The organism is Paenibacillus campinasensis (assembly GCF_002272015.1).
Taxonomy (GTDB): Bacteria; Bacillota; Bacilli; order Paenibacillales; family Paenibacillaceae; genus Paenibacillus_AQ; species Paenibacillus_AQ campinasensis.
Genome location: NZ_NPBY01000083.1, coordinates 1 through 51,788 on the forward strand (window position 1 = coordinate 1; position 51,788 = coordinate 51,788).

Here is a 51,788-nt window from a genome sequence, read left to right on the forward strand (position 1 = left end):
ACAATTTTTTCAAGCAAAAAATATACTAACATATGGGCGTGGAAAATTCAACAAAAAAGTTTTAGAGAAAGCGAATTGGATGATAATGAAGAGAGGGGGCGAAAGGATAGCACAAGGCTCGCTGCTTTCCTTGACCTAAGATGAAAATTTATGATTTTTCCTCGGCGCAGCGGGCTCGTGACCTCCTTGTTTTTTTACTTGGAGCACATATGCTATAATCTAAAATTATGAAAAACGGGATTGGAAAGGAGGTGTCCTTATCAAGGACGCAAACTCCCCAGCACATGAGGATAAAAACGTCATCCTGTTTCCGAAAACGCTGGACTTTTATCAGATTCAGCTGACGGTGATGCTGGAAAACGAACGATACGGGGAGGCCATGGAAATCCTTCGGTTTTTGCTGAAATGCGGCGGGCAGAACGAACGTCACTACCAGGAGTGGGAGGCGCTGCTGGAGTGGCTGGAGGCTGCTTTTCCCGAATCAGCCGGGCTGCAGGGGGATCTCGGGCAGGACATCGAGGAGGATTCCGACGAAGAGGAAATCACCCGGAGAATGGTCAGCGATAAAGTTGCCCAAGACCCGGGATATACGGATAAGCTGCTGGCTTCCGTGATGAACGGCCCGTTAACCGAGCAGACGATCCTGGCTTTGGAGCAGCTGGCTTACCTGGATCGGCCGGAAATCGACGAGGCGCTTGTCACGTGGCTGAAAGAGACGCCGCTTCATCCGCTGCTGCAGTTCCGCGTGCTTCAGACGCTGCGCAAGCGCGGCGCGGAGGGAAGTGTGGTCATTACGCGGGGACATGAACCGGCCGAGATCGATATCGATACGGTGCCGTTAACCCCGAGCGAATTTCCGCTGGCGATTACTCGGATTCTCGAGCGCGTGGCTGATCAGACTGAAGTGCATGAGCCGACATTATTTTATTTCGCCCAAGAGCTCTGGTCCCAGTTCGTCATGGCGGTATACGGTACGGCAGATTATGCCTCCATGCTCGAGGAAGACGATTCGTCGCTGGACATCTGGGCGGCGGCGCTGCATGACATTGTATCAGAGAGCCTGAAGGGCATCCGCAGCGAAGAGGAGATTCGGCCGCTGTACGGGATAACGGACACCATGCGTTTCCGATATGAGCAGGCCTATCGGTCTCTCAAGGAATTTGTGGCGGCAGGCATGGACGACTAGATTATATTGGTAAACGTTTACGGTATCGGCCGGCAAGGGGTTACCCTTGAAAAAGGTGATAATGTTGTTTATACTATAGTGGTTATTCGGTACGTGATACCTGATTGCGCCAACCACGTGAATTATTTTGGAGGGGAAAGCATAAATGAAAGCAACTTGGGAAAAAATAGAGAAGAACCTTGGCGTTCTTGACGTTGAGGTTGAAGCGGAGCGCGTTGCGTCCGCCCTCGACAAAGCCTTTAATAAAGTAGTGAAAAAAGCGAGTGTTCCTGGATTCCGTAAGGGTAAAGTGCCTCGTTCGATCTTCGAAGCTCGTTTCGGAGTGGAAAGCCTGTATCAGGACGCGATCGACATCCTGCTTCCTGAAGTATACAGCGAAGCTGTAGAACAGACAGACATCTTCCCGGTGGATCGCCCTGAAGTGGAAATCGAGCAGTTCGCGAAAGGCCAAGCCTTCAAGTTCAAAGCAAAAGTGATTGTGAAGCCTGAAGTGAAGCTTGGCGATTACAAAGGCATCGAGGTTGCCGCTGTCAAGGCCGAGGTTTCTGAGGAAGAGTTGACCCAAGAGCTGGAGCGTCTGCAGCAGCGTCATGCTGAGCTGGCTGTCATCGATGAAGGCGCAGCGGTTTCCGGTGACATCGTCGTGATTGATTTTGACGGTTCGGTTGACGGCGTTCCTTTTGAAGGCGGACAAGCTGAGCGCTACTCCCTCGAGCTTGGAAGCAACAGCTTCATTCCAGGCTTTGAAGATCAAGTGATCGGTATGGCAACGGGAGATTTCAAGGATGTTGAAGTGACATTCCCTGAGAACTACCATGCCGAAGATCTGGCTGGCAAGCAAGCTGTATTCAAAGTGAAGGTTCATGAAATCAAGCGCAAGCAGCTTCCTGAACTGGATGACGAGTTCGCTAAAGACGTTAGTGAATTCGATACGCTGGACGAGTACAAGGAAGATCTTAAGAAGCAGCTGCTGACTCGCAAAGAGCAAGAGGCTCAAGGCGTTCGCGAGAACGAAGCTGTAGAGAAAGCTGCGGCTAACGCTGAGGTGGAAATTCCTCAAGCGATGATCGATTCCGAAGTTCAGAACATGATGCGCGATTTCGACAACCGTCTTCGTCAACAAGGCATGAACCTCGAAATGTTCCTCAGCTTCTCCGGGCAGTCCCAGGCGGACCTGCAAGGACAGATGAAGGACGATGCTGAGAAGCGCGTTCGCAACAACCTTGTGCTTGAGCAAATTGCCAAGGAAGAGAAGCTGGAAGTAACCGAAGAGGAAATCAACAAGGAACTGGATAACATGGCTGATACCTACAAGCGTTCTGCCGATGAAATCCGCAGCATTCTTGCCGCTAACGGTTCCCTTGACAGCCTTCGTGAAGAACTGCTTCTTCGCAAAACGATCGACTTCCTGTTGGAAAACAGCGTAGAAGGTCCTGCTAAAGAAGCAACCGCTACTGAAGAATAATACCCGGCAGCTGCCGAAGCTGCTTTATACAGGATAAGGCACGTACATTTATGCGTGCCTTATTTTTAACCAAGAATATCCAAATTGATCCTAATTTCGACATGAATTGGATATCTTTATTCGGCATACATAATGAGACAAGTTGGCAGGATATATTCCTCGGGAAGTTCATAGAATGTAATCAGGGTTAAAAAATGACATCGTGCTTTGAACGTGTTAGAATACCCTTGTAACGCAAAAGTTTATTTTTCAAGGAAAGAAGGTTGGTCGCATGAGTCTTGTACCTATGGTTGTAGAGCAAACCAGCAGAGGCGAAAGATCTTACGATATCTACTCGAGATTGCTGAAGGACCGCATCATCTTCCTCAGCAATGCGATCGATGACGATGTTGCCAATCTTGTTATTGCCCAGCTGTTGTTTCTGGCTGCGGAAGATCCGGAAAAAGACATCCATTTGTACATTAATTCTCCTGGCGGTTCGGTAACGGCCGGGATGGGTATATACGATACGATGCAGTTAATCAAGCCTGATGTGTCCACCATTTGCGTCGGCATGGCCGCCAGCATGGGGTCGCTGCTGCTCACAGCTGGAGCTCCGGGAAAACGGTATGCTCTTGAGAACAGCGAAGTGATGATTCACCAACCGCTCGGTGGCATTCAAGGTCAGGCATCCGATATTCAGATTCACGCGGATTGGATCATCAAGACCAGACAGAAGTTGAACCAAATCTATGTGGAGCGTACCGGTCAGCCCCTTGAAAAAATCGAACGCGATACAGACCGCGACTTCTTTATGAGTGCGGAGGAAGCGAAGGCATACGGAATTATTGACGAAGTTCTGTCTTCACCGATTAAATCCTAAGGGGTGGTAAATGCATGTTTAAATTTAATGATGACAAAGGGCAGTTGAAATGCTCTTTCTGCGGCAAGTCGCAGGAGCAGGTCCGTAAGCTTGTTGCGGGGCCCGGCGTTTATATATGTGACGAATGCATCGACTTGTGCTCGGAGATCGTGGAAGAGGAGCTCGGGCATGAGGAGGAAGTGGATCTCAAGGACATTCCGAAACCGCGCGAGATCCGCGATATTCTCGATCAATACGTCATCGGACAGGAGCAGGCCAAGAAGTCGCTTTCTGTAGCGGTATACAACCACTACAAGCGGATCAACACCCAGAGCAAGATCGAGGATGTTGAACTGCAGAAGAGTAACATTTTGCTGCTGGGACCGACTGGTTCGGGTAAAACACTCCTGGCCCAGACGATGGCCAAAATTTTGAATGTTCCGTTTGCTATTGCGGATGCAACTTCACTTACGGAGGCTGGATACGTCGGCGAGGATGTAGAGAACATTCTGCTCAAGCTTATTCAGGCTGCCGATTATGATGTGGAGAAAGCGGAACGCGGCATTATCTATATCGACGAAATTGATAAGGTGGCACGTAAATCCGAGAACCCGTCCATTACGCGCGACGTGTCCGGGGAAGGTGTACAGCAGGCACTCCTGAAGATTCTGGAAGGAACGGTAGCCTCTGTTCCTCCTCAAGGCGGACGCAAACATCCGCATCAGGAATTCATTCAGATCGACACGACCAACATTCTGTTCATCTGCGGCGGTGCCTTTGACGGCCTCGAGCAGTATATCAAGCGCCGGATCGGCAAAAAAGTCATTGGCTTCAACGCATCAGGCGAAGGTCAGAAGGATCTGAAGCCGGGTGAATACCTGACGATGGTGCTTCCTGAAGACCTGCTGAAATTCGGTCTCATTCCGGAGTTCGTAGGCCGTTTGCCAGTCGTGTCCACGCTGGAGCCGCTTGATGAGCAGACGCTCGTTCGGATTCTGTCCGAGCCGAAGAACGCGCTCACCAAGCAATATCAGAAGCTGCTTGAGCTTGACAACGTCGACCTCAAATTTGAGCCAGCGGCGCTCGAAGCGATTGCCCGCGAAGCGATCAAGCGCAATACCGGTGCTCGCGGACTTCGTTCCATCATTGAAGGCATTATGCTTGATGTGATGTATGAGGTCCCTTCGAGAGAAGACATTACCGAATGTGTCATTACGGAACAAGTTGTTAAGGATAAAGTCATTCCTGAGCTTCAGTCCAAGGACGATCAGAATGACAACAAACAGGAAGAAAGCGCCTAAGCGATCCTTGCTATAGACGCGTTATAAATCAGCGCCAGTTCTCCACTCCGCCCGCTCAAGTTATGGGAAGGAGTGGAGCTTTGGCGTATACGGGAGAGATCGTATCATGTTTTTGAGACAGGACACACGGCCCGTCAAAGTGGGGAATCTCACAATAGGGGGAAACAACGAAGTCATCATCCAAAGCATGTGCACCACCAAAACCGCGGATGTGGAAGCAACGGTCGCTGAAATTTTACGGCTGGAGGAAGCAGGTTGTCAGATCGTCCGGGTTACGGTAAACAATGAGGAAGCTGCTGCGGCAATCAAGGAGATCAAGAAACGGATTCACATTCCTCTTGTCGCCGATATTCACTTCAATTATAAGCTGGCACTGCTGGCGATCGAGAACGGCATCGACAAGGTCCGGATCAATCCGGGCAATATTGGCCGTCGTGAGAAGGTTGAAGCAGTGGTTAAGGCATGCAAGGAGAAAGGCATTCCGATTCGGATCGGGGTGAATGCTGGCTCGCTGGAGAATCATCTGCTGGAGAAGTACGGTTACCCAACTCCGGAAGCGATGGTAGAGAGTGCGCTGTATCATATCGGCATTCTGGAGGAGCTTGATTTTCACGATATTATCGTATCGCTCAAGGCTTCAGATGTTCCGATGGCGATAGCGGCCTATACGAAAGCTGCCGAGGTCATTCCATATCCGCTGCATCTCGGCATTACGGAGGCGGGCACGCTGTTCGCCGGAACCGTGAAAAGCGCCGCCGGGCTAGGCGCGCTTCTGTCGCTCGGAATCGGCAATACGATGCGCATCTCGCTCAGTGCGGATCCGGTGGAGGAAGTGAAGGTGGGACGCGAGCTTCTGAAGTCGTTTGGTCTCATTTCGGATGCTCCGACGCTTGTTTCCTGTCCGACTTGCGGACGCTTGGATATTGATCTGTTCTCTATCGCCAACGAGGTTGAAGAATATATATCCAAGCTGAAGGTGCCGATCAAGGTATCCGTGCTTGGCTGTGCCGTCAACGGACCGGGCGAAGCGAGAGAGGCCGACATCGGGATTGCGGGTGCTCGCGGAGAAGGGCTGTTGTTCCGTTATGGGGAAATGATCCGGAAAGTTCCGGAAGAGACGATGGTCGAGGAACTGAAGAAGGAAATTGACCATATCGTGAAAGTGTATGAGGAAACGGGAGAAATCCCGGGCCGCAAACACAAGTCCACCGTGTAAAATAGGCGCTTTATGTATCTGCGCTGGCTTTTGCCAACGACATATTTTGCAGCGTAGTTCACTGCTGCAGACGACCTTCGGTTCAGACCGAAGGTCGTCTTTTTTGATTCGGAATTCCTCTGTGCGTTTTACCGGAAGCGTAATCGGCAATACTACCATGTATTGACGAAAGTTGCTTGAAGAATATGGAGAAACAGGAGGAATGTCTTGTGAATCTGAGTATAGTCATTATGCTGGTTCAGCTGTTTTTTGCAGTGGTCATCGGCATTTATTTTTGGAATTTGCTCCGAGGGCAGAAAACGAGTAAAACAGCGGTGGACCGGGAGTCGCGCAAGGAGCTCGACAAACTTCGCAAGCTCCGGTCTGTTTCACTGACAAAGCCGCTTGCCGAAAAAACAAGACCTCAGAGCATGGAGGATATTATCGGACAAAAGGATGGACTGCGTGCACTCAAGGCCGCGCTCTGCAGCGCCAACCCGCAGCATGTCATTGTGTATGGGCCGCCCGGCGTCGGGAAGACGGCCGCAGCGCGTGTCGTGATGGAGGAAGCGAAGAAAAATCCGCTGTCTCCGTTCAAATCCGATGCCAAATTTACGGAAATTGATGCCACGACAGCCCGGTTTGACGAAAGAGGCATTGCCGACCCTTTGATCGGCTCCGTGCATGATCCGATCTACCAGGGAGCCGGAGCGATGGGCGTAGCCGGCATTCCGCAGCCGAAGCCGGGAGCGGTCACCAAGGCGCATGGCGGCATCTTGTTCATCGACGAAATCGGTGAACTGCACCCGATCCAGATGAATAAGCTGTTAAAAGTGCTTGAGGATCGCAAAGTATTGCTGGAGAGCGCATATTATAATTCTGAGGATGCCAATACACCGGCGTACATCCACGATATTTTTCAGAACGGTTTGCCTGCGGATTTCCGTCTGGTCGGTGCCACTACCCGTTCACCGGAAGAGATTGCGCCTGCGCTTCGTTCGCGTTGTATGGAAATCTTCTTTCGTCCGCTGCTTCCCGATGAGATCGGACAGATCGCCGAGGACGCCATTCAAAAGATCGGCTTGAAGCCTTGCCCGGAAGCGGTGGAGGTTGTGAAGCGTTTCTGTACGAATGGGCGGGAGGCCGTCAACATGATCCAATTGGCTGCAGGGCTTGCGCTTACAGAGAAAAGAGATTCGCTTCGTGCATCGGATGTGGAATGGGTGGCGAGCAGCAGTCAGCTGCAGCCCCGCCCCGATCGCAAAGTGCCTGACAAGCCTCAGGTTGGCCTTGTGAATGGGCTGGCCGTGTACGGTCCGAATATGGGGGCACTGCTGGAGATTGAAGTTTCCGCCGTTCCTGCCGATAAAGGAAAGGGGACCTTTAATATTACCGGCGTGGTGGATGAAGAGGAATTCGGAGGCGGGGCGCGGAAGCTTCGCCGGAAAAGCATGGCCAAGGGCTCGATCGAAAACGTGCTGACCGTGCTCAGCTCAATGGGCTTCCGTCCGAAGGACTATGATCTGCATATCAACTTCCCGGGAGGTACGCCGATTGACGGTCCATCGGCCGGCATTGCCATGGCAACGGCTATCGTGTCGGCGCTGCGTAACATTGAGATTGACAACATGGTGGCGATGACCGGCGAGATCAGTATTCACGGCAGGGTGAAACCGATTGGCGGTGTCATTGCCAAGGTAGAGGCCGCATTTCAGGCAGGAGCGACGCGCGTGATTATCCCGAAAGACAATTGGCAGACACTGTTCGAAGACTTGCAGGGGCTTCAGGTTATTCCTGTGGAGTCGGTGGAAGAAGTGTTCTCTCATGTGTTTGGCGGCGAGCTGAAAGCTGACGTCATTCAGCTTCCGGCTAATGAGGCGTATCCGCCCGCATCGGCTTCCCTGCTTCAGGCCACGCCTCCTCACAGCGGCCAAATCACGGACGCAGGCAGCTGCTAATGCCCAAGCGGTTGGTTTTTTATACGCAGATTTGATAAAATAGAAATAGTGTCAACATTGAGAGCCATTGGAGGTGCGAAAGCGATGGGACCCAGTAAATCCAAAGGTCGTCGTTTTCCTTTACTGCCTTTAAGAGGTCTGCTCGTCTATCCTAGCATGGTGCTTCACCTGGATGTCGGGCGGGAGAAATCGGTAAAGGCATTAGAAAAAGCGATGGTGGAAGACAATTTGATTCTCCTGTGTTCTCAATCGGAAGTGAACATTGAAGAGCCGACGCAAGAGGATATTTTTCGAATTGGTACAGTCGCAAATGTAAGGCAGATGCTGAAGCTTCCAAACGGAACCATTCGTGTCCTGGTGGAAGGGATGGAACGTGCGGAGATTATTGAATATACGGATCAAGAGGAATACTACGAAGTCATTGCCCGGGAACTGCCTGAAGCAGACAACAATGACCCTGAAGTTTCCGCTTTGATGCGGACCGTGCTGTCACAGTTCGAGAACTATATCAATTTGTCCAAGAAGGTTACGCCGGAAACTTTGGCGGCCGTTTCCGATATTGATGAACCGGGACGTCTAGCGGATGTCATTACAAGCCATCTGTCATTAAAGATCAAGGATAAGCAGGAGATTCTTGAAACAATAGACGTTCGTAAACGTCTGGAGAAGCTGCTGGATATTCTGAACAATGAGCGCGAAGTGCTCGAGCTGGAACGCAAGATCAATCAGCGCGTCAAGAAACAGATGGAGAAGACGCAGAAGGAGTATTATCTGCGCGAGCAGATGAAAGCGATCCAGAAGGAGCTAGGCGATAAGGAAGGCCGTGCCGGCGAAGTTGAGGAGCTCCGCAGCCAGCTGCAGGAGATGGAGCTTCCGGAAGTGGTGCACGAGAAGATCGAGAAGGAAATCGATCGCCTTGAGAAAATGCCAGCCAGCTCGGCCGAAGGCGGCGTGATCCGGAACTATGTCGATTGGCTGCTGGCGCTGCCTTGGACGTATACAACAGAGGATGATCTGGATATCAACAAGGCGGAGCAAGTGCTGGATGAGGATCACTACGGTTTGGAGAAGCCGAAGGAGCGTGTGCTCGAATATCTGGCTGTTCAGAAGCTTGTGAAGAAGATGAAGGGGCCGATTCTCTGCCTTGTAGGTCCGCCAGGGGTAGGTAAGACCTCCCTCGCCCGTTCGATCGCAAGATCGCTTGAGCGCAAGTTCGTGCGTATCTCGCTCGGCGGGGTTCGGGACGAGGCTGAGATCAGAGGTCATCGCCGGACGTATGTTGGAGCAATGCCGGGACGCATCATCCAGGGAATGAAAACAGCCGGCTCCCTGAACCCTGTATTTCTGCTGGATGAAATCGACAAGATGGCTTCGGATTTCCGCGGGGATCCGTCTGCAGCGCTGCTGGAGGTGCTGGACCCTGAACAGAACAACACCTTTAGCGATCATTTCATTGAAATTCCGTTCGACCTGTCCCAGGTGATGTTTGTAACGACAGCGAATGCGCTGCACAACATTCCCCGGCCGCTGCTCGACCGTATGGAAGTGCTGTACATTCCGGGTTATACCGAGCTGGAGAAGCTGCAGATCGCCACGCGCTATCTGCTGCCGAAGCAGAAGAAAGAGCACGGGCTGCAGCCTGAACAGCTGGAGCTGGACGAGGAAGCGCTGCTGAAAGTGATTCGTGAGTACACTCGGGAATCGGGTGTACGTAATCTTGAGCAGCAGATTGCGGCGCTGTGCCGGAAAGCGGCGAAGAGTATCGTTACGAACGAGTCGGAATCGATCGCGATCCACGCTGACGACATCAAGGATTATTTAGGCATTCCGAAATTCCGCTACGGTATGGCGGAGCTCGAAGATCAGGTCGGAACTGTAACGGGGCTGGCCTGGACAGAGGTCGGCGGCGAGACGCTCACCATTGAGGTCACCGTCGTTCCGGGTACCGGCAAGCTGACCTTGACCGGGAAGCTGGGCGATGTGATGAAGGAGTCGGCTCAGGCTGCATTCAGTTACACAAGATCCAAGGCGACAGAGCTGGGGATTGACCCTGATTTCCATGAGAAGCTGGATGTCCATATCCATATTCCTGAAGGTGCGATTCCGAAGGACGGACCTTCGGCGGGCATCACCATCGCGACGGCGCTTATCTCATCATTAACGAAGCGGCATGTCGCACGGGATGTGGCGATGACCGGTGAAATCACGCTGCGCGGGCGCGTGCTTCCGATCGGCGGATTAAAGGAAAAGTCACTGGCTGCCCACCGGGCCGGCTACAAAAAAATACTGCTCCCCAAAGATAACGAGAGGGATTTGCGGGACATTCCCGACAGCGTGAAAAATGATGTTGAGTTCGTCCCTGTGTCCCATATGGATCAGGTGCTCGAGCATGCACTCGTAGAGCAGGCGGGAGTTCACTAGAGAGGAAGCCCTGATATATGAAAGTAACAAAAAGCGAATTTGTGGTTAGTGCTGTAGGTCCTGCTCAATACCCAGATGACGCCTTGCCGGAGATTGCTCTGGCAGGGCGTTCCAATGTGGGCAAGTCGTCGCTGATCAACCGTTTGATATCCCGTAAGAATCTGGCGAGAGCCAGCGCTACGCCGGGAAAGACACAGCAATTGAACTATTACCGTGTTAACGATGATCTGTACTTTGTTGATTTTCCGGGCTATGGGTACGCCAAGGTATCCAAGGCACAGCGGGCGCAGTTCGGCGTGATGATTGAGAAGTATCTGCTGAACCGCGAGGAGCTCAAGCTTGTGCTGCTGGTGGTGGATATGAGACATCCGCCTTCCAAGGATGATATCAGCATGTATGAATGGCTGCAGCATTATGATCGTCCGGTCTGTGTTGTGGCCACAAAAGCGGACAAGATCCCGAAAACAAAATGGCCCAAGCATATTAAAATTGTAAAAGAGACGCTTGGCTTCAAGCCTTATCACTCCCTGGTCATGTTCTCGTCGGAGACAGGGCTTGGCAAGGATGAATTGTGGGAGGTCATCGAGTCGAGAATCGGTGCTGGAGACGATCAGTCCGAAGCGCCAACCTCTTAATAAGACAAGCGTGATGAATCTCATACCATCTTTATGCAGCACCGGATCTTCTGGACCCTTTCTCAAGGGTTCAGCAGGATAACGGTGTTTTCTTTATAGGAAAGTGAGCATCTTAGTGGAAATATGAGCTGGAAACGCGCTCAAACCGTTTTTTTATGAAATATGATGAATATTCTCGTCTGGCAGGCAGGAAAGACATCCATGGTGTGCAGTATAATGTTACTAAGGATTGTTAAAAGAATTGAGGGAGATTTTTATGGCTCAGCGGTTAGCCACAGAGTATGTAAATGCCACGATGCAAATGCCGGATGTTCAAATGGATCAATTTCTGAAGTGTACCAGTGCTTTCCGGGTAAGTTGCCGGGTGAAAGTATTGGATGCCGGAGAGCAGGAGATCGTGCTCGAAGACGAGAGCGGGGAAGAAGTTCATTTGCCCTTCGAGCGCAGAAATGGCTTGTATATCTGTGAGCTGTCGTGCCGATTGGCCGCTCCTAGGTTGACCAATGCCGTACGAAAGCTGTTTGCGGCCTATAAAGGCTCGGGCACAGTGAATCGGGTGTATCACGGCTTCGTAATGAGCTATGAATACCTGAACGGGATCGTGCAGAGAATCACCCAGGTTGCTGGAAATGACAGCATCGTCATATATGAATACAAGAATACGGCTGGAGAACTGCAGCGTCTGTTTAACAGTACAGAGGCGGAGAAAGAGATCGAGCGGATTCACCGGCATATTAATGAGCTTCTTGACGCGCGGATTATAGCGGGCAGCGACCGGAGTCGGGTAATGCAGATTGATGAGCAGCTGCGAAGCTATAATCAGCGGTTGTTCGTGCTGGAAGCCTGATTGGCAAGCGGCAGGCTCGCAAGTCGTCTCGAAGTCGGCGGATAACCTTCTTTCCGATTGGCAGGCGAACAGACCTTGGACACCACGGTTCAGTGGGGTTTAAGGTCTTTTTTATGGCGGCAATGGCCATGCAGAGCATGGTTATCCGGCGCTTGCTGAAGGCGATAAAGACGGGCTCGATATTGTACACTTTTCCGCTGATGGCATCATATATTGAGCTGTGAAATAAATATGGGACATTTTTTGAAAAAGGTGTTGCATTTCGCCGCTATAGATGTTATTTTTAATCTCGTTGAAAACAATATAGGAACCAGGATTCACTCAGGACATGTAATGTTGCGAGAGATTATTCCCTCGGGAAGTGAATGACGTAGGTCCTAGCGGATGAAATTTTCAAACATTTTATTCCTAGGAAGGGGGAACCCGGAAGATGGAGTACTCAACTTTCGGAAGACACGTTGCTGTTGATACTTGGGGAGTCGACTTTGAATTATTGAACAGTGCAGAATTTTTACAAGCTCAGATGGTGGAAGCCGCTGAAGCCTGTGGAGCAACGGTATTATCCGTCCAATCCAAGCAATTTGAGCCACAAGGCGCTACGGTGCTTGTATTGCTGTCGGAAAGCCATCTCTCGATTCATACGTATCCTGAGAGAGGTTTTGCTGCGATTGACTGTTACACCTGCGGGGAGACGGTAGATCCGCAATTGGCTATTGACTACCTGGTATCCGTTTTGAAACCTGAAAAATGCTATGCGAAGAAGCTTGTTCGGGGACTTGGCGAAATGACGGTTGAAACGCCGGAAATGAAGCAGGCCGAACTGGTGTAAGATAGGCCTTTAATTGATGATGAGTATACAATAACCATGGAGTTTTCCATGGTTATTTATTTTTGCGGACCGGGCGTAGACAAGCCTTTGAATACATAAAGGAACAATGGGTAATTAAACGGTATATCTCCATCCGAATAGAACAACAATAGTAAGAAAGTGTCTGTATCCGAGCGCACAGGCAAGGATGAAGAGTATGGGGATTTCATAAACATTTCATAAAATGGACCAGGCTCTAATGTTCAATGTGATATAATGAACGAGGTTAAGTTGTCCTATTAGATTCACAAATGGTTAGCCAACTTGAGATATAGGCAGGTGAAATGCAATGCACATTATCGTTGTCGGCTTGAACTATCGCACAGCGCCTGTGGAAGTCAGAGAACGCTTTGCATTTTCGGAGGAAGAGCTGCCCGAGGCGTTGAAGCAGCTGAAGTCGACCAAAAGCGTATTGGAGGGCGTCATTGTCGCTACTTGCAATCGCACAGAGATTTATGTGGTGGTTGACCGTCTGCATATGTGCGGATATTTTATTCGCAGCTTTATGGAGCAGTGGTTCGGCATCAATCGTGAAGCATTTACGCAATATTTATATATATATGAAGATGAGCAGGCGATCTCTCATCTGTTCAAGGTTGCTTGCGGCCTCGATTCCATGGTGATTGGGGAGACCCAGATTCTAGGGCAGGTCCGCAGCGCCTTTCTGACGTCCCAGAAGGAGCAGGCGACAGGGACCTGGTTCAACATGCTCTTTAAACAAGCGGTCACGCTGGGCAAGCGCGCGCACTCGGAGACATCGATCGGGGAAAGCGCAGTATCTGTAAGTTATGCAGCCGTGGAGCTCGGCAAGAGGATCTTCGGCTCGTTCCACAATAAGAAAGTGCTCATTCTCGGCGCTGGCAAAATGAGTGAACTGACCGTCAAGCATCTGTATGCGAACGGAGCGGCTGAAGTGGTTGTGGCCAACCGTACGCTTGCCCGGGCACAGGAACTGGCCCTCAAGTTTGACGGGAAAGCCTGCACGATCGATGAAGCTACCCGTGCTTTGCATGATATTGATATTGTGATCAGCTCCACCGGGGCCAATGAATATGTGCTCGTTCCGGAGCGGGTGAAGGAAGCGATGAAGAAACGCCCGTCGCGGCCGCTGTTTATGATCGATATTGCTGTTCCGCGTGACATTGATCCCGCTGTAGGCGAGCTGACCGATGTATTTCTGTATGATATTGACGATCTGGAAGGGATTGTCGAGACGAATATGGAGATGCGGCGTGCCGAAGCGGCCAAGATTGAAGTTATGATTCAGGAAGAGATCGAAGCCTTCCATTCCTGGCTTAGAATGATGGGTGTGAGACCGGCGATCCGGGCACTTCAGGATAAGGCGAGCAGCATTCATGAAGAAACGTTAACGAGCCTGTTCAACAAGCTGCCTGAGCTGGATGAACGTCAGCGGAAAGTCATCCGTCGTCTGACCAAAAGCATCGTAAACCAGATGATGCATGACCCGATTAACCGGATCAAGGAAATGACAGGCGGCAAGCATGGAACGGAAGCGCTGGATTACTTTACCCATATCTTTGCCCTGGAGGAGCTGATCCAGGAGAACGAACAAGGTGCAGCCAGCCGCTCGAAGCTGAATGCCAAAGCTTCTTCTGCACAAGCCGTATCCTCAAACACTGCGGATGCACAGGCGGAGGAGAAACCGGTCAAGGTGTCTCTGTCCCCGGCCACGCTGTAAGGTGGTGAGCGGCGATATGCTGTTAAACCTCATTTATAATACCGGCATTTGTATCTATGCCCTGAGCCTTCTGTTTTATATCTCGGATTGCGTATCGCGCAATCCGGTGGCGAAGCGGATAGGCACAGGGCTTCTTGTCATTACATCGCTGCTTCTGGCAGCGGGCATCGGCTTGCGGGCGATGACCGAGGGACATTTTCCGGTATCAACGCCTTCGGACTTTTTGCTGCTGCTGGCGTTCAGCATCGCTGTTATATCATTGGCATTTCACTGGCTGAACAAATCCGAGTATGCGATTCTACTGATGAATATCGTCGGTTTTGCCGTCATGCTGCTTAATCGGCAGTGGATCTCGGAGGGAAACAACGTATTGACGAGCTGGGAGACCGAGCAGCGCTTGCTGCTGTTGCATATCGGGCTGGCCAGTATCAGTTTTGCCGCGCTTACGGTCGGTGCGGTGTTTGCGGCCATGTATATGTTCCTGCACCGGAAGCTGAAGGTGAAGCAGTGGAATGATACAATTCGCCGTCTGCCCAGTCTGGAGATGCTTGATCTGTACAGCTACCGGGCGCTGATCATTGGAACATGGATATTGGTCGGCTCACTTGCGCTGGCTGTGGTGTCGGTAGCCTCTGCAGGGCGCTGGTCTCTGCTGACGGATATCAAGGTGCTGACAACGCTGATTGCGCTTGGGATGTATATGGTTTATTTTATGAAGCGAAGGCTGTGGAAGTATACGGGGAAACAAGCAGCGTTATGGGCATTGGTAGGTTATGGATTCATCGTTCTGAACTTTTTCCTGAATGCCTGGTCCAATTTTCACAGCTGGGCGGGAGTGTGATGATAGATGGCTTATGAGCTTCCGGTGATGCTAAACTGTGAAGGAAGGCTCTGTCTGATTATTGGCGGCGGGAAGGTGGCGGAGCGCAAAGCTTCTGCATTGCGGGAGGCGGGGGCAAGGCTGTGTGTGATCAGCCCCTTGCTCAAGAGCGCCCGTCTCGCCGGGTGGGCAGATGACGGTTCTATTGAATGGAAGGCCCGGGCCTACAGGGAAGGCGACCTGAACGGGGCCTTTCTTGTGCATGCGGCGACGGATGCCCCCGACGTAAACGCCAAAATTGCGGCGGATGCGGATCGGCTGGGCATTCTTGTGAATGTGGCGAGCAAAGGCAGCTCCGGGTCATTTACCAATCCCGCGGTGCTTCGGCGGGGAAGATTGACTGTGGCCATCGCGACTTCAGGAGCTGGACCGATGGCTTCCGTAACGATCAAGGAGCAGCTGGAGCATCAGTTCGGGGAGGAATATGAAGCGTATCTTGATTTCCTATATAGGATGCGTACCGCTATTAAAGATGAGGTGGAGTTGCCGGAGCAGCGAAGACGTTTGCTCCACAAGCTGTACCGCCTGGATATACTCGAGGAGATTCGGCGGGGGGACAATGCCAATGCCCCGTGGGACCCGGATAAGATCAAGCAATGGATTGAACAGAATCGGGAGGAATAGATATGACGCGAACAATTGTAGTGGGCAGCAGGCAAAGCGCGCTTGCGCTTACCCAAACCGGGCACGTGATTGATGATTTGAAACGGATCGCGAAGGAGCAAGGGCTGGAATACGAATTCGAAGTGAAGAAAATTGTCACGAAGGGAGACCGCATTCTGGATGTGACATTGTCCAAGGTCGGAGGCAAAGGCTTGTTTGTCAAAGAGATTGAGCAGGCTATGCTGGACGGCGAGATTGATATGGCCGTCCACAGCATGAAGGATATGCCGTCCGTTCTGCCGGAAGGGCTTACGTCCGGTGCGGTGCCTGTGCGGAAGGATCCGAGAGACTGTCTGATCTCCAAGGTCGGTGGAACCCTTGATGATCTTCCGCAAGGCGCGAAAGTCGGGACAAGCAGCCTTCGTCGCTCAAGCCAGCTTAAGGCTTACCGGCCTGACCTGCAGGTTGAATGGATTCGCGGGAATATCGATTCCCGTCTTCGCAAGCTGGAGGAAGGCGAGTATGATGCGATTATTCTTGCTACAGCAGGCCTGCAGCGGATGGGCTGGGAAGACAGGGTGACTTCTTATCTGCCGGTGGAGATCAGCCTGCCTGCTGTCGGACAAGGGGCGCTTGGCATTGAATGCCGCGAGGATGACCAGGAGCTGCTGCAGCTGCTCGCGTTATATAACGATGAGGCTACGGCACGGACGGTGGCGGCAGAGCGAAGATTTCTGAGCGAGCTCAATGGCGGCTGCCAGGTGCCGATCGGAGCTTATGCCGTGCTGAAAACCGGGGATTCCCTTGGAGACGGAAACATCATACAATTAACAGGAATGGTTGGCTCACCGGAAGGCGATATCATCCTGAAGGAATGTGCGGAGGGAACGGATCCCGAAGCGCTCGGGATGGAAGTGGCTGAGAAGCTGAAGGCCAAGGGAGCGGAGAAGATACTGGCGCAAGTTAGGGGATGATCGGATGGCTGGCAAGGTGTATTTGGTAGGTGCAGGACCGGGGGATGCCCGGCTGATCACGATCAAAGGCAAGGAATGCATTGAGAAGGCGGATGCCATCGTTTATGACAGGCTGGCTAGTCCGCGGCTGCTCGGATGGGCAAGGCCGGGAACACAGAAGGTGTATGTCGGAAAGCTGCCGGACAGGCATACGATGAAGCAGGAGGAAATCAATCGTTTGCTGGCCGACCTTGCCCTTGAAGGGAAGGTTGTGGTGCGGCTGAAGGGCGGAGATCCTACCATTTTCGGCCGGGTCGGAGAGGAAGCCGAGCTGCTGCGGCAGCTGGGCATTCCTTATGAGATTGTCCCGGGGATCACCTCGTCGATCAGCGTTCCGGCGTATGCCGGTATTCCGGTTACGCATCGTGATCTTGCCTCCTCCCTGTCAATTATTACGGGGCATGAGAGCCCGGACAAGCTGGACCGAATGATCCAGTGGGACAAAGTGACGAACGCCACTGGCACGCTGATTTTTATGATGGGCGTTGCGAAAATCGGTTACATCAGCCAGCAGCTGATCAAGCACGGCAGATCGCCGGCTACGCCGGTTGCGTTGATCCGGTGGGGCACACGGGCGGAGCAGGATACGCTGGTGGGCACGCTGGCGGATATCGAGGAGCGAGTGAAGGCGGCTGATTTTCAGCCGCCTGCCGTTATCGTTGTAGGCGAGGTGGTGCATCAGCGAGAGAAGCTGCAATGGGCGGAGCATCTGCCGCTGTTCGGCAAACGCATCCTGGTTACGCGCGCGCGCAGTCAGGCCAGCGCGCTCGTATCCCGAATCGAGGAGCTCGGCGGTGAGCCGTACGAGTATCCTGTCATTGACACCGTTATGCCGGATTCGGAGGAAGTGCTAAGCGGCGTGAGACATGCGATGGAAGAGCTCGGTACATATGATTGGGTGTTCTTCACCAGCGTAAACGGCGTCGATTATTTCTTCCGGCATTTGAAGGCATGCGGCAAAGATATCCGCGCGCTGGCATCAGCGCGGATCGTGGCCGTGGGGCCTGCTACGGGAGAGGCACTGCGGGAGCGGGGCATCGCTGCGGAGGTGCTTGCCGAACGCTTCCAGGCCGAAGGGCTGATTGATGCGTACGGGCCAGTGCTTGCTCCCGGGCAGCATGTATTGCTGCCGAGAGGAGACAAGGCCCGCCGCTGGCTGCCGGAGAAGCTGGCAGCGCTTGGGCTGCACGTAACGGAAGCGGTGATGTATGAAACGGTGCTTGTCGGTGAACATGATGACGAGCTGATGAAGCTGCTCATGGAAGGGGCGGTGCATGCGGTAACGTTCACCAGTTCCTCGACGGTGACCAACCTGCTTCAAGCGCTGAAGAGCATGGGGGTCGAGCGTCCGGCGGAGCTGCTGCAATCATCGAGCATTTTCTGCATCGGTCCTGTGACGGCGAAGACTGCCGAGGATGCCGGACTGCAAGTGAGCAGAACGGCCGATGAAGCTACCATCGACAGTCTCGTGCAGGCGCTGTGTGAATGGAATGCAGATAATCCGAGACGCCTTCAGGCGCTGGAGAAGCTCAACCTATAACGGGAGCGGGCAGCGCGCTATGGCATGTGAAATATAAATCAACATCTTTTGGAGGTATAACCAATGGCTTTTCCTATCGTACGCCACCGCCGGCTGCGCCAAAATGCCGGCATTCGAAGCATGGTCCGCGAGACGGTGCTGCATGTTGAAGATTTGGTTCAGCCAATCTTTGTATCTTATGGAAGCGGGGTTCGCACGGAAATCTCCTCGATGCCGGGCGTGTTCCAATTTTCACTCGACACGCTGAAGGCAGAGGTAGACGAGATTGTATCGCTCGGAATTCCCGCCGTCCTTCTGTTTGGCATTCCGGAAACGAAGGATAGCGTAGGGACCTCCGGATTCGACGAAAATGGCATCGTGCAGGAAGCGACGCGGTTAATCAAGCAATGGTATCCGGATTTGACTGTGATTGCCGACACCTGCTTGTGCGAATTTACCGACCATGGCCATTGCGGTATGGTGCATACCTTTGAGCGGGACGGCCATGTCCATGGGGATGTGCTGAACGACGAATCGCTTGAACTGCTCGCTCGCACAGCGGTTTCCCAGGCGAAGGCCGGGGCCGACATAATCGCTCCATCCAATATGATGGATGGGTTCGTCCAGGCCATTCGCGCTGGACTCGACGAGGCCGGCTTCGAGAATGTACCGATCATGTCATATTCGGTCAAATATGCTTCGGCTTTCTACGGACCATTTCGCGATGCTGCAGATTCTGCGCCGCAGTTTGGCGACCGCAAAACCTATCAAATGGATCCGGCCAACGTCAGGGAAGCGCTGCGTGAAGCCGAATCCGACGTGCTGGAGGGGGCTGACATGCTGATGGTGAAGCCGGCTATGGCTTATCTTGATGTAGTCCGGCTGCTTCGCGATCAATTCGATCTGCCCATCGTCGCTTACAATGTGAGCGGGGAATATTCGATGATTAAAGCGGCCGCCCAGCAAGGCTGGATCAGCGAACAAGCGATTGTGATGGAACTGCTGACCAGCATGAAGCGGGCGGGTGCCGACATCATCATCACCTACTTCTCTAAAGATGCGGCCCGCTGGATGCGCTAGTGTCGTCGATGTAGTTCATTACTATTAGTACAGTTAGGAGTGCATGACATGAGTGAAGGTTTGCGTAAAGAGCAGCTGTCGCGTTCTGCTTTTGAAGAAGCGAAGCAGTATATTCCCGGGGGCGTCAACAGTCCGGTTCGGGCGTTCAAATCCGTCGGCTTGACACCGATCTACATGGATCGCGGGGAAGGCAGCCGAGTGTATGATATCGACGGAAACAGCTTTATTGACTATGTAGGCTCTTGGGGCCCGCTTATTATGGGACATGCCCATCCTGAAGTGGTTGAAGCGCTGAAGGAAACGGCGGAGAAGGGGACAAGCTTCGGTGCCCCGACCTTGCTGGAGACCGAGATGGCAAAGCTGGTTTGCGAACGGGTGCCATCGATTGAAGTCGTGCGCATGGTCAACTCGGGAACGGAAGCGACGATGAGTGCGATTCGTCTGGCCCGTGGTTATACTGGCCGGAGCAAAATTATTAAATTCGAAGGCTCCTATCATGGACATGCGGACAGTCTGCTCATTAAAGCCGGCTCGGGCATCGCTACATTGGGACTTCCGGACAGCCCCGGCGTGCCGGAAACGGTTGCGGCGAACACCATCGCCGTGCCTTACAACGACCTGGAGTCGATTCAGCTGGCGTTTGAGCGTTTCGGCGAGGAGATTGCGGCTGTTATCGTGGAACCGGTGGCGGGCAATATGGGCGTTGTGCCTCCGGCGGAAGGCTTCCTGGAAGGACTGCGCAAGCTGACTTCGGATTACGGCAGCCTGCTGATTTTTGATGAGGTGATGACCGGATTCCGCGTAGGGCTTCATAGTGCACAAGGGCGCTACAATGTTACGCCGGATTTGACCTGTCTTGGCAAGGTGATCGGCGGCGGGCTTCCGGTCGGCGCATATGGCGGCAAGCGTGAGATTATGGAGCAGATCGCTCCGGCAGGGCCAATTTACCAGGCGGGAACGCTGAGCGGCAATCCGCTGGCGATGGCGGCAGGCTACACGACGCTGAAGCTGCTGACGCCTGAAGTATATGACCGCCTTGAGAGATTAGGTGCAAGACTCCAAGCAGGAATCGAGCAAGGGGCGAAGGAGTTTGGCATCCCGATGTCGGTGAATCGGGTCGGCTCCATGGTGTGTCCGTTCTTCACCGATACCCCGGTAGTGAACTTTGATACCGCCAAGACAAGCGATCTTGACATGTTCCGCCGTTACTTTGCATTGATGATTCAAGAGGGCATCAGCGTGCCGCCGTCACAGTTTGAGGGCATGTTTATTTCCGGCGTCCACACCGAGCAGGATATCGACGCTACGATTGAAGCATGCACTCAGGCGTTCCGAAGCTTATGAGCTATCAGGGAAGCTGGGATAAACGGGGGGAGTGGCTGGAGCTAATCCCCGGCAAGTCCATCGCGGGCCAGGCAGACCGGGAAGAGGCGGCTCGTCAGTGGCTGCTGGAAACGGTAGGCATGCCTGAGAAGCTGTACCGCAAGCTCCGTCATGAGCGGGGGATCGAGTGGAGAGGGGATCGGCTGCGGCTGATCCTTTTTCCGTATCGTGAGTATGGCGTGGAGCCTGTATGGCATGAGCTGGAGGTGCTGTATGAGGATGATTTCTGTCTGGTGGCGAACAAGCCTGCCGGGATCAATGTCCACGGAGATAGTACCGGGGGGGAGGAACTGACCCTGAACCATGCGGTTGCGGCGTACTATCAGGCTTCCGGCCTTCATACGGCCGTCCGTCCTATCCATCGGCTTGACAAGGATACAACCGGACCGGTGCTCTATGCGAAGAATGAATATGCGCAGCTCAAGCTGGATGAGGACATGCGTGAGAAAAAAATCGCCCGTATCTATGCGGCCATCGTTCAAGGACAGGTGCAGGATGGATTGACGACGATTGATCTGCCGATCGGTAAAGACCGGCATCACCGCAGCCGTCGCCGAGTGTCTCTCACCGGGCAGCAAGCGGTAACGCATATCTTGTCGGTAGAAAGGAGCCGCGGCGTCAGTCTGCTGCGGCTGCGGCTGGAAACCGGCAGAACGCATCAGATTCGTGTGCATATGAGCCACATGGGACATCCGCTGATTGGAGATTCGCTGTATGGCGGCAATGCCAAACCGTTCGGCAGACAGGCGCTGCATGGTGAACGCTTGATCTTCGCTCACCCGTTAACCGGAGAGCAGATTGAGGTGTTAGCTCCGTGGCCGGAGGATATGTTACGGCTGAAAGAGGACAGCTTGTTTCTTTCCTAGTTCTATCGTCAAAAAAGTCATGCTCTTCTATTTTCGGCATATAGATAAGTTGAGTGGCAAAAATGGGCTCATGCCGTGAGGGACAGCTTCACGGATAGTATATGCCGAAAGGAGGACATTCCCGTGTTTGACCAGTCCTACGGATTGCGGTTTGATATTTACGAAAGAATCAATTTAGCGGAAGATTTGCCGGGAATCGATGAACTAGAAGAGGCCGAATTGATCCCTCACATTCAGGTGATCAGCCAGCAGGACCAGGCGACGCTTCGAGGCCATTTGCTATTGGCCGGATTGTATAAAGGCGATAGTGAAGCGGGGGAAACGGAGCCGCTGGAGCATTGGATTCCGGTTGAAATTACCGTGCCTCTAAACCGCGTGTCTTCGCTGGATGACATTGCTGTTGAGATCGAGAATTTCGATGTGGATCTACTGTCCAAACGCAGCCTTAACATTACCGGCGTACTGTCATTGAAAGGCATTCAGGCTGCTGCGAAGCAGACGCGCGAAGCTTCCTGGAGCGGCGAGGAATTTACCGTGGTACATGCTCCCGACCAAGCAGAGCAGGAGGCAGCTGAGACCTACTTGAAGCTAAGCCAATTCGATTCAGAGCCGGGCTCTTCATCTGCTGCATCACAGCCTGAGGCGGGACACGGCGAACCGATTCACGACCGTGTTATTGAGGCTGAACCTGCCGGAGAGAACCGCACCGATCAATATTTGGCTTCCTGGGCCGAGTATGAGCGTCAGATTCGTCTGCAGGCAGAGCAGGAAGGACAGCAAATACAGGCTGGCAGCGGTGGAATACCGGCTTGGCCTGAGGTGGATCAATCGTTTGAGCAGGCAGCTCAAGCTCAGGCAGCTCAGGAAGAAGAGGCAAGCCGGGCAGAACCGTTTGGGGAAGCCGCGCAGCCAACAGAAGCTTTTGCCCAGAATTTCGGCGATGCAGCGGAGCCTGCCTTACATAAGGAGGGGGCTGCCGAACCTGAAGCTGAGCCGTCATTCCCGAGTGTATGGCAGTTTGAGCGCGGGGCTCAACCTGAGCAGGCGCCGGAAGAACAAGCCTCCGTTTTTCCTGGCTTAACCGATCGCCAGCCGGAATCGGATCAGCTGCCAGTGCTGGAGTCGAGTCAGGCTGAAGTGAACCAGTCGCTGGAGGCCTATTCGGCTGATAACAGCGCCCCGGAAGCATCTTCGATTCAGGAGGAAGAGGTTCAAGCCAGACCTGAACCGAAGGTAGCCTTCACCACGAAGACGAGCGACAAGCCAAGCGGTGAAAACCTGGGCTTCTCCTCGCTGCTGCAATCGAGCCGGACCGTTCAGGATCAGGACGAAGCGCTGGCCCGTGAAGAGGAAGAAATGGTGGAGGAAACGGCGGAGACATCGGCAGCGGAGGATGTGCAGTGGAAGAGCCTGTTTTTGGGCAGCAGACAGGAAGAATCGCCGTTCCGCAAAGTAAGAATGTGCATCGTGCAGCGTGAAGAGACGCTGGAGCTGATTGCCGAGCGCTATCAGTTAACGCCGCGGGAGCTGCTGCTGTATAACCGGATGTCCGAGCAAACAATCGAAGAAGGTCAGGTTTTATATATCCCTCAGTAATAGAAGTCACACCATATGGGGGAGCGCCGCACAGCAGCAGGTCAAGGGGATAGGCTCCTTGGTCTGCTGCTTGCTGCATTTGCGCACGAGGCTCCTGATGCAAGTGCCGCATGAAAATGTCTAGATTTGTCGGATAGAGGCATATATGGCCAGGAAGATGATTATCGCTATTTTTACATAGGTATACAGAGCTTTGGGCTCGGAAATACTCGAAATATTGACTATATGGAACAAGCACGTTAATATTGGAATATAATGAAGCACAGAAGTTTCAAAGAATAATGACGATGAACGGGAGAAGTAGGAAGGCTGACCTTCAGAGAGCGGGATTGTGTACGCTGTGAGATTCCGCAGGCAACGGCTTTTGCGAACAGTCACCCGGGAGTTGCATGCTTGAATCGTAGTACATGGCGGAAGTCCCGTCCGTGAGTGTAGAGCATGCCGGCTGCAGCCGTTACCTGTATAAAGTGTCGTGTTGACAGTCTTTTAGTGGATAAGTCCAATCTTTGAAACGAAGTCACCGCGAAACAAAGGTGGTACCGCGAGAGCACAGTCTTTCGTCCTTTGAGGACGAAAGACTTTTTTTGTTTTTGCTTGCAGAAATGGTTCAGCCGGGCTTTATGAAAACATTTCAGCTTGGCAATGATGATTAACAATAACGGAGGTACAAACATGGAGCTCAAAGAAAATCAGGCAACAAACCAGATGCCGACGACGTATGATCCGAAGGCAGCTGAACAGAAATGGTATCCGTACTGGAAGGAAGGCGGCTTCTTTCGAGCGGGACAACGTCCCGACGCCAAGCCTTTTACGATTGTTATTCCCCCGCCTAACGTAACCGGGATGCTGCATATTGGCCATGCGCTGGACTTTACCCTTCAGGACATTTTGATCCGGGTGAAGCGGATGCAGGGCTATGATGCGCTGTGGCTGCCGGGATCGGACCATGCGGGCATCGCCACCCAGACGAAGGTTGAGCAGAAGCTTCGTGAGAGCGGAATCAGCCGTCATGATCTGGGACGGGAGAAATTCCTAGAGAAGGTATGGGAATGGAAGGGGCAGTATGCCGATACGATTCGTGAGCAGTGGTCGAAAATGGGGTTGTCTCTCGACTATTCCAGGGAGCGCTTCACATTGGACGAGGGATTGTCCAAAGCGGTTCGCGAAGTGTTTGTCAAGCTGTATGAGAAAGGCTTGATCTACCGCGGGAAATATATCATCAACTGGGACCCGGCAGCGCGCACGGCGTTGTCTGACATCGAAGTTGAATATAAAGAAGTGCAAGGGCATTTATATCACCTGACCTATCCGCTTAAGGACGGCAGCGGCAGCATTACGGTGGCGACTACGCGTCCGGAGACCATGCTTGGGGATACGGCCGTGGCCGTTCATCCGAAGGATGAGCGCTACAAGGATATGATCGGCAAGACGCTGGTGCTGCCGATTGTCGGCCGCGAAATTCCGGTTATTGCCGACGAATACGTGGAGAAGGAATTCGGCAGCGGTGCGGTAAAGATTACGCCTGCGCATGATCCGAACGACTTCGAGATGGGACTTCGCCACAATCTTCCGCAAATCATCGTGATGGATGAATCGGGTACGATGAATGAATTTGCAGGCAAGTACCAGGGGCTGGACCGCAGCGAATGCCGGAAGCAGATCGTGAACGATCTGAAGGAAGCCGGCGTGCTGGTGAAAATTGAGGATCACGTTCATCAGGTTGGCCATAGCGAGCGCTCTGGCGCCGTTGTTGAGCCGTATCTGTCCACCCAATGGTTCGTTAAAATGAAGCCGCTGGCCGAACAAGCCATTGCAGCACAGAAATCCGGGAAAGGCGTTCATTTTGTCCCGGAACGGTTCGAGAAAACATATCTGCAATGGATCGAAAATGTCCGCGACTGGTGTATTTCTAGACAGCTGTGGTGGGGACACCGGATTCCGGCGTGGTATTGCGAGGACTGCGGTGAGCTGCATGTGTCCCGCGAGGATCTCCAGGCCTGCTCGAAATGCGGAAGCAGCCAGCTGAAGCAGGATGAGGACGTGCTGGATACGTGGTTCAGTTCGGCGCTGTGGCCGTTCTCCACGCTGGGCTGGCCGGAACAGACCGAAGATTTCAAGCGTTATTACCCAACCGATGTGCTGGTAACCGGATATGACATCATTTATTTCTGGGTGGCACGCATGATTTTCACCGCGCTGGAATTTACGGAGCAGATTCCGTTCAAGGACGTGCTTATGCACGGTCTCGTCCGCGATGCGGAAGGCAAGAAGATGTCCAAGTCACTCGGCAACGGGGTTGATCCGCTGGATGTGATCGAGCGCTATGGCGCGGATGCGATGCGCTATATGATCTCTACCGGCATTACGCCTGGTCAGGATCTTAGATTCCGCTGGGAGCGTGTCGAGCAGGCGCGGAATTTTGCGAACAAGATCTGGAACGCTTCACGGTTTGCGCTGATGAACCTGGAAGGGTTCAAGGTGGAAGATATCGATATTTCCGGCGAGCTCGGCACAGCGGACCGCTGGATTCTTCACCGCCTGAACGAAACTTCACGCGACATTACGCGTCTAATAGATGCCTACGAGTTTGGCGAAACCGGTCGACTGCTCTATAACTTTATCTGGGATGATCTGTGCGACTGGTATATCGAGTTTGCGAAGCTGTCTCTTTACGGCGAGGATCAAGCAGCCAAGAAGAAGACTCAGTCCGTGCTTGTCTATGTTCTGGACCGGACGATGCGCTTGATTCATCCGTTCATGCCGTTCATCTCGGAGGAAATCTGGCAGCATCTGCCGCATGAAGGCGAAACGATCATGCTGGCGGCTTGGCCGGAGTATGACCCAGCTTTGGAGCATGCGGAGGCGGTGTCCGAAATGAACCTGCTGATGGACGTGATTCGTGCCGTGCGTAACATCCGCGCTGAAGTGAACGTTCCGATGAGCAAAAAAATCGAGCTGCAGCTGAAGCCGGTGGATGAGCATACCTACAACATTATCGAGCGAAATGCCGACTATATTCGTCGTTTCTGCAACACCTCGGACTATCGTTCCTCCGTTTCGCTGGAAGCGCCGGATAAAGCGATGACCGCTGTTGTCACAGGAGCAGAGCTGTTCCTCCCGCTGGCGGGTCTGATTGACATCGCCCAGGAGATTGCCCGTCTGGAGAAGGAAATCGAGCATTTGAACAGCGAAGTCGAGCGTGTTGAGAAGAAGCTGGGCAATCCGGGCTTTGTATCGAAGGCGCCTGCAAAGGTAATTGAAGAAGAACGTGCCAAACTGGCAGACTATTCTGACAAACGCAGCAAAGTAATTGCCCGCATCGAAGAATTGAGGGGCTAACGGATGACGAATCTTGACCAGAAGGTGAGAAATATGGTGGATCAATCCGGGGCTGTTACGACAGCCCCTCTTGAAAGCTATGAAGAGGCTGTGGCCTGGATCAATGGCCTGGTTTCGTTTGGCATACGTCCGGGAATGGATCGAATACAGTGGCTGATGGAGCGTTTGGGGCATCCCGAGCGCCGCTTGAAATTCATTCATGTTGCCGGCACGAACGGGAAGGGATCGACCTGTGCATTCCTGACCAAAGCGCTGCTGGCAGGTGGATTTACGGTAGGCACCTACACGTCACCGTATATCACGAAGTTTACGAACCGTTTCCAGTACAACGGCGAGGATATTCCCGAGGAGACGCTGCTGAAGCTGGCTAACCGGCTGCTGCCTCTCGTGAGCGAAGTGGCGGAGACAGAGCTTGGCTCTCCGACGATGTTCGAGGTGTCCACGGCGCTGGCCATTCTGTACTATGCCGAGGAGACCTACCCCGATGTGGTTGTGTGGGAAACCGGACTTGGCGGACGTCTGGATGTGACGAACATCGTTCATCCGATCGTGTCTGTCATTACAAACATCGGGATGGATCATACGGATGTGCTGGGAGATACAATCGAAGCGATCGCTGCGGAAAAGGCGGGGATTATCAAGCCTGGCGTTCCTGTCGTGAGCACTGTGACCCAGCCTGAAGCGATTGCCATACTGAAGGAAACAGTAGAGCGCAACCGCACGACCCTGTACCTGGCGGGTGAGCAGTTTACGTACGAGCGGCTGAATGGAGACGAGGAGGGACAAACGTTCCGGTTTGAAGGGCCGTTCCGCAGCTTGGAGCTGGACATCGCGATGCAGGGAGCGCATCAGTGCGCGAATGCGGCGCTAGCCATGATGACGCTGGAGGTGCTGCGACAGTATCTGGCTTTTATCATTGAAGAGGATGACCTAAAGCAGGGATTCAAGGATACCTTCTGGGCCGGACGGCTTGAACAGGTGATGTCATCACCGCGCATTGTCGTTGACGGCGCGCATAACCCGGAAGGGGCTGAATCGCTCGCCAATAGCCTGCCCCAGATCTACAAGTATCGAAAGCTCAACTTCATGATGGGAATGCTGGCAAATAAGCATCATGATTCCTATTTGCAGCATATACTGCCTATAGTGGATACGCTTATCCTGACTGAACCGGATTTCCGGAAAAAAATGGACGCCAAGGCGTTAGGAGACATCGCAGAGCAGTTAAGGGAGCAATATGCCAAACCGACACTGCAAATCATCGTAGAGCCGGATTGGAAAAACGCACTGGAGCAATTGAAGTCACGGACAGAAGCGGAGGACCTTGGGGTGGTGTCGGGCACGTTATATCTGATCGCCGACGTGCGTTCCAGCCTCCTGGGACTTTCCGATGCTGAAAAAGGTTGGTGAGATCTGTTGAATACATCAGAACATGTTCATTTTATCGGAATTGGCGGCTACGGGATGAGCGCCATTGCACGAGTAATGCTGGAAATGGGATATAAAGTCACGGGATCGGATGTGGCTTCTCAGGAATTGACAGAAAAGCTGGCGGCCAAAGGCGCCAAAATTTATATAGGACATACTGCGGAGCAGGTGCACGGTGCGGATGTGGTCGTTTATTCCACGGCGCTGCCTAAGGATAATGTGGAGCGGGTTGCTGCGGAAAATATGAACATTCCGGTCCTTCACCGCTCGCAAATGCTGGCCCGGCTGTTGAACGAGCGCAAAGGGGTGGCCGTTGCGGGAGCTCACGGCAAAACGACGACCTCCTCCATGATCGCCTTGGTAATGGAGGATTGCGGAGCCGATCCGACCTTCATCATCGGCGGAGAAATTATGAATGTAGGGACGAATGCCAAAGCGGGACAAGGTGAGCATGTGGTGGCTGAAGCTGACGAAAGCGACGGCTCGTTCCTGCAGTATCATCCGTGGCTCGGCATCGTGCTTAACATTGAAGCGGACCACCTGGAGAACTACGATGGCGACTTTGATCGTCTGAAGTCCGCTTACGTTCAATTTTTGGGACAAATCAAGAAAGATGGTACGGCGGTGGTCTGCGCGGATGATGAGAATATCCAGGCCATATTGCCAGACCTGAATTGCAGTGTGACGACGTATGGCATTCACTCTGATGCCGACTATACGGCCACTGACCTTGTGCTTGGCGACCGCCAGGTGAGCTTCACCATGCTCCACCGGGGGCAGAAGCTGGGAACGATCGAGCTGTCTGTGCCGGGCAAGCATAATGTATATAATGCCATGGCCACGGTCATCGCTTGCATGAAGGCGGGAATTTCCTTTGAGTCGATTGTGCAGTCCATCGTGAAGTTTAACGGGGCTAAACGGCGCTTTCAGGTGCTGGGAGAATCGAAAGGAATTCTCGTTATCGACGACTATGCGCATCACCCGACGGAGATTGAGGCCACGATCAGCGCGGCCAAGGCTACAGGAAAACGGATTATAGCCGTTTTCCAGCCCCAGCGGTATTCCCGGACGTTCTTCCTGCTGGATGCCTTCAGCCGGGCCTTTAGCGAGGCTGATGAGGTGATCATCACCGACATCTACTCCCCGGCGGGGGAGAAGCAGATCGAAGGGGTAAGCTCTGCCCGGCTGGTGGAGCTGATCGTGCAGAACAGCAACAGCGGTGCCCGCTATCTGCCTACGAAGGAAGATGTGTTGAGCGATCTTGCAGGGCGTGTGAAAGAAGGGGATCTTGTGCTGACGATGGGTGCCGGCGACATTTGGAAAGTAGGCGCGGCCCTCGCGGATTCCATCAAATCCAAGAAGTAAGTGTTGAGTAAACGGCATGCTGATGCGAGTGCGCTGGCGGCCGCTTCACATCATCCGTACGACAACCCGTACCTCAGCTCATGAAAGAGCTGGCGTATGGGTTGTTTCTTTATTTGGACAATCGCGACTCATATGTTCCTCGGCCTTGTCATATAGCTAGGGTAGAAGGACAAGTGAGGTGGGTGTGTATGAACAAGGCGCGGATGACGATCCGTTTTGACCACGGTACCCCGAAGGAACGGAATAAGGATCATGACGAGTTTACGGAAGAGTACCTGCAGCCTGTGCCGAAATCCGTGCCGGAAGCGGGGATCGATTGGCTCCAGCCTGTTGGTTGGCCCGATAAGCCGCCGGAGGACAACGATGCGGACGAATGGAGCGGAAACGCTTATACAGGGAGAAGAAACGGACGGCTGGCAGAAGAGCGGCGGCGTATGGCCGAAGCTGATCGCAGCCCGGTGGATATTTCCGGGAGCAGATATGATGAATACTGGCATGACGAGTGGGACGAGAGCCGCTATGATGAGATAACGGATGTTCCCCATCCTATGGATCGCAGCGGGCATCATGCACCTCCCATCCTGCTCCCGGAGGACTCATCGGAGCAGGATGGGAGAAGCACGGCGTTTCAGGAGGACTCTCCACTATCCACTGAGGACTACGGCTATTACCGAAAGCGGAATCCGACCTCGTTCTGGAAGATGGCGGCCGCGGTGATGGGGGCTGTCATGACAGGGGTCATATTCGGTTACGCTGTGCTTTCATTTTTTGAAAGTGGAAGGATTGAAGAAGCCCCGGGACGTGACACAACGATCCAGGGAGAGGTCGCCCCTTCATCGGCCGCAGGTCCGGATAATCCGATTGGCGATGAAACTGCAGCAGGTCCGGATACGGGAGGTACGGCTGGGGAACAGTCAGGACAGACTTCAGGGATTCCGCCTGCCGAACAGACTGCCGGACAGACCTTCTATATGCTTCAATATGGCGTATTCAGCACGCCGGAGCGGGCCGAGCAGGCGAAACAGGAGCTGCTGCAAGCCGGCATTGCAGCAGGCGGGGATCCTGATGAGGAAAATCGGGTGTATGCGGGGATTTCACCAGACCGGGAGCAGGCCAAGCTGCTGAGTAACCAGCTGAAAAGCGAAGGGGTCGAGCTGTACGTTCGCGAGATGACGGTTCCTGGGGCGGCATCTGCCGTATTTGCGGGAGAATTGCCGAATGGCGAGGCTTATTTTGAATCAGGCGGGCAACTGGTGGCTGAACTCAGCGCGCTGTCGGCCACCCTGCTTGGACAAAGCGAACCGACGGTTGTCGAGGCAGGCGTCATGGATCGCATCACACAGCTGCATCAGCAATGGATCATGGCCAGCGGGTCTATGTCTGCAGGAGCGGGTCCTGAGGCGGGGGAGCTTATGCACCGGATGGAGCAGGCAATGAACAGTGCGATCATGGCCCTGTCGGAATACAACAAAAATCGATCCAAGGGGCATTTGTGGGAAATACAAACGGGTATGATGGACTATGTCATGGGCCAAAAGCGGCTCCTGCATGCCTTGTAGTATCAAGCTTAAACGAAATCCGGCCGGGAACTGGAAATAGTTGCCCTAGCCGGATTTCTGTTTGTATTGCTTATCGATTCAACGTATAATAATTAAGGTGTCAAATAATGGCGAGGGAAGAGGATGGATGAAGAAGAATACAGGAATCCTAATCTTGTTTTTGCTGCTCGGCTGGCTCACCGGAACATGGATAGCCAAGGCGCTGCAGCCCGTTAAAGCTCTATCATTTTTAACGGCTTCTACGCCTATTACATGGTCCCCTCGGGCTAACTTTGACATTATTCGCTACGATATCACGATTGAATTTGAGATTTGCCTGCTCGGCCTGATCGGCATTATTACAGCGATTTGGCTGTACCGCAGGCTTTGAAGACAAAGGAGACGAACCCCTTGAACGATAACAGCACACGTCGGATCATACTTGCCTCCACTTCTCCCCGGCGCCGGGAACTGCTGGCTTCGCTGCGTATACCGTTTGATGTTATGGCAAGTGAAGCGGACGAGAATACGCCGGATGACTGGTCTCCGGATCGGATTGTGGAGTCTTTGGCGCTCCGCAAAGCAGAGGCCGTATATGGCAGGCTGGCTGACGCTTCACAGGCCGGTATCGTTCTTGGAAGTGACACCGTTGTTGTACTGGATTCGGAAGTGCTCGGCAAACCGGTCGATGAAGAAGATGCGGCTGGCATGCTGAGCCGTCTGCAAGGGCGCGAGCATCTCGTGTATACCGGCGTTGCCTGTCTGGACCTGCTCTCAGGCGCAAGGCTTGTCCGTCACAGCGTCACCCGGGTGAAGATGAAGGCTTTAAGCCCGGAAGCGATCCGTGCGTATGTGAAGTCCGGCGAGCCGGCGGATAAAGCGGGGGCCTACGGAATTCAAGGGCTGGGAGCGACCATTGTGGAGCGCATTGATGGCGATTATTTTACGGTCGTCGGACTTCCGCTATCCATGCTGTCGGATATGCTCTCAGAGATGGGCATAGAGGTATTAACTGATCCGTAAGCGATAAGTGCCGGATACATCAGTCCGGTGCATTTTGTTTTTTTGTAGAACTAGGAAAAGAGGGGAACTTATGGAGTCGCCAACTGTACTGCTGCGCGACATCCCCCATGATGAACGACCTAGAGAACGCATGATGCGATATGGGGCGAGCGCTTTGAGCCATGCTGAACTGCTGGCGATACTGCTGCGGACGGGAACGCACCGGGAGTCTGCTGTACATATAGCCCAGCGGCTGTTGAAGGAGGCGGGCGGCATTCGGCAGCTCGTGGACCTGAGCATCGAGGAAATTACGCAAATTAAAGGAATCGGAACGGCCAAGGCGATCCAGCTGAAGGCCGGTGTTGAGCTGGGGCGGCGTTTGGCAGCCTCGAGAAATGTGGAGCCTGTCATCATTCGCAGTCCGCACGATGCGGCGGAGCTGCTGAGTGAACAGATGCGGTATCTCCAGAAAGAGCATTTTGTTTGTTTGTTTTTAAATACGAAAAATCACGTCATTGCCCAAGAAACGCTGTCCATGGGGAGCTTGAACGCTTCGATTGTGCATCCGCGCGAGGTGTTCAGAGCCGCGATCAAATGCAGCAGCGCTTCACTGGTCTGCGCCCATAATCATCCGAGCGGTGACCCAACGCCGAGTCCGGAGGATATTTCGATGACCGCTCGGCTGGTTGAGGCGGGCCGGATTGTCGGAATCGATGTGCTTGATCATTTGATCATCGGGGACGGGACATTTGTCAGTTTGAAGGAACGGGGCCTGATGTAATATAATAGTTCAGATTGAGAAGGAAAGGGAGATACAGCATGTTTGGTGGTTTTACGAAGGATTTAGGAATTGATTTGGGGACGGCGAATACGCTCGTCTATGTTCGAGGCAAAGGAATCGTCGTTAGAGAGCCCTCTGTGGTCGCTCTGCGTACAGATACAAAAAGCATCGAGGCGGTAGGTGAATCCGCCAAAAAAATGATCGGCCGTACGCCGGGCAACATTCGTGCCATTCGTCCGATGAAGGACGGCGTTATTGCCGATTTTGACACGACGGCAACGATGATCAAGTATTTCATCCGTCAGGCGCAGAAGCAGCGCTCGATTTTCCCGCGTCATCCGAACGTGATGGTGTGCGTGCCATCCGGTATTACTGCGGTTGAGCAGCGCGCCGTAGAGGACGCAACCAAGCAGGCGGGCGCACGCGAGGCCTATACGATCGAAGAGCCGTTTGCAGCCGCCATCGGAGCTGACCTGCCGGTATGGGAGCCGACAGGAAGCATGGTGGTGGATATCGGCGGAGGAACGACGGAAGTGGCTGTAATTTCCCTTGGCGGAATCGTAACCAGCCGCTCGGTTCGCGTTGCCGGTGATGAAATGGATGAGTCGATCATATCGTATATCAAACGGCAATATAATCTGATGATCGGTGAGCGTACTTCCGAACTGCTCAAGATGGAAGTTGGCTCTGCCATGCCGCTTGAAACGGTGGAAACGATGGAGATTCGCGGGCGCGATCTCGTAACAGGACTGCCGAAGACAATTACGATCACGTCCGATGAGATCAGCGAAGCGCTGGCAGATACGATCAATGCCATCGTGGATGCTGTTAAGGTCACGCTGGAGAAATGTCCGCCTGAGCTTGCGGCCGATATTATGGATCGCGGCATCGTACTTACCGGCGGCGGCGCTTTGCTCCGCAATCTGGACAAGTTGCTGGCCGAAGAGACCGGAATGCCGGTGATCGTTGCCGAGAACCCGCTCGACTGCGTAGCGATTGGCACTGGAAAAGCGCTTGAGAATATTCATCTGTTCAAATCCCGGAGCAGCTCTGCCGTGCGTTCGAAACGGTAGAAGGTACAGGGCATGTGTCAACCCTTGGTGGGAGAGAAAACAGTTAGGTTAGAGGGTGTTGCAACTGTTTAAGCTGCTAGGCAACAAACGATTATTTATTGCGCTTATCGGGCTGGTGGCGTTCATCGCCATAATGGGATTTACGCTCGGCCCGAGAGCCTCCTTGTCTTGGCCCGAGAAATTTATGAGGGACACGGTAGGTTTTGTGCAGAGCATCTTCTACAAGCCCGCTTCATATATAGCGGGCTTCTTTGAAGATGTGCGCAACATGAGGGAAATCTATGATGAAAATGAGAGGCTGAGAAAAGCGGTTGCTCAATATTCACGCGAAAGCGCTTCTTATAATATGATGAAGGCAAATTATGATGAACTTCAGAACATCATGAATTTCACGGAGCATCAGAAGCAGCGATACGAATATGTATACCGGGTCGCGCAGGTAATCAGTGTCAATTCGGATCCGAATAACAGAACCTTGGTTATTGATCTTGGTGAACGCGACGGGGTGCGTGTGAATATGTCCGTCACCTCGGTCGAAGGCATGGTGGGCGTCGTCAGCAGTGTCAGCAATTTCACGTCGACCGTCAAGCTGTTGACTGCAATGGATGAACAAGATCCGAACCCTCAACCGATTGCGGTTACCGCTGTCGGGAAGGAAACGGCGACGGCGGATCACAAGGCAACCTTTGGCATCATCGAAAGTTATAACGAGAAGACCGGTATGCTAGAGATGATGCGTATTCCTGAAGATGATCCGATCGAAGAGGGAGATCAGATTATTTCCTCCGGCATTGGCGGTTTGATTCCGCAAGGAATGATCATCGGCACGGTTGATGAAGTTAGAACGAGCGATTACGGTCAGACGCGCACGGCCTCTATCGTGCCAGCGGCCAGCTTCCAGGACTGGAAGCATGTGATCGTGGTGTTCACCCCAGAGGAGCCGGAGTGATATGAAACGCAAACAAGTGCTTTTTCTGCTTCTGTTCTTGCTGTTCATTCTCCAAGGCACGGTATTCTTCTGGCTGACGCCAAGCTCCTGGCAGCTTCAGATTTATCCGAACTTCGTATTTGTGGCGATATTGTTTGTCTCTGTCTATTATCATCGCCATACCGGACTCGTTCTTGGTCTAATATTCGGAATGATTCATGATGTAATCTATTATGGTGAAATGATCGGCACGTACTCGTTTGCCATGGGGGTATCCGCGTATATTATGGGACTTCTGTTCCAGATGCCGCGGGCCCCGCTGCCGATTATGATGACCGTCGTATTGCTCGGAAGCCTGTTGTTTGACAGCACATTGTTCGGGATCTACAAGGTGTTCAGCCTGAGCCAGTCTTCCTATGACTGGGCTTTGCTTCACCACATGCTCCCGAATCTCCTTGTTCATTTTGTCTTTGCTCTCATCATCTATGTTCCGCTTCGGAAGCAGCTGGAGATCATTGCGAAATCCAAGCGGAACCAGACATCCTGAACCATCCCCAAGACAATTTAACGAAGACTAGCAGGAACTTGAAGGTAGGAGCGCGAAGTGTATGAGGATGGGAGGGACAGGCTTATGGCTGTAAAATCCAATCATGTGACGATCAAGGGCGTAAAAGACGGCCTGGTATTCCTGCTTGATGATGAGTGTGAGCTTGAAGAGCTGCTTGGCGAGCTCCGTTACAAGCTGGAGCATAGTCATCAGAACATTTTGACAGGTCCCATTATTCATGTTGATGTCAAGCTGGGATCACGGCAAGTGACCGAAGAAGAGAAGCAGACCATTATTGATATATTAAAGCAGAAGGGAAATCTGCTGATTCGCAACATTGAAGCACCGCCGTCCGACTCCGAGGAGGAGAAGGCCGGAGGGCTGACCTTGAAAACAGGCATGGTGCGTTCCGGACAGGTGCTTCATCATGACGGAGACCTGTTGTTTTTGGGTGACGTGAATCCCGGGGGCACCATTACGTGTACCGGTGATATTTACATATTGGGAGCGCTGCGCGGCACAGCGCATGCCGGTATCGACGGCAATGAAGATGCGATAATCGCGGCGTCCTATTTTGCCCCCACCCAGCTGCGTATTTCCCAAATGATCAGCAGACCGCCGGACGAATGGGAAACACGGGAGACGGTTATGGAGTTTGCTTATTTAAAGGACGGAAGTATGGAGATTGACAAAATCAGTAACATAGCGCGCTTGGGCCGGGATTTTAATGTGTTTAAAGGGGTGTAGAACATGGGAGAGGCAATCGTCGTAACCTCAGGAAAAGGTGGCGTTGGCAAAACAACGACATCTGCGAACATCGGCACAGCTTTGGCACTGCTCGGAAAAAAGGTATGTTTGGTTGACACGGATATCGGCCTTCGTAATCTGGATGTTGTGATGGGTCTTGAGAATCGGATCATTTACGATCTATGTGATGTTGCGGAGGGACGGTGCCGTCTCAATCAAGCGCTTATCAAGGATAAACGGTTTGACGAGCTGTACATGCTTCCGGCTGCACAGACCAAGGACAAAAACGCAGTATCTCCGGAGCAGGTCAAAGATATCATTCTGGAGCTGAAGAAAGAGTTTGAATATGTCATTATCGATTGTCCGGCCGGTATTGAGCAAGGATTTAAAAATGCGATTGCCGGCGCTGACAAAGCGATCGTGGTAACTACACCGGAGAATGCGGCTGTTCGCGACGCCGACCGAATCATCGGCCTGCTGGAAAGCTCGCAAGTCGAATCGCCGAAGCTGATCCTCAACCGGATTCGCCCGAACATGGTTAAATCGGGGGACATGCTGGACATTGAGGATGTGCTACAGGTGCTGAACATCGATCTGATCGGGATCGTGCCTGATGATGAGATGGTCATTAAGGCTGCCAATTCGGGGGAGCCTACGGTGATGAATCCAAGCTCTCAGGCTGCGATTGCTTATCGGAACATCGCACGCCGGATTTTGGGCGATACGGTCCCTTTGATGCAGATTCATCAGAAGCAGGGGATGTTCACCCGATTCAAAAAGTTTTTCGGAATGTAACCAACACAAGGGAAAACCGGTGCCGGCCTGGCATCGGTTTTTTTGTGCGTGTTCATTGTTCGTTGGGCTGCCTGGCAGGTTATGGCCGCGGATTTTCATGCTGACCGAGGCGTAGGGCTTGTTCTAAACATCTTTCATGAATTCATAGGATAGAGTAAAACAAGCCCCAGGGGGTATGGAGCATGGATATAAAATCATCGGTAAGACACCGTAGAGAGGCGCGGATTCGCGAGCTTCTGGAAGGAGGTGCGGGCCAGGATGACGGATTCGAGCTCACGCCCACGGTGCGAGATCATTCGCAGGAGCCGGGGCAGAGAACGAGCGGCGTCCGCGCCGGACAAGAGGCGCCGAGCCCGCGACCGGGCGGCAGACTGGAACCGCTTGCGGCAGGGGATGAGCCTGATCCGGAGAAGCTGTGGAAGCAGCGGTACCGCAGCTGGTACGGACCGCCCGGCGCGGATCCCGAGGACCCCGGCGAGCCCCCTCGCAGAGCCTCGTTTATGAACAGTCTGCTTCGCAGGCTTGTCGTCAGCACGCTCGTGTTCGGGCTCGTATGGGGAGTGTTTAACATACAGCATCCATGGGCCGTGCGCGCGCAAGCTTTTGTTATCGAAAGCCTGAGTCGTGAGATGGATTTCCAGGCTGCGCAGGCGTGGTATGAGGACCATTTTGGAGGCGCGCCTTCCTTTATCCCGATTTTTGGCCAGACGGAAGGATCATCCACCAAGGTGAATGCACACTCGACGCTTGCAGCGCCGCTGGAGGGGCGACTCGTGCAATCATTTGCTGTGGATCTGAAAGGAATTGTACTGGAGGCAACGGGGGGATCGCTGGCTAACCGTGAGGTCCGCAGCATTGAAACCGGCCGTGTGCTTGAGGTGAAGGAGACGCCGGATAACGGCTATACGATTGTGATTCAGCATACCGGTGAGCGAAGAGCGATGTACAGCAGGCTCGGAGAAACGCATCTAAAGGTGAATGATTGGGTGGAAGGCGGAGAGGTTATCGGCATCTTATCCTTATCGGAAGCAGGCGGGCTGCCGGCGCTGTATTTTGAGCTGAAAGAAGGGAACCGGAGCGTCGATCCGGCGGAAGTGATTCCGTTTGATTAACATTAGAGGAACGGTCATTTCACTGCATCCTCTTTTTGTGCTTGTGATGCTGGCTTCCGTCATTACCGGGCGATTTCTCGAGCTGATCACCTTGTTTATTATCGTTTTTATCCATGAGCTTGGCCATGCCTTTGCCGCAGCGGCGCTGGGCTGCAAGGTCCGTTCAATTCAGATGCTTCCCTTTGGCGGGGTCGCTGTCATTGAAGAAAACGGAGGGATGACAGCGCTGAAAGAAATAACGATTGCGCTGGCAGGGCCGCTGCAAAATGTGATCATGATCGGTCTTGCGCTGCTGTACAAAACGCTGGGCTTAGGCGAGGCCGCGTTTCTTGACTATATCATTCAAGGCAACATGATGATTGCGTTATTCAATCTGCTGCCGGTGCTCCCGCTGGATGGGGGGAAAGTGCTGCAGGCCGCGATCAGTCTGGTCGCTCCCTATCACGCGACACTATTATGGGCATCCCGCATCGGCATAGTGTTCAGTCTGATCATGGTTGGATACAGCCTGTTGCCGCTCCTGAACGGAGGAGGCATGCAGCTCAACCTGCTGATGATTGGTATGTTTCTCGCTTATTCCAATATAGAGGATCTTCGAAATGTCCATTACCGTTTCTTAAGGTTTCTGGTTCAGCGCAGCGAGCTGTATGAGCAGAGTCCGGAAAGCATCGGTACTGCCCAGCCGATTGTTGCCGATTCTGCGAAACCTTTGAGCGATATTATGCGTCTATTTAAGCGAGAGAAATATCATCTGATTTACGTGATGAACCGAAGAGGAAGCTTAATGGCAGTGGTGCCCGAACAGCGGGTTATCTCTTCTTTTTTTTCTACTCAAGATCCGCTCTTATATTCATAATACAAGAAGTTGTCAGAGGAAGACGCTAGCCTCTCGCAAGCGGATGTTATTCGTTCGTAACGGCTCTGTTTGTGATAGGATAGAAGGATAGGAGTGTCTTCCATTGAAGAGGTGAAGCCATGAAGCAAATGTTAGTACACTGCCACGACGATACCGTTCAGATGGCTCTCATTGAAGATGGGAAGCTGGTGGAATACGCGGCCGAACGCAGCCGCCAGCAAAGCATCGTGGGCAGTTTTTACCTGGGGAAGGTCGTTAATGTGCTGCCTGGCATGCAGGCGGCTTTTGTAGATATCGGATTGAAAAAAAATGCGTTCCTGTATGTGGACGATGTGCTGCATCCACATCTGGAGAAGCAGCCGAAGCCCAAACCATCCATCTCGGAGCTTCTTCATGTCGGCCAGGAAGTAATGGTGCAGGTCATGAAAGATGCGAGGGGAGGCAAGGGCCCGCGGATTACGACGCATTATTCGCTCCCGGGGCGATGCACCGTATATATGCCAACCGCAGACTATGTGGCTGTCTCCAAAAAAATTCAGAGCGAGGGGGAACGCGATCGTCTGAGGATGATCGGGGAGCGTCTGAAAATGGGGGAAGAGGGGTTCATTATGCGGACGGTTGCCGAGGATGAGCCGGAACAGACGATATTAAACGATCTGGAATATCTCCGAGAGGAGTGGGAGATGATTCAGAGCAAAGCGTCGCGCGCTGCTGCACCGGCGCTGCTGCACCGGGATCTTGGCATTTTGCAGCGGTTTATTCGCGACATGTTTGACCCGGACTCCGATGAACTGATCATTGATGATGAAGCCAAGGGGGCGGAAGCAGCCGTCTATTTGAAAGACAGGGTCAACGAAGGGGAGCCCAACGTACAGCTATATAGGGATGCTATGCCTCTGTTTCAGCGGTATGGCGTGGACGAGCAATTGAAAATGCGTTTCTCGCGTAAAATCATGCTGCCAGAAGGAGTTGCAGTCGTCATTGACCACACCGAAGCGATGACCGTCGTCGATGTCAATACCGCCAGATTTATCGGCGGAGACAACTTTGAGGAGACGGTGCTGCGCGCCAATCTGCTTGCCGCTGAAGAGATTGCCGGGCTGCTTCGTTTGAGAGACATCGGGGGCATCATCATGATTGATTTCATCGACATGGATAGAGAAGAGCACCGGCAGCAGGTTACGGCAGCGATCGAGAAGGTGATGGCCAAGGATCGGTCCAAAAGCTACATCGTAGGCTGGACGAAGCTGGGGCTGCTTGAAATGACGCGAAAAAAAGCAAGGGAAAGCGTCTTGCTTCTCTCGTACAAGCCGTGCCCGGCCTGTGGCGGCAGGGGTGTGGTAGAGGGATAATGTGTTGACTGGCAGAGTGGTATGTGCTATCATCATTGAGTATGTGTTTAGTGATCTTGCTGCACATGCTGTAACCGCTCCGGTTGGGTTCACAAGGACATTCACCCTGAGGGCGTGAGTGGACACCTGAATCAGGCGAGTCTGAGACATAGGGAGGTGCAAGCAAATGTACGCTATTATCGAAACTGGTGGTAAACAATACAAAGTTCAAGAGGGCGATGTATTGTTCATCGAGAAGCTGAATGCTGCTGACGGTGAAAGTGTAACTTTCGACCGTGTACTGGCCGTTTCCAATGAGAACGGTTTGGTAGCAGGTACGCCGGTTGTTTCCGGAGCATCTGTAACAGCGAAGGTAGAGAAGCACGGTAAAGGCCAGAAGGTCGTTGTATATAAATACAAACCGAAGAAAAACTACCACAAGAAGCAAGGCCATCGTCAGCCTTACACTAAAGTCGTAATCGAGAAAATCCAAGCGTAAGAAGGTGCAGTAATTGATTACTGTACACATATTGCGATTGGACGATAACCGGATTCACGGTTTTCAGGTTGAGGGCCATGCCGGTTATGCCGATCCGGGCGAAGATATCGTATGTGCTGGCGTGTCCAGCATTACGGTGGGGACGGTTAATTCGATTGAGGCGCTTACCGGAACCGTGATGAGAACCCGGATGAAGAATGGCTTTTTAAGCGCATCGCTTCCGTCTGTGGTGGAGGAATCCGCAGCTAGCCAAGTTCAGCTGCTTCTCGAATCCCTGGTTGTTATGTTGCAAGGAATTGCTGATTCATACGGCGAGTATATTCAAATACAAGATATGAAATGACTTTAAGAAGGAGGTAGGCCACATGTTGAAATTGGATCTTCAGTTATTCGCATCGAAAAAAGGTGTAGGTTCCACGAAGAACGGTCGTGACAGTGAAGCGAAACGTCTTGGTGTGAAACGTGCGGACGGTCAAGTCGTGACTGGCGGCAGCATCTTGGTTCGTCAACGCGGAACGAAAATTCATCCAGGTACAAACGTGGGTATCGGTAAAGATGATACTTTGTTTGCGAAAGTTGATGGCGTTGTTAAATTCGAGCGTCTGGGTCGCGATCGCAAGAAAGTGAGCGTCTACCCGGTTGAAGTTGCTCCTGTAGCAGCAGCCGTAGAAGCCTAATTGGTTGAATATTGCTTACAGAAGAAGCCTTTCGGCATCGTGCCGGGGCTTCTTTTTTGTAGAATCGGGAAAAATGCTGGCGTAGGGATGAACGCGCTTTACGGACTGTGATATACTTGGACTTGGTGAATGTAACCAATTGCTGTTGAAAGACGAGGAGAGGCGATGAAATCCTTGAAATGGATCGCGGTCGGAGCCGGTTTAACGTCTGTAATCCCTGTAGCTTGGATGGTTTGGAAGCCGTCATTAACAGCGGGAGTGGTATGCATAGCTTGGGCTGCGGCTGCCTCAATCGCATCCGCCTGGAGCGCTCGCAAGCTTGGCGAACGCAGACAGCAGGCTGCCGTATGGCAGGTTGAGCAGACGGCGATACAGATGCTGAATCACCATCGGCATGACTGGATGAATGAATTGCAAATTTTATATGGCTATATTCGACTGGGGAAGCATGATAAATCGGTACAGTGTGTGGAAAGAATAAAGGAGCGGATGCAGCAGGACAGCAAGCTGTCCAAGCTGGGAATTCCCTCGTTGGTTTTTTATTTACACTCGTACAGAACGCTTAACCATAGTCTGCAGCTTGAGGTTGAAATTGTGGACCATATCCAGCTGGATCGTTTAACCCCGGCGATGGCGGACAATTTAACCGAGGCTGTCATTCGTACGGTGAATGCGTTCCAGCAGGGAGAGAAATCTGCAAGAGGAGAAGACCGGCTGCTCACGATTACATTTATGCAGCAGGAGCATGAGCTGGCGCTGATTTTTGAAGGGGATGGCCCTTTTGACAATCCGCATCGTTTGAAGCTTCAAATTGAGGAGTCCTTGGAGGGTCAAGGTATCCGGGTGGAGCAGACGCATCCGGGAGAGGCCTCGTATCGCTTGCGGTTACCGTTTGCAACTTGAGGAAGGTGAATGTTCATGTTTGTAGATAAAGCGAAGGTATATGTAAAAGGTGGAGACGGCGGAGACGGCCTTATTGCGTTTCGCCGTGAGAAGTATGTGCCGGAAGGCGGTCCTGCCGGCGGAGACGGCGGCAAGGGCGGAGACGTTATTTTCCGTGTGGACGAAGGGCTCAGAACGCTGATGGATTTCCGTTACCAGAAGCATTTTAAAGCCAAGCGCGGGGAGAAGGGAAGGAATAAAAGCCAGCATGGCGCCAATGCGGATAATATGGTCGTACGCATACCGCCGGGTACGGTGCTCATCGATGATGATACCGGCGAGGTGATCGGAGACCTGACCCGCCACGGTCAGGAGGTCGTTGTGGCCCGCGGCGGTCGCGGCGGACGAGGGAATATCCGGTTCGCAACGCCGAACAACCCGGCTCCTGAGCTTGCCGAGAACGGGGAAGAAGGCGAAGAGCGCTATGTGACCATGGAACTGAAGGTCATGGCGGATGTTGGGCTTGTCGGGTTCCCGAGCGTAGGCAAATCGACGCTGCTGTCGGTGGTTTCAGCGGCTCAGCCGAAGATTGGCGCCTATCATTTCACGACGATTACGCCTAACCTCGGAATGGTGGAGGTCGGAGACAGTCGCAACTTCGTAATGGCCGATCTGCCTGGACTGATCGAAGGCGCGCATGAAGGCGTGGGACTCGGGCATGAGTTCCTCCGTCATGTGGAGCGGACACGGGTCATCATTCATGTGGTGGATATTGCAGGAACCGAGGGGCGGGACCCGTTCGAGGACTGGGTGAAGATCAATGATGAGATCCGGCTTTACAATCCGGCGCTGATGGAGCGTCCGCAGATTGTGGCGGCCAACAAAATCGATATGCCTGAAGCAGCCGACAATCTAGCTGTTTTCCGGGAAAAGCTGAAAGAGGTTCGCCCGGATATCGAGGTGGTGCCGATTTCCTCCCTGACGCGTGAAGGGATTCAGGAGCTGCTGTACCGTACAATGGATCTGCTGGAGAGCATTCCGGAAGAGCCGGCGGTTGAAGAGGTGGTGGAAACGTCCGACCGGAAGGTGTACAAGTTCAAGAAACAGGAGGACAACGCCTTCACCATTACGCGGGATAATGAAACATATGTTGTCCACAGCGAGCGGATTGAGCGGATGCTGAAGCGGATGCAGATGAACTCGCATGATGCGATTTTGAAGCTCGCCCGTACGCTTCGGCATATGGGAGTGGACGAGGAGCTGCGCAAGCGCGGAGCAATAGATGGTACGCTTGTCCGAATCGGCGATTTCGAGTTCGAGTTCGTGGAAGGAAGCAGTTATTATTAAGCAGTAGCAGCATGTGCTGGGGCGATATGCCGCCAGGTCTGTGGATGACAACAGGCTTGGCGGCTTTTTGCGTAGGTGAGAAAAGGCAGTACGGGAAAGGGAAGGCACATTTCAATTCTGATTACAGGCCTGGCCCATCAGCTAAGCGGCTTCAGAGCCGGGTCGCTTATTATCTGCTTGTTCGTTAACGTTACAATGGTGAGCTCGATCTGACGCTAGTTATGTGAGTCAAGATGAACGAAAAAACGACATTTATGTATTGCCCTGGCCGAGCATATCCAGTATAATGTCCACTATACAAAAACAATAGTCTTTGAGGAGAGGACGTTTGTGAAGGAGCGCTATTATCTGGTCCGTGAGGATATTTTGCCTGAAGCAGTAGTGAAGACGATGCAGGTGAAGAAGCTGCTGGCTTCCGGTGATGTGAGGACGGTGCACGAGGCCGTTGAGCAGGTCGGACTAAGTCGCAGTGCTTTTTACAAGTATAAAGACGGGATTCATCCGATCAATCAATTGGAGCGAGATGAGATTGTCACGATCTCCATGGACATGGAGCATCGCTCTGGCATGTTGTCAGAGGTGCTGGGCCTCGTTGCAGGCGAAGGCGGGAATGTGCTGACCATTCATCAGAGCATTCCGTTGCAAGGCATTGCCAATGTCGTCATTTCAGTGGAAGTGTCCCGGCTGAACGAAGAGCTGGACGATCTGCTGGATGGATTGCGGCGAGTGGCCGGTGTTAAGAAGGTACAGATGATTGGCCAGGGATAAAGCAGATACAATAAGATGATGTGATGGGATACAGGAGGGGTAAACGTTATGAAGCCTGTTAAGGTGGGACTTTTGGGATTAGGAACAGTAGGAACTGGGGTTGTCCGCATTGTGGAGGGACATCAGGATGATCTGAGCAGTCAGGTCGGCTCCCCGATATCGATAGAGCGAATTGCTGTGAAGCATATGGAGAAATACCGGAGCATTCAGGTCGATCAGAGTAAGCTGACCGAAAATCCGTGGGAGGTGATCCGTGACCCGGAAATCGACGTCATTGTCGAAGTCATGGGCGGGATCGATGACACGAAGGCGTACATTCTGGAGGCGCTCGACCGCGGCAAGCATATCGTGACTGCGAACAAAGACCTGATGGCGCTTCATGGTGCGGAGATTTTGGCTAAAGCGCAGGAGAAGCAATGCGATGTGTTCTATGAAGCCAGCGTGGCCGGCGGGATACCGATTATCCGGACGCTGATTGAAGGCTTTTCTTCCGATCGGATTACGAAAATTATGGGTATTGTAAACGGGACGACCAACTTCATTCTGACCAAAATGAGCCAGGAAGGGGCTTCCTATGAAGATGTACTGGCAGAGGCTCAGCAGCTCGGATATGCGGAGGCTGATCCGACGTCGGACGTGGAAGGACTGGATGCGGCACGGAAAATGGCCATCCTCGGCACCCTCGGTTTCCGGACGAACGTAGAGCTTTCGGATGTCACGGTAAAAGGCATCTCCCAAGTATCCAAGGAGGATATCTCCTACGCCAAGCGCCTCGGGTATGAGATGAAGCTGCTCGGCATTGCCGAGCGTCAGGATGACGAGTTCAGCATTACGGTACAGCCGACGATGGTCCGCAAGGGACACCCGATTGCCTCGGTGAACGGGGTATTTAATGCGGTGTATGTATATGGGGAAGCGGTAGGCGAAACGATGTTTTACGGCGCAGGGGCCGGCGAGATGCCGACGGCGACCTCGGTCGTGGCTGACCTGGTAGCGGTGATCAAGAACTTGAAGCTGGGCGTGAACGGGCTGAAGGCCATCGTGCCTTACAAGCCGAAAAAGCTGAAAAGCGACGAGCAGATTTTGTACAAAAACTTCATTCTGCTGCATGTGGATGACAAAGCCGGTGTGCTCGCGCAGATTACGCAAGTATTTGCCGAGTACGGTGTCAGCCTGGAATCGGTCGTACAGCAGCCGAACGAGCATAATCCGGATGCGGAGATTATCATCGTTACACATAGCGCTAGCAAGGCAAGCATGGATGCGGTGCTGAATCATTTTGAAGGACTGGATGTTATCAAGCGTATCAAAAGCGTTTATCGTGTAGAAGGTTAACCCAGGGCTTGCATAGCAGCGGGATATTATATTTATGGAAAAAGGAGTTTTGACTGATGTCGTATCAAGGATTGCTTAAAACCTATCAAACTTATTTGCCCATTACCGAAAAGACGCCGCTTCTGTCTTTGCATGAAGGGAATACGCCGCTCATCCGCGCTGAGAATCTCTCCGAAGAGCTCGGAATTGACCTGTATTTCAAATATGAAGGTCTCAATCCGACCGGATCTTTCAAAGACCGCGGGATGGTGATGGCCGTTGCCAAAGCGGTGGAGGAAGGCAGCCGCACCATTATGTGCGCTTCGACGGGCAACACTTCCGCCGCTGCTGCTGCTTATGCGGCTCGTGCGGGACTGAGCTGTATCGTCATTATCCCGAACAACAATATTGCGCTTGGCAAGCTTGCCCAGGCGATAATCTATGGTGCTAAAGTGATTGCCATCGAAGGCAATTTCGATCGGGCGCTTGAAATTGTACGGGAAATTACGGCGAAGCATCCGATTACACTTGTGAATTCGGTCAACCCGTATCGCATTGAAGGACAGAAGACGGCGGCTTTTGAAGTGGTGGACCAGCTTGGTAAAGCTCCGGATGTACTGGCTATTCCGGTCGGGAACGCCGGCAACATCTCAGCATACTGGAAAGGTTTCAAGGAATACCATGCAGCAGGCAAGGCTTCGTCTCTGCCAAGAATGCTCGGGTTTGAAGCGGAAGGCGCGATGGCAATCGTGAAAGGCGAGCCGATTCCGAATCCGGAGACGATCGCAACGGCGATCCGAATCGGAAATCCGGCGAGCTGGAAGACAGCGGTGGCGGCTGCGGAGGAATCCGGCGGGCAAATCAACTATGTGACGGATGAAGAAATCCTTGAAGCGTACCGCAAGATCGCTTCCCGCGAAGGAATATTTGCGGAACCGGGATCTGCGGCATCGATTGCGGGTGTGTATAAAATGAAACGCGAGGGCTATTTCAAGGGAGGAGAGACCGTAGTCTCCGTTCTCACGGGACACGGCTTGAAAGATCCGAACATCGCCATCTCCACCGTCAATGCCGAGCCGCTGGTCGTATCGGATACAGAATCGGCCGTTATGGACGCGATTTCCAAGATTGAAGGGGCGGCACGGGTATGAGCTTGTCCCAGGTTGTCCGGGTGAAGGTGCCGGCCAGCACGGCCAATTTGGGTCCGGGATTCGATACGCTCGGAATGGCACTGCCGCTTTATTCGTGGTTAGAGCTGCGGCCTTCCGACCGTACGGTGTTCCATTTGCACGGAGACCAGATGGAGGGGCTTCCCCAGGACAAAAGCAACTTGATATACAAGGTAAGCCAAATGGTGTTTCAAGAGGCCGGCGTATCCGTGCCTGATCTTGAAATCTCGATGTATTCCGATATTCCGCTTACACGCGGTCTAGGGAGCAGCGCTTCGGCAATCGTCGGGGCGCTTGCTGCAGCTAATGCGCTGATCGGTTCTCCGCTGCCGGATGCGAAGCTGTTTCATATGGCGACGGCGCTGGAGAAGCATCCCGACAACGTGGGCGCTTCCCTGTTCGGCGGCATTGTGGCCGCAGCCTGGGACGGGACGCATGCCGATTATGTACGGATCGCGCCGCCGGCCCATCTGGAAACGTTGGTCGTGATTCCCGATTTTCAGCTTTCGACGACCAAAGCGAGAGAGGCGCTTCCCGCCCAGGTCAAACTGGAGGATGCTGTATATAATATTAGTCGGTCATCCTTATTGACTGCTGCCCTCTCGGCAGGAAGGCTGGATTTGCTGCGGGAAGCTATGAAGGACCGGATTCATCAGCCTTACCGGGCGCCGCTTGTGCCTGGCATGTCCAAAATTTTGGAGGAGGCGCAGGAGCAGGGGGCCCTGGGCGTTGCGCTGAGCGGTGCGGGGCCGACGATGATTGCATTCGTTGACAATCGCGATGCTCGAATCGAGCAATTGCGTGTATACTTAGTAGAGACCATGGAAGCGGAAGGTATCACCGTCTCCTGCTTACAGTTAAGTCCAGTTGCCGAAGGAGTGCAGGTATTGGGCGATAAGTCAGACCGAACTTTTATGGAGATGATTAGAGGGGAAATTACGGCATGAAAAAAATAGCTTTACTGCCCTCCGGATCCGTATCGCATGAAGCGGTACTCTACCTTCTGAATGGCGAGCCTGCAGAGTTCGTTCATTTCAAACTGATCTCGGATGTGTTTATGGCGACCGTTGAAGGAAAGACCGATTACAGCGTTATTCCGATTGAGAACACGATTGAAGGTTCGGTCAGCCTTCATATGGATTGGCTGGTTAACGAAGTGGATATGCCGATGCAGGTAGAGTGGGTGTATCCGTCCATTCAGAATCTGATCGGCAATGCTTCGGAGTTTCAGGCGGCTGACGGAAGTATGGATTTTAGCAAAATTACAAAGATATGGTCGCACCAAGTGGCTACCGCGCAGTGCAGACAGTTTCTTGCCGCTGCGGCTCCTCAAGCGGAGCTGGAGCAGGCTGGAAGCACCTCGGAGGGCGTCAAGATTGTCAAGGAGAACCCAGGCAAAGGCTGGGCGGCGATCGGCACGGCGCTCGGTGCGAAGACGCATGGGCTGGATGTTTTGGCTGAGCGAATCACTGATCATGACAATAACTTCACCCGATTTGTGCTGATCGGTCGTGAGCCGATCCGGATTCCCCGTGCCCCGGAGCATATGAAAACAAGCATCCTGGTGACTTTGCCGGAGGATGTGCCGGGTGCGCTGCATCAGGTGCTGTCGGCGTTTGCGTGGCGGAGGCTGAACTTGTCGCGGATCGAATCGCGTCCGACGAAGAAGCGGCTCGGGAATTATTATTTCTACATCGATGTGATGGCCGAAGCGGATTCGGTGCTGCTCACGGCTGCGATGGGCGAGATCGAAGCCTTGGGATGCCAGGTTCGCGTGCTGGGTTCGTACCCTGGTTATGCGTATGAGAGCAAATAATATGGAGGTATAGTTAATGTCGGAGCAATGGATCTTTTTAGATGGCGAATTTGTTACTAAAGAGAATGCAAAAGTGTCGGTATTCGATCACGGTTTTTTGTACGGAGACGGGATTTTTGAAGGGATCCGGATTTACAACGGCAACATTTTCAAATGTAAAGAGCATCTGGATCGGTTGTACGACTCCGCGAAATCGATAGATCTTGTCATTCCGATGGAATATGATGAGCTGCTTGAAGCGATGGCAGAGACGATCCGCCGCAATGACATGCGCAATGGTTATATTCGCCTGATCGTGTCTCGCGGCCCGGGCAATCTGGGGCTGGATCCCCGCCGCTGCCCTAAGCCTACGGTTCTCATTATTGTTGAACAGCTGGCGATTTATTCGGAGGAAGCCTACAAGAATGGGCTGAAAGCTGTCTCGGTCGCCCAGCGCCGCAATATCCCGGATGCGCTCAATCCGAAGATTAAGTCCTTGAACTATCTGAACAACATTCTGGTTAAGATCCAGTCCAATTTTGCAGGCGCCGATGAGGCGATCATGATGAATGCGCAGGGGTATGTAACGGAGGGATCCGGAGACAATATCTTTATTGTCAAAAATGGGGTTGTTACCACGCCTCCGTGCTACCTTGGTGCTCTGGAAGGGATTACCCGCCAGGCCATTATCGAGCTGTGTGCGAAATTGGACATTCCGCTCAAGGAAGAGCCGTTCAGCATGCATGATGTGTACATTGCGGATGAGGTATTTTTCACAGGGACAGCTGCGGAGGTCATCGCTGCACGCGAAATCGACGGCCGCACGATTGGCCAAGGACAAGCGGGCCCGATCACACTCAAGCTCCTGGAAGAGTTCCGCAAAATTGTGGATCAAGACGGATACAAAGTTTGGGAGGCCTGATCTGGCAGCGTGCCGATGAGACCAACAAATTGCTACACTCACCAATCCTTTCATGTCGATGAAAGGATTTTTTTTGCCTTGAGGGATGTCATTCGCCTACTTGCTGCATAGGATGTAGTAACGAAAGCAGGCGAAATTATGACGCCTAGAAGAGTGTAGGAGGTTTTAGCGGCGTGAAGATACACATCGTCAAGGAAGGCGAATCTCTTTATGAGCTGTCTCAAAAATACAACGTTCCGTTAGCCAAACTGATTGATGCGAACCCGCAGCTGGTTGATCCCAACAAACTCGATGTCGGCGCGAAGATCAAGGTACCGACAGAGCCTGTGCCGGTTCCTGGCGGCAGCCAGCCCATTATCCATAAGCATACGGTCAAGCAGGGCGACACGTTGTGGAAACTGTCCAAGGCATGGGGTGTCACTCTGAAGGAAATGATTGATGCGAACCCGCAGCTGAAAAATCCGAATGCTCTGCTGGTAGGCGAAGTGGTGAATATCCCTTCCTCAGGCGTATATAGTGGAGGCAGTGAATCAGCTGCCGCGGGAGCGGGGAATGCTCCGAGCAAAATCATGCCGGGATCCAAGGATTATACAGGACCGAAAGCAGAGTTGACCCAACCGATTTCCGAGCAGCCGGCCGTTCCGGAAATGCCTGCGCCACTGCCGGCACCTGCCCCAGTGCCTGTAAAACCGGAGATGCCAAAGATGCCGGAGCTCCCGAAAATGCCAGAATTGCCGAAACTGCCGGTTATGCCGATCAAGGTGGAGAAGTTCGAGATGGAGGAAATCGAGGTTAAAAAGACATACCCGGTGCCGCTCCCTCAGCCCATTCAAGAGAAGAAGCCTTATCAAGAGGCGCCTATTCATCACGTACCTGGACCGATGCCGATGCCTCATAAGCCGGCTCCTTGTCCACCAGTAGAGGCAATGCCGATGCATTTCATGCCTCAACCAGACTGCTTCCAGCAAGAAGTCATTCACCAGCCGATTTACTATGGCCTCGGCGAAGGACCTTGCGGCTGCGGTGAGGGAAAAGTACATGGCCAACACCAACATCAACACCATCATCATCATGGACACGAGCAAGGCAAAGCGGTGCATCCTTATTACGCCTTCCCGCAAGAAGCAGTTCCTGTACAGCACGGTCAGGAATGGGGCTATCCTGGATTAGCTGGAAATGTGGAGTATGCGCCGATCTCCATCACGGAGTCTTACACAGGCAAAGACGCCGGCCATTCATTCCATCATCATCAACCTGCACATCAGGGATATTCGCCTGCTGCGGCTGCACCGGCATCTCCATGCGGCTGCGGCGGTGGCTCGGTGGCTCCGGCCTATACTCAGCCATTCCCAGCTTTTACAACGACCCATCCTTCATACGGTCATGACTATACTGGGTACGGGCAGCATGGGGGATGGAACTACGGACATCCTTCAGCAGGAGTTCCTGGAATACCGGGAGCCGCTTCACCGTTAGGCTCCTTTGGGGCTTATGGTCAACCTGGTGGCTATGGTAGTTTCGAACAGCCTGGGGCATATGCCGGATTTGGGATGCCATTCGAATATGACCGAGAAGCGATAACGGGGCAAGAGGATGCAACCGTACAGGAGACACCAGCTTCAGCGGATATTAATGCGGCAGCGAGTGGAGTGGATTCCGGGTCAGAGACCGAGCAAAGAGAGATCGATGCGGAGGCGGCACCAGCGGCTGGAAGCGAAGCTCAGGCCAAAGTGCATCGTCATCGCCAAAGCTCTACAAAAGCTAAATCTTCAACCAAATCACGTAAACCACAGCCTGCAAAATCCAAACGTCAAAATCCTTGGATCAAAGGGTAAATGCCAAGGTAACTGCAATATTCATCCCAGGTGATTCTTAAAGCAAGAAAGCCGAATCAACGGCTTTCTTGTTTTTGTGTTCTGCCTGCTGATCTGAGAGACTTGCGGAATACAGTGTGGGGGTGGAGGATTCGCTAATGACCAATTGGTAAAAATTATGTATTGCTATGTAGCTAGAACCTGTGGTAAATTATAAATCCGGCCGCAACACGAGTGGTTGCAAGGCTGAAAGCACGGAGAGTGAATGACCGCGAAACAGTCGGCTTTCTTCTTATCCGGGCCTCAAAAAAACTTCTAAAAAAACTCTTGCATTATTGAAAACAACATGATATGATATAAGAGTTGCTGACGCGAACGAGATTCGCTGATGGGTATGAAGTTG

The 51,788-nt window shown here is 52.8% G+C and carries 46 protein-coding genes and 1 other annotated feature; all 46 genes read left to right on the top strand.

What is annotated here, in order from left to right; genetic code table 11:
- The first annotated feature begins 349 nt into the window (after positions 1-349).
- The 46 genes from CHH67_RS23285 to CHH67_RS23510 all read left to right on the top strand — a co-directional run bounded on the left by CHH67_RS23285 (position 350) and on the right by CHH67_RS23510 (position 51,406).
- Positions 350-1,186 carry a hypothetical protein gene (locus tag CHH67_RS23285; protein ID WP_095267765.1) on the top strand — a complete coding sequence of 279 codons (837 nt, stop codon included), beginning with the start codon at positions 350-352 and terminating at the stop codon, positions 1,184-1,186.
- 145 nt (positions 1,187-1,331) lie between these two features.
- Entirely contained in the window at positions 1,332-2,651 is a 1,320-nt protein-coding gene (gene tig / locus CHH67_RS23290) for a trigger factor (RefSeq protein WP_095267766.1), read from the top strand.
- 271 nt (positions 2,652-2,922) lie between these two features.
- Positions 2,923-3,513, top strand: coding sequence for an ATP-dependent Clp endopeptidase proteolytic subunit ClpP (gene clpP, locus CHH67_RS23295; protein ID WP_095267767.1), 591 nt, complete (start codon positions 2,923-2,925; stop codon positions 3,511-3,513).
- 14 nt (positions 3,514-3,527) lie between these two features.
- Positions 3,528-4,793: an ATP-dependent protease ATP-binding subunit ClpX gene (gene clpX, locus CHH67_RS23300; protein WP_095267768.1), complete on the top strand. Its 1,266-nt coding sequence runs from the start codon at positions 3,528-3,530 to the stop codon at positions 4,791-4,793.
- Positions 4,794-4,899: 106 nt separating this feature from the next.
- Positions 4,900-6,009, top strand: coding sequence for a flavodoxin-dependent (E)-4-hydroxy-3-methylbut-2-enyl-diphosphate synthase (gene ispG / locus CHH67_RS23305; RefSeq protein WP_095267769.1), 1,110 nt, complete (start codon positions 4,900-4,902; stop codon positions 6,007-6,009).
- 185 nt (positions 6,010-6,194) lie between these two features.
- On the top strand, positions 6,195-7,946 hold the full coding sequence (gene lonB, locus CHH67_RS23310) for an ATP-dependent protease LonB (RefSeq protein WP_155618591.1): 1,752 nt from the start codon (positions 6,195-6,197) through the stop codon (positions 7,944-7,946).
- 84 nt (positions 7,947-8,030) lie between these two features.
- Positions 8,031-10,367, top strand: coding sequence for an endopeptidase La (gene lon / locus CHH67_RS23315; RefSeq protein WP_095267771.1), 2,337 nt, complete (start codon positions 8,031-8,033; stop codon positions 10,365-10,367).
- Positions 10,368-10,384: 17 nt separating this feature from the next.
- Positions 10,385-11,002, top strand: coding sequence for a ribosome biogenesis GTP-binding protein YihA/YsxC (gene yihA / locus CHH67_RS23320; RefSeq protein ID WP_095267772.1), 618 nt, complete (start codon positions 10,385-10,387; stop codon positions 11,000-11,002).
- Positions 11,003-11,258: 256 nt separating this feature from the next.
- Entirely contained in the window at positions 11,259-11,849 is a 591-nt protein-coding gene (locus CHH67_RS23325; RefSeq protein ID WP_095267773.1) for a non-ribosomal peptide synthetase module, read from the top strand.
- 430 nt (positions 11,850-12,279) lie between these two features.
- Positions 12,280-12,678 (top strand): adenosylmethionine decarboxylase, encoded by a 399-nt coding sequence (gene speD, locus CHH67_RS23330; RefSeq protein ID WP_095267774.1) that lies wholly within the window; start codon positions 12,280-12,282, stop codon positions 12,676-12,678.
- Positions 12,679-13,006: 328 nt separating this feature from the next.
- Positions 13,007-14,416, top strand: coding sequence for a glutamyl-tRNA reductase (gene hemA / locus CHH67_RS23335; protein WP_095267775.1), 1,410 nt, complete (start codon positions 13,007-13,009; stop codon positions 14,414-14,416).
- Between the two features lie 16 nt (positions 14,417-14,432).
- Positions 14,433-15,257, top strand: coding sequence for a cytochrome c biogenesis protein CcsA (ccsA, locus tag CHH67_RS23340; RefSeq protein WP_095267776.1), 825 nt, complete (start codon positions 14,433-14,435; stop codon positions 15,255-15,257).
- A 6-nt stretch (positions 15,258-15,263) separates the two neighbouring features.
- The gene (locus CHH67_RS23345) at positions 15,264-15,920 is read left to right on the top strand and encodes a precorrin-2 dehydrogenase/sirohydrochlorin ferrochelatase family protein (protein WP_095267777.1); all 657 of its coding nucleotides are present in this window, start codon (positions 15,264-15,266) and stop codon (positions 15,918-15,920) included.
- Positions 15,921-15,922: 2 nt separating this feature from the next.
- A complete protein-coding gene (gene hemC, locus CHH67_RS23350; RefSeq protein WP_095267778.1) occupies positions 15,923-16,873 on the top strand; it encodes a hydroxymethylbilane synthase in 951 nt (316 codons plus the stop codon).
- 4 nt (positions 16,874-16,877) lie between these two features.
- Positions 16,878-18,452 carry a uroporphyrinogen-III C-methyltransferase gene (gene cobA / locus CHH67_RS23355; RefSeq protein WP_095267779.1) on the top strand — a complete coding sequence of 525 codons (1,575 nt, stop codon included), beginning with the start codon at positions 16,878-16,880 and terminating at the stop codon, positions 18,450-18,452.
- Between the two features lie 63 nt (positions 18,453-18,515).
- Positions 18,516-19,511: a porphobilinogen synthase gene (gene hemB / locus CHH67_RS23360; RefSeq protein WP_095267780.1), complete on the top strand. Its 996-nt coding sequence runs from the start codon at positions 18,516-18,518 to the stop codon at positions 19,509-19,511.
- A 48-nt stretch (positions 19,512-19,559) separates the two neighbouring features.
- Positions 19,560-20,855, top strand: coding sequence for a glutamate-1-semialdehyde 2,1-aminomutase (gene hemL, locus CHH67_RS23365; RefSeq protein WP_095267781.1), 1,296 nt, complete (start codon positions 19,560-19,562; stop codon positions 20,853-20,855).
- The gene (locus CHH67_RS23370; RefSeq protein ID WP_095267782.1) at positions 20,852-21,760 is read left to right on the top strand and encodes an RluA family pseudouridine synthase; all 909 of its coding nucleotides are present in this window, start codon (positions 20,852-20,854) and stop codon (positions 21,758-21,760) included. Before hemL ends, CHH67_RS23370 begins: the two co-directional genes overlap by 4 nt.
- 123 nt (positions 21,761-21,883) lie before the next feature.
- Positions 21,884-23,356: a LysM peptidoglycan-binding domain-containing protein gene (locus tag CHH67_RS23375; protein WP_095267783.1), complete on the top strand. Its 1,473-nt coding sequence runs from the start codon at positions 21,884-21,886 to the stop codon at positions 23,354-23,356.
- A gap of 278 nt (positions 23,357-23,634) precedes the next feature.
- Positions 23,635-23,924 (top strand) — a binding site (T-box leader).
- A 104-nt stretch (positions 23,925-24,028) separates the two neighbouring features.
- The gene (locus CHH67_RS23380; protein ID WP_095267784.1) at positions 24,029-26,695 is read left to right on the top strand and encodes a valine--tRNA ligase; all 2,667 of its coding nucleotides are present in this window, start codon (positions 24,029-24,031) and stop codon (positions 26,693-26,695) included.
- Positions 26,696-26,698: 3 nt separating this feature from the next.
- Positions 26,699-28,105 carry a bifunctional folylpolyglutamate synthase/dihydrofolate synthase gene (locus CHH67_RS23385; RefSeq protein ID WP_095267785.1) on the top strand — a complete coding sequence of 469 codons (1,407 nt, stop codon included), beginning with the start codon at positions 26,699-26,701 and terminating at the stop codon, positions 28,103-28,105.
- A gap of 6 nt (positions 28,106-28,111) precedes the next feature.
- The gene (gene murC, locus CHH67_RS23390; protein ID WP_095267786.1) at positions 28,112-29,488 is read left to right on the top strand and encodes a UDP-N-acetylmuramate--L-alanine ligase; all 1,377 of its coding nucleotides are present in this window, start codon (positions 28,112-28,114) and stop codon (positions 29,486-29,488) included.
- Positions 29,489-29,676: 188 nt separating this feature from the next.
- A complete protein-coding gene (locus tag CHH67_RS23395) occupies positions 29,677-31,047 on the top strand; it encodes an SPOR domain-containing protein (RefSeq protein ID WP_095267787.1) in 1,371 nt (456 codons plus the stop codon).
- Between the two features lie 127 nt (positions 31,048-31,174).
- The gene (locus CHH67_RS23400; RefSeq protein ID WP_095267788.1) at positions 31,175-31,417 is read left to right on the top strand and encodes a DUF4321 domain-containing protein; all 243 of its coding nucleotides are present in this window, start codon (positions 31,175-31,177) and stop codon (positions 31,415-31,417) included.
- 20 nt (positions 31,418-31,437) lie between these two features.
- A complete protein-coding gene (locus tag CHH67_RS23405) occupies positions 31,438-32,049 on the top strand; it encodes a Maf family protein (protein WP_095267789.1) in 612 nt (203 codons plus the stop codon).
- Positions 32,050-32,119: 70 nt separating this feature from the next.
- Positions 32,120-32,809 carry a RadC family protein gene (gene radC / locus CHH67_RS23410; protein ID WP_095267790.1) on the top strand — a complete coding sequence of 230 codons (690 nt, stop codon included), beginning with the start codon at positions 32,120-32,122 and terminating at the stop codon, positions 32,807-32,809.
- A 38-nt stretch (positions 32,810-32,847) separates the two neighbouring features.
- Positions 32,848-33,882: a rod shape-determining protein gene (locus tag CHH67_RS23415; protein ID WP_095267791.1), complete on the top strand. Its 1,035-nt coding sequence runs from the start codon at positions 32,848-32,850 to the stop codon at positions 33,880-33,882.
- A gap of 55 nt (positions 33,883-33,937) precedes the next feature.
- Positions 33,938-34,831 (top strand): rod shape-determining protein MreC, encoded by an 894-nt coding sequence (mreC, locus tag CHH67_RS23420; RefSeq protein WP_095267792.1) that lies wholly within the window; start codon positions 33,938-33,940, stop codon positions 34,829-34,831.
- 1 nt (position 34,832) lies between these two features.
- Complete coding sequence (gene mreD / locus CHH67_RS23425) at positions 34,833-35,357, top strand: rod shape-determining protein MreD (protein WP_095267793.1); 525 nt, start codon at positions 34,833-34,835, stop codon at positions 35,355-35,357.
- An 84-nt stretch (positions 35,358-35,441) separates the two neighbouring features.
- The gene (locus CHH67_RS23430; RefSeq protein ID WP_095267794.1) at positions 35,442-36,104 is read left to right on the top strand and encodes a septum site-determining protein MinC; all 663 of its coding nucleotides are present in this window, start codon (positions 35,442-35,444) and stop codon (positions 36,102-36,104) included.
- A gap of 3 nt (positions 36,105-36,107) precedes the next feature.
- Positions 36,108-36,899, top strand: coding sequence for a septum site-determining protein MinD (gene minD, locus CHH67_RS23435; protein WP_095267795.1), 792 nt, complete (start codon positions 36,108-36,110; stop codon positions 36,897-36,899).
- Between the two features lie 182 nt (positions 36,900-37,081).
- Positions 37,082-38,011, top strand: coding sequence for a M23 family metallopeptidase (locus CHH67_RS23440; protein WP_095267796.1), 930 nt, complete (start codon positions 37,082-37,084; stop codon positions 38,009-38,011).
- Positions 38,004-38,867, top strand: coding sequence for a M50 family metallopeptidase (locus CHH67_RS23445; RefSeq protein WP_095267797.1), 864 nt, complete (start codon positions 38,004-38,006; stop codon positions 38,865-38,867). The genes CHH67_RS23440 and CHH67_RS23445 overlap by 8 nt, the downstream gene beginning before the upstream one ends.
- Before the next feature lie 119 nt (positions 38,868-38,986).
- Positions 38,987-40,219: an Rne/Rng family ribonuclease gene (locus CHH67_RS23450; protein ID WP_095267798.1), complete on the top strand. Its 1,233-nt coding sequence runs from the start codon at positions 38,987-38,989 to the stop codon at positions 40,217-40,219.
- 166 nt (positions 40,220-40,385) lie between these two features.
- On the top strand, positions 40,386-40,697 hold the full coding sequence (rplU, locus tag CHH67_RS23455) for a 50S ribosomal protein L21 (RefSeq protein WP_095267799.1): 312 nt from the start codon (positions 40,386-40,388) through the stop codon (positions 40,695-40,697).
- 13 nt (positions 40,698-40,710) lie between these two features.
- Positions 40,711-41,040 carry a ribosomal-processing cysteine protease Prp gene (locus CHH67_RS23460; RefSeq protein WP_095267800.1) on the top strand — a complete coding sequence of 110 codons (330 nt, stop codon included), beginning with the start codon at positions 40,711-40,713 and terminating at the stop codon, positions 41,038-41,040.
- Between the two features lie 22 nt (positions 41,041-41,062).
- The gene (rpmA, locus tag CHH67_RS23465) at positions 41,063-41,374 is read left to right on the top strand and encodes a 50S ribosomal protein L27 (protein WP_095267801.1); all 312 of its coding nucleotides are present in this window, start codon (positions 41,063-41,065) and stop codon (positions 41,372-41,374) included.
- 165 nt (positions 41,375-41,539) lie between these two features.
- A complete protein-coding gene (locus CHH67_RS23470) occupies positions 41,540-42,277 on the top strand; it encodes a Spo0B domain-containing protein (RefSeq protein WP_095267802.1) in 738 nt (245 codons plus the stop codon).
- A gap of 15 nt (positions 42,278-42,292) precedes the next feature.
- The gene (gene obgE / locus CHH67_RS23475; RefSeq protein WP_095267803.1) at positions 42,293-43,603 is read left to right on the top strand and encodes a GTPase ObgE; all 1,311 of its coding nucleotides are present in this window, start codon (positions 42,293-42,295) and stop codon (positions 43,601-43,603) included.
- Positions 43,604-43,933: 330 nt separating this feature from the next.
- Positions 43,934-44,371, top strand: a complete 438-nt coding sequence (locus CHH67_RS23480) for an ACT domain-containing protein (RefSeq protein WP_095267804.1) — start codon at positions 43,934-43,936, stop codon at positions 44,369-44,371.
- A gap of 48 nt (positions 44,372-44,419) precedes the next feature.
- Positions 44,420-45,706 carry a homoserine dehydrogenase gene (locus CHH67_RS23485; protein WP_095267805.1) on the top strand — a complete coding sequence of 429 codons (1,287 nt, stop codon included), beginning with the start codon at positions 44,420-44,422 and terminating at the stop codon, positions 45,704-45,706.
- Positions 45,707-45,762: 56 nt separating this feature from the next.
- Positions 45,763-46,836 (top strand): threonine synthase, encoded by a 1,074-nt coding sequence (gene thrC / locus CHH67_RS23490; RefSeq protein WP_095267806.1) that lies wholly within the window; start codon positions 45,763-45,765, stop codon positions 46,834-46,836.
- Positions 46,833-47,801, top strand: a complete 969-nt coding sequence (gene thrB / locus CHH67_RS23495) for a homoserine kinase (protein WP_095267807.1) — start codon at positions 46,833-46,835, stop codon at positions 47,799-47,801. The genes thrC and thrB overlap by 4 nt, the downstream gene beginning before the upstream one ends.
- Positions 47,798-48,670 (top strand): prephenate dehydratase, encoded by an 873-nt coding sequence (pheA, locus tag CHH67_RS23500; protein WP_095267808.1) that lies wholly within the window; start codon positions 47,798-47,800, stop codon positions 48,668-48,670. The genes thrB and pheA overlap by 4 nt, the downstream gene beginning before the upstream one ends.
- 16 nt (positions 48,671-48,686) lie before the next feature.
- The gene (ilvE, locus tag CHH67_RS23505; protein WP_095267809.1) at positions 48,687-49,571 is read left to right on the top strand and encodes a branched-chain-amino-acid transaminase; all 885 of its coding nucleotides are present in this window, start codon (positions 48,687-48,689) and stop codon (positions 49,569-49,571) included.
- Between the two features lie 173 nt (positions 49,572-49,744).
- Positions 49,745-51,406, top strand: a complete 1,662-nt coding sequence (locus CHH67_RS23510) for a LysM peptidoglycan-binding domain-containing protein (RefSeq protein ID WP_095267810.1) — start codon at positions 49,745-49,747, stop codon at positions 51,404-51,406.
- Positions 51,407-51,788 lie beyond the last annotated feature (382 nt).

Coding starts and splice junctions, on each gene's coding strand:
- CHH67_RS23285 (WP_095267765.1), top strand. CDS start 350: ATGCTGGAAAACGAACGATACGGGGAGGCCATGGAAATCCTTCGGTTT.
- tig (WP_095267766.1), top strand. CDS start 1,332: ATGAAAGCAACTTGGGAAAAAATAGAGAAGAACCTTGGCGTTCTTGAC.
- clpP (WP_095267767.1), top strand. CDS start 2,923: ATGAGTCTTGTACCTATGGTTGTAGAGCAAACCAGCAGAGGCGAAAGA.
- clpX (WP_095267768.1), top strand. CDS start 3,528: ATGTTTAAATTTAATGATGACAAAGGGCAGTTGAAATGCTCTTTCTGC.
- ispG (WP_095267769.1), top strand. CDS start 4,900: ATGTTTTTGAGACAGGACACACGGCCCGTCAAAGTGGGGAATCTCACA.
- lonB (WP_155618591.1), top strand. CDS start 6,195: ATGGAGAAACAGGAGGAATGTCTTGTGAATCTGAGTATAGTCATTATG.
- lon (WP_095267771.1), top strand. CDS start 8,031: ATGGGACCCAGTAAATCCAAAGGTCGTCGTTTTCCTTTACTGCCTTTA.
- yihA (WP_095267772.1), top strand. CDS start 10,385: ATGAAAGTAACAAAAAGCGAATTTGTGGTTAGTGCTGTAGGTCCTGCT.
- CHH67_RS23325 (WP_095267773.1), top strand. CDS start 11,259: ATGGCTCAGCGGTTAGCCACAGAGTATGTAAATGCCACGATGCAAATG.
- speD (WP_095267774.1), top strand. CDS start 12,280: ATGGAGTACTCAACTTTCGGAAGACACGTTGCTGTTGATACTTGGGGA.
- hemA (WP_095267775.1), top strand. CDS start 13,007: ATGCACATTATCGTTGTCGGCTTGAACTATCGCACAGCGCCTGTGGAA.
- ccsA (WP_095267776.1), top strand. CDS start 14,433: ATGCTGTTAAACCTCATTTATAATACCGGCATTTGTATCTATGCCCTG.
- CHH67_RS23345 (WP_095267777.1), top strand. CDS start 15,264: ATGGCTTATGAGCTTCCGGTGATGCTAAACTGTGAAGGAAGGCTCTGT.
- hemC (WP_095267778.1), top strand. CDS start 15,923: ATGACGCGAACAATTGTAGTGGGCAGCAGGCAAAGCGCGCTTGCGCTT.
- cobA (WP_095267779.1), top strand. CDS start 16,878: ATGGCTGGCAAGGTGTATTTGGTAGGTGCAGGACCGGGGGATGCCCGG.
- hemB (WP_095267780.1), top strand. CDS start 18,516: ATGGCTTTTCCTATCGTACGCCACCGCCGGCTGCGCCAAAATGCCGGC.
- hemL (WP_095267781.1), top strand. CDS start 19,560: ATGAGTGAAGGTTTGCGTAAAGAGCAGCTGTCGCGTTCTGCTTTTGAA.
- CHH67_RS23370 (WP_095267782.1), top strand. CDS start 20,852: ATGAGCTATCAGGGAAGCTGGGATAAACGGGGGGAGTGGCTGGAGCTA.
- CHH67_RS23380 (WP_095267784.1), top strand. CDS start 24,029: ATGGAGCTCAAAGAAAATCAGGCAACAAACCAGATGCCGACGACGTAT.
- CHH67_RS23385 (WP_095267785.1), top strand. CDS start 26,699: ATGACGAATCTTGACCAGAAGGTGAGAAATATGGTGGATCAATCCGGG.
- CHH67_RS23395 (WP_095267787.1), top strand. CDS start 29,677: ATGAACAAGGCGCGGATGACGATCCGTTTTGACCACGGTACCCCGAAG.
- CHH67_RS23400 (WP_095267788.1), top strand. CDS start 31,175: ATGAAGAAGAATACAGGAATCCTAATCTTGTTTTTGCTGCTCGGCTGG.
- radC (WP_095267790.1), top strand. CDS start 32,120: ATGGAGTCGCCAACTGTACTGCTGCGCGACATCCCCCATGATGAACGA.
- CHH67_RS23415 (WP_095267791.1), top strand. CDS start 32,848: ATGTTTGGTGGTTTTACGAAGGATTTAGGAATTGATTTGGGGACGGCG.
- mreD (WP_095267793.1), top strand. CDS start 34,833: ATGAAACGCAAACAAGTGCTTTTTCTGCTTCTGTTCTTGCTGTTCATT.
- CHH67_RS23430 (WP_095267794.1), top strand. CDS start 35,442: ATGGCTGTAAAATCCAATCATGTGACGATCAAGGGCGTAAAAGACGGC.
- minD (WP_095267795.1), top strand. CDS start 36,108: ATGGGAGAGGCAATCGTCGTAACCTCAGGAAAAGGTGGCGTTGGCAAA.
- CHH67_RS23440 (WP_095267796.1), top strand. CDS start 37,082: ATGGATATAAAATCATCGGTAAGACACCGTAGAGAGGCGCGGATTCGC.
- CHH67_RS23450 (WP_095267798.1), top strand. CDS start 38,987: ATGAAGCAAATGTTAGTACACTGCCACGACGATACCGTTCAGATGGCT.
- rplU (WP_095267799.1), top strand. CDS start 40,386: ATGTACGCTATTATCGAAACTGGTGGTAAACAATACAAAGTTCAAGAG.
- rpmA (WP_095267801.1), top strand. CDS start 41,063: ATGTTGAAATTGGATCTTCAGTTATTCGCATCGAAAAAAGGTGTAGGT.
- CHH67_RS23470 (WP_095267802.1), top strand. CDS start 41,540: ATGAAATCCTTGAAATGGATCGCGGTCGGAGCCGGTTTAACGTCTGTA.
- obgE (WP_095267803.1), top strand. CDS start 42,293: ATGTTTGTAGATAAAGCGAAGGTATATGTAAAAGGTGGAGACGGCGGA.
- CHH67_RS23485 (WP_095267805.1), top strand. CDS start 44,420: ATGAAGCCTGTTAAGGTGGGACTTTTGGGATTAGGAACAGTAGGAACT.
- thrC (WP_095267806.1), top strand. CDS start 45,763: ATGTCGTATCAAGGATTGCTTAAAACCTATCAAACTTATTTGCCCATT.
- thrB (WP_095267807.1), top strand. CDS start 46,833: ATGAGCTTGTCCCAGGTTGTCCGGGTGAAGGTGCCGGCCAGCACGGCC.
- pheA (WP_095267808.1), top strand. CDS start 47,798: ATGAAAAAAATAGCTTTACTGCCCTCCGGATCCGTATCGCATGAAGCG.
- ilvE (WP_095267809.1), top strand. CDS start 48,687: ATGTCGGAGCAATGGATCTTTTTAGATGGCGAATTTGTTACTAAAGAG.